48 protein-coding genes and 3 pseudogenes (1 of these 51 running past the window's edge) are annotated in these 57671 nt (G+C 64.8%); 30 read left to right on the top strand and 21 right to left on the bottom strand.

The window, feature by feature from the left end:
• Positions 1-1235, bottom strand: the 5' portion of a protein-coding gene (locus AC0L3K_RS11755; protein ID WP_007599040.1) for an FAD-dependent oxidoreductase. Its footprint begins 394 nt before the window's first position; only the first 1235 of its 1629 coding nucleotides appear in the window; its start codon is at positions 1233-1235; its stop codon lies off the left edge, out of view.
• Positions 1236-1345: 110 nt separating this feature from the next.
• Between AC0L3K_RS11755 and AC0L3K_RS11750 the strand changes: the two genes are divergently transcribed.
• Positions 1346-1888 (top strand): MarR family winged helix-turn-helix transcriptional regulator, encoded by a 543-nt coding sequence (locus AC0L3K_RS11750; RefSeq protein WP_007599039.1) that lies wholly within the window; start codon positions 1346-1348, stop codon positions 1886-1888.
• Here AC0L3K_RS11750 and AC0L3K_RS11745 read toward each other — a convergent pair whose 3' ends face one another.
• Entirely contained in the window at positions 1889-2692 is an 804-nt protein-coding gene (locus AC0L3K_RS11745; RefSeq protein WP_473366029.1) for an N-acyl homoserine lactonase family protein, read from the bottom strand.
• Between the two features lie 373 nt (positions 2693-3065).
• On the opposite strand from AC0L3K_RS11745, the gene AC0L3K_RS11740 reads away from it, so the two are divergent.
• The 6 genes from AC0L3K_RS11740 to AC0L3K_RS11715 all read left to right on the top strand — a co-directional run bounded on the left by AC0L3K_RS11740 (position 3066) and on the right by AC0L3K_RS11715 (position 10253).
• Positions 3066-4574 (top strand): caspase family protein, encoded by a 1509-nt coding sequence (locus tag AC0L3K_RS11740; RefSeq protein WP_007599037.1) that lies wholly within the window; start codon positions 3066-3068, stop codon positions 4572-4574.
• 145 nt (positions 4575-4719) lie between these two features.
• On the top strand, positions 4720-5391 hold the full coding sequence (locus AC0L3K_RS11735; protein WP_007599036.1) for an OmpA family protein: 672 nt from the start codon (positions 4720-4722) through the stop codon (positions 5389-5391).
• A 158-nt stretch (positions 5392-5549) separates the two neighbouring features.
• Positions 5550-6479 carry an efflux RND transporter periplasmic adaptor subunit gene (locus AC0L3K_RS11730; RefSeq protein WP_007599035.1) on the top strand — a complete coding sequence of 310 codons (930 nt, stop codon included), beginning with the start codon at positions 5550-5552 and terminating at the stop codon, positions 6477-6479.
• Positions 6479-9628, top strand: coding sequence for an efflux RND transporter permease subunit (locus AC0L3K_RS11725; RefSeq protein ID WP_473366028.1), 3150 nt, complete (start codon positions 6479-6481; stop codon positions 9626-9628). The genes AC0L3K_RS11730 and AC0L3K_RS11725 overlap by 1 nt, the downstream gene beginning before the upstream one ends.
• Before the next feature lie 35 nt (positions 9629-9663).
• Positions 9664-9972, top strand: a complete 309-nt coding sequence (locus tag AC0L3K_RS11720) for a hypothetical protein (RefSeq protein WP_245285962.1) — start codon at positions 9664-9666, stop codon at positions 9970-9972.
• Complete coding sequence (locus tag AC0L3K_RS11715) at positions 9909-10253, top strand: type II toxin-antitoxin system RelE/ParE family toxin (protein ID WP_473366027.1); 345 nt, start codon at positions 9909-9911, stop codon at positions 10251-10253. The genes AC0L3K_RS11720 and AC0L3K_RS11715 overlap by 64 nt, the downstream gene beginning before the upstream one ends.
• Before the next feature lie 5 nt (positions 10254-10258).
• On the opposite strand, the gene AC0L3K_RS11710 is transcribed toward AC0L3K_RS11715, so the two are convergent.
• Positions 10259-10933, bottom strand: coding sequence for a Crp/Fnr family transcriptional regulator (locus AC0L3K_RS11710; RefSeq protein ID WP_007599026.1), 675 nt, complete (start codon positions 10931-10933; stop codon positions 10259-10261).
• A gap of 235 nt (positions 10934-11168) precedes the next feature.
• On the opposite strand from AC0L3K_RS11710, the gene AC0L3K_RS11705 reads away from it, so the two are divergent.
• Complete coding sequence (locus tag AC0L3K_RS11705) at positions 11169-13250, top strand: AsmA family protein (protein WP_007599025.1); 2082 nt, start codon at positions 11169-11171, stop codon at positions 13248-13250.
• 285 nt (positions 13251-13535) lie between these two features.
• Complete coding sequence (locus AC0L3K_RS11700) at positions 13536-15983, top strand: adenylate/guanylate cyclase domain-containing protein (RefSeq protein WP_473366026.1); 2448 nt, start codon at positions 13536-13538, stop codon at positions 15981-15983.
• Between the two features lie 102 nt (positions 15984-16085).
• Here the strand turns inward: AC0L3K_RS11700 and AC0L3K_RS11695 are convergent, their stop codons facing one another.
• Together AC0L3K_RS11695 and AC0L3K_RS11690 are read right to left on the bottom strand one after the other, a co-directional pair.
• Positions 16086-17390 carry a Spy/CpxP family protein refolding chaperone gene (locus AC0L3K_RS11695; protein ID WP_473366025.1) on the bottom strand — a complete coding sequence of 435 codons (1305 nt, stop codon included), beginning with the start codon at positions 17388-17390 and terminating at the stop codon, positions 16086-16088.
• 316 nt (positions 17391-17706) lie between these two features.
• Complete coding sequence (locus AC0L3K_RS11690; RefSeq protein WP_473366024.1) at positions 17707-18702, bottom strand: LysM peptidoglycan-binding domain-containing protein; 996 nt, start codon at positions 18700-18702, stop codon at positions 17707-17709.
• A gap of 185 nt (positions 18703-18887) precedes the next feature.
• On the opposite strand from AC0L3K_RS11690, the gene AC0L3K_RS11685 reads away from it, so the two are divergent.
• The 10 genes from AC0L3K_RS11685 to AC0L3K_RS11640 all read left to right on the top strand — a co-directional run bounded on the left by AC0L3K_RS11685 (position 18888) and on the right by AC0L3K_RS11640 (position 29816).
• Positions 18888-19589 (top strand): TolB-like translocation protein, encoded by a 702-nt coding sequence (locus AC0L3K_RS11685; RefSeq protein ID WP_473366023.1) that lies wholly within the window; start codon positions 18888-18890, stop codon positions 19587-19589.
• 139 nt (positions 19590-19728) lie between these two features.
• Positions 19729-22392 carry a bifunctional diguanylate cyclase/phosphodiesterase gene (locus AC0L3K_RS11680; RefSeq protein ID WP_354200630.1) on the top strand — a complete coding sequence of 888 codons (2664 nt, stop codon included), beginning with the start codon at positions 19729-19731 and terminating at the stop codon, positions 22390-22392.
• 260 nt (positions 22393-22652) lie between these two features.
• On the top strand, positions 22653-23612 hold the full coding sequence (locus AC0L3K_RS11675) for a helix-turn-helix domain-containing protein (RefSeq protein ID WP_219683371.1): 960 nt from the start codon (positions 22653-22655) through the stop codon (positions 23610-23612).
• 98 nt (positions 23613-23710) lie between these two features.
• Positions 23711-24001, top strand: coding sequence for a hypothetical protein (locus tag AC0L3K_RS11670; protein WP_007599017.1), 291 nt, complete (start codon positions 23711-23713; stop codon positions 23999-24001).
• Between the two features lie 104 nt (positions 24002-24105).
• Positions 24106-25311 carry an NAD(P)/FAD-dependent oxidoreductase gene (locus tag AC0L3K_RS11665; protein ID WP_354200631.1) on the top strand — a complete coding sequence of 402 codons (1206 nt, stop codon included), beginning with the start codon at positions 24106-24108 and terminating at the stop codon, positions 25309-25311.
• A gap of 77 nt (positions 25312-25388) precedes the next feature.
• Positions 25389-26186: an acetoacetate decarboxylase gene (locus AC0L3K_RS11660; protein ID WP_007599014.1), complete on the top strand. Its 798-nt coding sequence runs from the start codon at positions 25389-25391 to the stop codon at positions 26184-26186.
• A gap of 32 nt (positions 26187-26218) precedes the next feature.
• Positions 26219-27391 (top strand): patatin-like phospholipase family protein, encoded by a 1173-nt coding sequence (locus tag AC0L3K_RS11655; RefSeq protein WP_354200632.1) that lies wholly within the window; start codon positions 26219-26221, stop codon positions 27389-27391.
• A 34-nt stretch (positions 27392-27425) separates the two neighbouring features.
• Positions 27426-28208, top strand: coding sequence for a 3-hydroxybutyrate dehydrogenase (locus AC0L3K_RS11650; protein WP_219683374.1), 783 nt, complete (start codon positions 27426-27428; stop codon positions 28206-28208).
• A 129-nt stretch (positions 28209-28337) separates the two neighbouring features.
• On the top strand, positions 28338-29255 hold the full coding sequence (locus AC0L3K_RS11645) for an MBL fold metallo-hydrolase (RefSeq protein ID WP_354200633.1): 918 nt from the start codon (positions 28338-28340) through the stop codon (positions 29253-29255).
• Between the two features lie 201 nt (positions 29256-29456).
• Positions 29457-29816, top strand: coding sequence for a hypothetical protein (locus AC0L3K_RS11640; protein ID WP_007599010.1), 360 nt, complete (start codon positions 29457-29459; stop codon positions 29814-29816).
• A 69-nt stretch (positions 29817-29885) separates the two neighbouring features.
• On the opposite strand, the gene AC0L3K_RS11635 is transcribed toward AC0L3K_RS11640, so the two are convergent.
• Both AC0L3K_RS11635 and AC0L3K_RS11630 read right to left on the bottom strand, forming a co-directional pair.
• A complete protein-coding gene (locus AC0L3K_RS11635) occupies positions 29886-30008 on the bottom strand; it encodes a hypothetical protein (RefSeq protein WP_007599008.1) in 123 nt (40 codons plus the stop codon).
• Between the two features lie 96 nt (positions 30009-30104).
• Complete coding sequence (locus tag AC0L3K_RS11630) at positions 30105-30281, bottom strand: hypothetical protein (RefSeq protein WP_354200634.1); 177 nt, start codon at positions 30279-30281, stop codon at positions 30105-30107.
• A gap of 138 nt (positions 30282-30419) precedes the next feature.
• Between AC0L3K_RS11630 and AC0L3K_RS11625 the strand changes: the two genes are divergently transcribed.
• From AC0L3K_RS11625 to AC0L3K_RS11615, 3 genes are all read left to right on the top strand, one after another.
• Complete coding sequence (locus AC0L3K_RS11625) at positions 30420-30551, top strand: hypothetical protein (RefSeq protein WP_354127119.1); 132 nt, start codon at positions 30420-30422, stop codon at positions 30549-30551.
• Positions 30552-30672: 121 nt separating this feature from the next.
• Positions 30673-31797, top strand: coding sequence for a lactonase family protein (locus AC0L3K_RS11620; protein WP_219683376.1), 1125 nt, complete (start codon positions 30673-30675; stop codon positions 31795-31797).
• A gap of 323 nt (positions 31798-32120) precedes the next feature.
• Complete coding sequence (locus AC0L3K_RS11615; protein ID WP_354200635.1) at positions 32121-33008, top strand: efflux RND transporter periplasmic adaptor subunit; 888 nt, start codon at positions 32121-32123, stop codon at positions 33006-33008.
• Between the two features lie 252 nt (positions 33009-33260).
• On the opposite strand, the gene AC0L3K_RS11610 is transcribed toward AC0L3K_RS11615, so the two are convergent.
• Positions 33261-34109, bottom strand: a complete 849-nt coding sequence (locus tag AC0L3K_RS11610; RefSeq protein ID WP_007598997.1) for a caspase family protein — start codon at positions 34107-34109, stop codon at positions 33261-33263.
• A 426-nt stretch (positions 34110-34535) separates the two neighbouring features.
• Between AC0L3K_RS11610 and AC0L3K_RS11605 the strand changes: the two genes are divergently transcribed.
• The 3 genes from AC0L3K_RS11605 to AC0L3K_RS11595 all read left to right on the top strand — a co-directional run bounded on the left by AC0L3K_RS11605 (position 34536) and on the right by AC0L3K_RS11595 (position 38511).
• Positions 34536-36263 carry a hypothetical protein gene (locus AC0L3K_RS11605; protein WP_219683379.1) on the top strand — a complete coding sequence of 576 codons (1728 nt, stop codon included), beginning with the start codon at positions 34536-34538 and terminating at the stop codon, positions 36261-36263.
• A gap of 212 nt (positions 36264-36475) precedes the next feature.
• Positions 36476-37216, top strand: coding sequence for a thermonuclease family protein (locus AC0L3K_RS11600; RefSeq protein WP_354200655.1), 741 nt, complete (start codon positions 36476-36478; stop codon positions 37214-37216).
• A 107-nt stretch (positions 37217-37323) separates the two neighbouring features.
• Complete coding sequence (locus AC0L3K_RS11595) at positions 37324-38511, top strand: pyridoxal-phosphate-dependent aminotransferase family protein (RefSeq protein ID WP_354200636.1); 1188 nt, start codon at positions 37324-37326, stop codon at positions 38509-38511.
• 108 nt (positions 38512-38619) lie between these two features.
• Here the strand turns inward: AC0L3K_RS11595 and AC0L3K_RS11590 are convergent, their stop codons facing one another.
• Complete coding sequence (locus AC0L3K_RS11590) at positions 38620-39732, bottom strand: hypothetical protein (protein ID WP_354200637.1); 1113 nt, start codon at positions 39730-39732, stop codon at positions 38620-38622.
• Positions 39732-41168 carry an MBOAT family O-acyltransferase gene (locus tag AC0L3K_RS11585; RefSeq protein WP_219683382.1) on the bottom strand — a complete coding sequence of 479 codons (1437 nt, stop codon included), beginning with the start codon at positions 41166-41168 and terminating at the stop codon, positions 39732-39734. The genes AC0L3K_RS11590 and AC0L3K_RS11585 overlap by 1 nt, the downstream gene beginning before the upstream one ends.
• Positions 41169-41502: 334 nt before the next feature.
• On the opposite strand from AC0L3K_RS11585, the gene AC0L3K_RS11580 reads away from it, so the two are divergent.
• Positions 41503-43608, top strand: a complete 2106-nt coding sequence (locus AC0L3K_RS11580) for a S9 family peptidase (RefSeq protein ID WP_473366022.1) — start codon at positions 41503-41505, stop codon at positions 43606-43608.
• A gap of 193 nt (positions 43609-43801) precedes the next feature.
• On the opposite strand, the gene AC0L3K_RS11575 is transcribed toward AC0L3K_RS11580, so the two are convergent.
• From AC0L3K_RS11575 to AC0L3K_RS11555, 5 genes and pseudogenes are all read right to left on the bottom strand, one after another.
• On the bottom strand, positions 43802-44521 hold the full coding sequence (locus AC0L3K_RS11575; protein ID WP_219683384.1) for a ribonuclease activity regulator RraA: 720 nt from the start codon (positions 44519-44521) through the stop codon (positions 43802-43804).
• An 11-nt stretch (positions 44522-44532) separates the two neighbouring features.
• Positions 44533-46272, bottom strand: a complete 1740-nt coding sequence (gene araD / locus AC0L3K_RS11570) for an L-arabinonate dehydratase (protein ID WP_354200638.1) — start codon at positions 46270-46272, stop codon at positions 44533-44535.
• Entirely contained in the window at positions 46269-47126 is an 858-nt protein-coding gene (locus AC0L3K_RS11565; protein WP_473366021.1) for an ABC transporter permease, read from the bottom strand. Before AC0L3K_RS11565 ends, araD begins: the two co-directional genes overlap by 4 nt.
• A gap of 11 nt (positions 47127-47137) precedes the next feature.
• Entirely contained in the window at positions 47138-47899 is a 762-nt protein-coding gene (locus AC0L3K_RS11560; protein ID WP_473366020.1) for an ABC transporter ATP-binding protein, read from the bottom strand.
• A pseudogene (locus tag AC0L3K_RS11555) lies at positions 47899-48918 on the bottom strand (ABC transporter substrate-binding protein). Before AC0L3K_RS11555 ends, AC0L3K_RS11560 begins: the two are co-directional and overlap by 1 nt.
• A gap of 95 nt (positions 48919-49013) precedes the next feature.
• Here AC0L3K_RS11555 and AC0L3K_RS11550 point away from each other — a divergent pair.
• The 3 genes from AC0L3K_RS11550 to AC0L3K_RS11540 all read left to right on the top strand — a co-directional run bounded on the left by AC0L3K_RS11550 (position 49014) and on the right by AC0L3K_RS11540 (position 53935).
• A complete protein-coding gene (locus AC0L3K_RS11550) occupies positions 49014-49730 on the top strand; it encodes a GntR family transcriptional regulator (RefSeq protein WP_473366019.1) in 717 nt (238 codons plus the stop codon).
• A 202-nt stretch (positions 49731-49932) separates the two neighbouring features.
• Positions 49933-50361: a response regulator gene (locus tag AC0L3K_RS11545; protein WP_007598964.1), complete on the top strand. Its 429-nt coding sequence runs from the start codon at positions 49933-49935 to the stop codon at positions 50359-50361.
• Positions 50339-53935, top strand: coding sequence for a PAS domain S-box protein (locus tag AC0L3K_RS11540; protein ID WP_473366018.1), 3597 nt, complete (start codon positions 50339-50341; stop codon positions 53933-53935). Before AC0L3K_RS11545 ends, AC0L3K_RS11540 begins: the two co-directional genes overlap by 23 nt.
• A 122-nt stretch (positions 53936-54057) precedes the next feature.
• Here the strand turns inward: AC0L3K_RS11540 and AC0L3K_RS11535 are convergent, their stop codons facing one another.
• Positions 54058-54693 (bottom strand): response regulator transcription factor, encoded by a 636-nt coding sequence (locus AC0L3K_RS11535; RefSeq protein ID WP_007598960.1) that lies wholly within the window; start codon positions 54691-54693, stop codon positions 54058-54060.
• Between the two features lie 150 nt (positions 54694-54843).
• Here AC0L3K_RS11535 and AC0L3K_RS11530 point away from each other — a divergent pair.
• A pseudogene (locus AC0L3K_RS11530) lies at positions 54844-55135 on the top strand (hypothetical protein).
• A 56-nt stretch (positions 55136-55191) separates the two neighbouring features.
• On the opposite strand, the gene AC0L3K_RS11525 reads toward AC0L3K_RS11530, so the two are convergent.
• The 5 genes and pseudogenes from AC0L3K_RS11525 to AC0L3K_RS11505 all read right to left on the bottom strand — a co-directional run.
• Positions 55192-55695 carry a response regulator gene (locus AC0L3K_RS11525; RefSeq protein WP_007598958.1) on the bottom strand — a complete coding sequence of 168 codons (504 nt, stop codon included), beginning with the start codon at positions 55693-55695 and terminating at the stop codon, positions 55192-55194.
• Positions 55696-55836: 141 nt separating this feature from the next.
• Complete coding sequence (locus tag AC0L3K_RS11520) at positions 55837-56154, bottom strand: hypothetical protein (RefSeq protein ID WP_007598957.1); 318 nt, start codon at positions 56152-56154, stop codon at positions 55837-55839.
• A gap of 2 nt (positions 56155-56156) precedes the next feature.
• A complete protein-coding gene (locus AC0L3K_RS11515) occupies positions 56157-57038 on the bottom strand; it encodes a CheR family methyltransferase (protein ID WP_007598956.1) in 882 nt (293 codons plus the stop codon).
• Between the two features lie 59 nt (positions 57039-57097).
• A complete protein-coding gene (locus AC0L3K_RS11510) occupies positions 57098-57484 on the bottom strand; it encodes a response regulator (protein WP_007598955.1) in 387 nt (128 codons plus the stop codon).
• 31 nt (positions 57485-57515) lie between these two features.
• Positions 57516-57671: pseudogene (locus AC0L3K_RS11505) on the bottom strand (chemotaxis protein CheW); the annotation flags it as partial.

The raw sequence follows: 57671 nt of genomic DNA, 5'->3' as shown, positions 1-57671 counted from the left end.
ACCGAGAGCCGCCCGCCATTGACCATGCGCTGGCCGAACTCCGTTTCCTTGGCCAGCGACAGCACCGCCTTACGCAGCCGCGCTTCCTGATGCGAGTTCGGTGCCATGAAGTCGGTCGAGCGGGTGGATTCGCGAATGTTCTCGTCGGCAGCCAGGCTGCGCTCGACATGATAGCTCTCGAGCAGGCTCGCGGGTGAAGCGCCGCGCAGCACGCGGTCGAGCTTCCAGGAGAGATTCTCGGCGTCCTCAAGTCCCGAGTTGGCGCCGCGCGCGCCGAAAGGCGACACCTGATGCGCGGAATCGCCTGCAAAGATCACGCGGCCATGGACGAAGCGGTCCATCCGTCGGCACTGGAATTTGTAGAGCGATATCCACTCGAACTCGAACTTGTCGTGGCCGAGCATGCGCGCAATCCGCGGCCGCACGTTCTCGGGCTTCTTCTCGACGATGGGGTCGGCATAGCGATTGAGCTGAAGGTCGATGCGCCAGACATCATCAGGCTGTCGGTGCAACAGCGCCGAACGTCCCGCATGAAACGGCGGATCGAACCAGAACCAGCGCTCCGTCGGGAATTCCGCGGTCATCTTGACGTCGGCGATCAGGAACTGGTCCTCGAACACCTGTCCCGCGAAGTCGGCGCCGACCATCTGCCGCAGCGAAGAGCGCGCGCCGTCGCAGGCGACGACATATTGCGCGTGCAGGCGATAGGCGCCCTCCGGCGTCTCGATTGTCAGCGCAACGGAATCGTTGCGGCGCTCCAGCGCCGTCACCTTGTTGCGCCAGCGCAGGTTGATCTCGGGCAGATCGCCGATGCGGTCGACCAGATAGGCTTCGGCGTAGTACTGCTGGAGATTGATGAAGGCCGGCCGCTTGTGACCGTCCTCCGGCAGCAGATTGAACTGGTAGAGCTGCTGCTCGCCGTGGAAGATGCGGCCGACGCTCCAGACCACGCCCTTGTCGACCATGCGGTCGCCGACGCCGAGCCGGTCCCAATATTCCAGCGACCGTTTCGAGAAGCAGATCGCACGGGAGCCCTCTCCGATACGGTCGGCATCATCCAGAAGGACGACGTGCTGGCCGCGCTGGGCAAGGTCGATCGCAAGCGACAGCCCGACCGGGCCCGCGCCGACGACCACCACGGGATGCTCGGCCGCGCTCTGGCCGGGACGATCCTGATCGGGGTGGCGGCGATAGCCGAACTGGGTTTTGGCCTGATGCGTATTGGCCTTCGCCATGCGCTAACCTCGGCTCTGGTCAGGAGAGGCCTGATCTGCTAATAGTCTCACGTGCAACTATTTTGGACCGGAGCCGGCCGGCCGTCAACTGGAATTCGGAGCGCTCTCCCTTGGCGAGGACATCCAGCGACATCGCGCTGAAGACACGCGAGGCCGATGAGGCCTCAGCGCGGCCAAAAACACGGCTCGACCTATTCAGGTTCGTGCCGTTCCGCCTCAACCGGCTCGCCGCGGAGGTGAGTTCCGCGCTCGCGGTCGAATATCAGGAACGTCACGGCCTCGACATCCCGGCCTGGCGCGTGATCGCGACGCTCGGCTTCCGCAACGATGCCTGCAGCGCGCAGTACGTCGCGCAATGCACCCGCACGCACAAATCCACCATCAGCCGCGCGGTGACCATGTTGCTGCACCAGGGTTTGATCGAGCGCGTCGAGAACGAAGCCGACCGCCGCGAATTCCGCCTGCGACTGACAAGGAAAGGCCGCACGCTCTACGAGGAACTGTTTCCGCAATTGCTGCGGCGGGAAGACGAGATTCTCGCCTGCCTCTCCGCGCAGGAGCGCAAACAGCTATCGACGCTGCTCGGCAAAATCGAACAGAGCCTCGATTTGATCCAGACCAGCGAAGAGGCCGACGCCAAGCAGGCGTATTGATCACTTCGCAAACGATCGCGACGGCGGCAAATGCAGCGCCCAGACATCGCCGTCGCTGGCGCGCGGATAGATATCCGTCACGATCGGATCATGCCCGGGAATGAACCGGTCAGGATGGCCGGCGAGACGCTCGATGGTCTCCCAGCCAACCGCCATGTCGCCGACATTGTAGACGATCGGGAATGGGCTTCGGCGCTGGAGATTGGCGTAATAATGCGCCGCATCCGACGCCAGCACCACCGGCCCGCGCGCAGTCTCGACCTTCACCACCTGCAGGCCGTCCGAATGACCGCCGACGCGGTGCACGGTGAGGCCGGGCGCGACCTCGCCGTCGCCCGAATAGAAATTGACGCGCTCGCCATAGACATGGCGGACCATCTGGGTGACGTGCTCGACCGAGAACGGATGTCGCAGCAGTCCGTTGCACATGCAGCGCCCCGTCGCGTAGGCCATCTCGCGCTCCTGGATATGGAAGCGCGCGTTCGGGAAACGGTCCAGATTGCCGGCGTGGTCGTAATGCAGATGCGTCACGATGATATCGCGAATGCTCGACGCCGCGACACCAAAGCGCTCCAGCGCGTCGACCGGATTGAGCGTCAGCTTGCGCGCCCGCGCGGACGCTTCCTCGGCATTGAAGCCGGTATCGACCAGAATGTCGCGGCCGTTGCCGCGGATCAGCCAGACGAAATAGTCGAGGTCCTGCGCCGCGCTGTCGTGCGGGTCGGGCGCGAGGAAGTTCATATTGGGCGTGCGCGGCGACATCGTCGCATAGCGCAGTGCGTAGATTTCGTAGGCGTTTCCCATGATTTTGATCTTGCTCTTTTGTGGATGCACCTTCAGGGGCGATCGACCGCACCAAGCCATCGTCCACCGCAAAGGTCAAACACCGGAGGTTGCGAAGCAGGCCCGTCCGCAATGTGAGACCAATCACATTGTTGTAGCCACGGCTGCCCTAACGTGCAGCCGCAATGACAACCAGAATGCATCGCGTGCAATCGTGACCGCCCGTTTATTCCCCCCGCAACATGCCCATGCGTCGCGGTCAATTGTCGCGATAACGCCGAATCCGCAAGCGGTTGACGCCCCCCTTCCCCGGTTTGATAATGCACATTGCGTAAGTTAAGGTCGCCGCGGCGCAAGCTGGAAACGGCGCCTTTTTGGCTGGATCGCGCTAATTATGAAAATTCGCCTGCTTTTCGTTCTGTCCTTGCTCGTGTCGCTCGTCCCGACCGCTCCGTCACTTGCGGCCGGCGATCGCTTTGCGCTGGTCATCGGCAATGCCAAATATCCGGACGCGGACGCTCCCCTGAAGGAACCGCTCAACGACGCGCGCGACGTCGCAGACGAGCTCAAGCGCGACGGCTTTTCCGTCGAGATCGGTGAGAACCTGACCGGCGACGGCATGCGCCGCGCCTTCGACAAGCTCTACGGCAAGATCAAGCCGGGGTCGGTGGCACTGGTGTTCTTCAGCGGCTTCGGCATCCAGTCCGCGCGGCAGAGCTACTTGCTGCCGATCGATGCGCAGATCTGGACCGAATCCGATGTGCGCCGCGACGGCATCAGCCTCGAAACCGTGCTCGGCGAGCTCAACACCCGCGGCGCCGGCGTCAAGATCGCGCTGGTCGACGCCTCCAGGCGCAACCCGTTCGAGCGCCGGTTCCGCAGCTTCTCGGCCGGCCTCACCCCCGTCATCGCGCCGAACGGCACGCTGGTGATGTATTCGGCGGCGCTGGCGTCAGTAGTCTCGGACGCCGGCGGCGAGCACAGCCTGTTCGTCCAGGAACTCCTCAAGGAAATCCGCGTCCCCGACCTGATGGCCGAGGAGACGCTGAACCGCACCAAGATGGGCGTCACCCGTGCCTCGCGGGGCGAGCAGGTGCCGTGGATATCCTCATCACTGGCCGAGGATTTCTCGTTCATTCCAGGGGCCGGCGGGTCGCGCCCGACAATGACCCCGCCACCCCCGCCTCCCGCGCCGCCGGCCGTCGCCAATAACCCGCCGCCGGCTCCGCCCGCACCATCGCCTGTGCCGCCGAAACCGGCCGACACAGTCGCAGCACCGGCTCCGTCACCGAAGCCGCAGGTCGAGGCTGCCTTGCCTCCTGCACCGCCGCCGCCTCCGCCCGTGATTCCGGCCGACCCCGTCACCGCTCCGAGCATGGAGAGCGGGCCGAGTGCGGCCGTCCTGGCCGACGACCCCACCATCAAGGGGCTGACCGCCAAGATCGCGGCCAATCCGGACGACGTGAACGCGCTTTACCGGCGCGGCCAGGTCTATGCCAGCAAGGGCGCCTACAGCTTGGCCATCAAGGATTTTGACGAGACGCTCCGGATCAACCCGAAGGATGTAGAGGCTCTGAACAACCGCTGCTGGACCCGCACCGTGGTCGGCGACCTCCAGGGCGCGCTGAAGGATTGCAACGAGGCCCTGCGGCTGCGACCGAACTTCGTCGACGCGCTGGACAGCCGGGGGCTGGTCAATCTGAAATCGGGGGCGGTCAAGAACGCCATCGCCGATTTCGAGGCAGCCCTGAGGATCAATCCGCGCCTGACCTCCTCGCTGTTCGGACGCGGGATCGCCAAGCAGCGCAACGGCTCGGCCCAGGAAGGTGCACTCGACATCGCCAATGCCAAGGCGATGGACCCGAACATTGTTCAGGAATTCGCAAGCTACGGAGTGCGTTGATATTTTTTTGAATCGAGGCCGGTGTGCCTCGAACCCGCGGCGGCCCCGCGAAGACTAATCGAACGGATGCCGCAGGCCGTCCCTTCGGGGGCTTATTGCAGGGATTTTGGAACGACGCGAGCTGGCTGCGCAGGAGGGACTGGCTATGAGATTGGCTGCAAAGGGACTTACCGCAATCCTGTCCATCATCACCGTTGGCGCCGCGCTGTCGCTGACGATCCCGCCGGCATTCGCGGGCGACGACGGCAACAGCAAGAACGTCACCGAGGACGAGATCGTCCGCGCGCTGGCGCCGCCGCCGAAGAAGCCGCTGACCCGCGGCCTCTCGATCGCTCCGCAGGCCGATCCCGCACCGAGTGCGACGGAGACCAAGCTGATCCAGTCCGTGCGCGGCCGCTCGACAAGGTCGCTTTCATCGACCGAGCGTGAAGAAATCGCGTCGGCGGCCAAGGACAAGCCGAACATCGATCTCGAAATCACGTTCGACTACAACTCGGCCAATATCAGCGCCAAATCGCTTGCCTCGGTCCAGGCGCTCGGCCGCGCGCTGACCAGCCCCGACCTGAAGGGCTCGACCTTCGTGGTCGCCGGACATACTGACGCCGCCGGCGGCGAGAGCTATAATCAGGATCTGTCGGAGCGCCGCGCGGATTCGATCAAGCGCTATTTGGTCGACAAATACAGCATCTCCGCGACCGACCTCGTCACGGTCGGCTATGGCAAGAGCAAGCTGAAGGACCCGGCCCAGCCGATGGCGGAGGTCAACCGTCGCGTGCAGGTCGTCAACATGGAAAACAAGACCACCGCATCGAAGTGAGCACGACGTAATCCTTTGAAGTGACAAGTCGTGATGTGGTGTAAAGTCTCGCTTCCAGCACGCGTCCCGCAGGCTTGCGGGACGCTGCTTTATTTCAGGGAAACGCTCACCATGGGCCGCGCGCGGACGGCCGCGAGCCAGGCCAGGACGATCCGGCAATGAACCTCTCCGAATATCTCAAGCCGGCCGGAACGGTGGTCTTCGTCGTCGTGCTCGGCGTCGGCTATTATCTGTTCGAGCATCGGCACCGCGCCGAGCCCAAGGAAACGCCGAGCGAGGCGCTGGTCATCGTGACCAAGTCGACCAATGCCTGCTTCTCCGACCTGGTCCGGGTGACCGGCTTCTTCGTGCCGCGCCGCGAAGCCGTGGTCGTCGCCGACCAGGAGGGATCCAGGGTCACCGACCTCTTCGTCACCGAGGGCACCCTCGTCACCGACAATCAGGAGCTGGCGCGCCTGACCGCACCGCCCCAGATCCCGGGCCAGCCGCAGCGGCCCGGCCCGCAAGGACCGGTCTCGCTGAAAGCCCCTGCGCCGGGCCTCGTCACCGAGGTCCGCACCATCGTCGGCGCACCGGCCTCGCCACAGGCCGGCCCGATGTTCCGTATCGCCGTCAACAACGAGATCGAGCTGGACGCGCAGGTCCCGGCGGTGCACATGGCCAAGCTCAGCTCCGGCGCGACCGTGCGCATCAGCCGCGACGACGCGCCCGATTTGATCGGGCGGGTCAGGCTGGTCGCGCCCGAAATCGATCGCGCCACCCAGCTCGGCCGCGTGCGCATCAGCGTCACCAACAATCCCTCGCTGAAAGTCGGCGTGTTCGCCCGCGCCTCGATCGACGCCAAGCGAAGCTGCGGCGTCGCGGTTCCCAAGACCGCGATCGACCATCTCACCGTGCAGGTCGTCAAGAGCAACATTGTCGAGACGCGCAAGGTACGGGTCGGGCTGTCATCGGACAGCGCGACGGAAATCCTGGAAGGCCTCAACGTGGGCGAGATCGTCGTCGCCGACGCCGGCTCTTCGCTGCATGACGGCGACCAGATCAAGACCATGTTCGCTGATGAACTCGATCGCACGCGGGTACGCTGATGGCTCTCAATATCTCGGCATGGTCGATCCGCAATCCGCTGCCGTCGGTGGTTTTTTCCATCATCCTCCTGATCCTCGGCTGGGTGTCCTTCACCAAGCTCGCAGTGACGCGGCTACCCTCGGCCGACATTCCCGTGATTTCGGTCGCGGTATCGCAATTCGGCGCGGCACCCGCCGAGCTCGAATCCCAGGTCACCAAGACGGTTGAAGACGCCGTCTCCGGTGTCGAAGGCGTCAGGCACATCACCTCGCAGATCACCGACGGCCTGTCGGTGACGACGATCCAGTTCGCGCTGGAGACCAACACCGACCGCGCGCTCAACGACGTCAAGGACGCGGTGACGCGCGTGCGCTCCAACCTGCCGCAGAACGTCACCGAGCCGCTGATCCAGCGCGTCGACGTCATCGGCCTGCCGATCGTCACCTACGCCGCGATCTCGCCCGGCAAGACGCCGGAGCAGCTCTCCTATTTCGTCGACGACGTGGTCAAGCGCGCGCTGCAGGGCGTGCGCGGCGTCGCCCAGGTCGAGCGCATCGGCGGTGTCGAGCGCGAGATCCTGGTCTCGCTCGATCCCGACCGCCTGCAGTCGATGGGGTTGACGGCCGTCAATGTCAGCCAGAGCCTGCGCGGTACCAATGTCGACGTCGCCGGCGGTCGCGCCGAGATCGGCAAGAACGACCAGGCGATCCGCACCCTCGCCGGCGCCAAGACGCTGAGCGACCTCGCCGGCACCATGATTCCGCTGTTCGGCGGCGGCGAGGTCCGGCTCGACGATCTCGGCACCGTCACCGACACCATCGCCGACCGCCGTACCTTCGCCCGCTTCAACGGCGAGCCCATCGTCGCGCTCGGCATCAAACGCTCCAAGGGTGCCAGCGACGTGAAGGTCGCCGAGGCCGTGCAGAAGCGCATCGACACGCTCAAGGCCACCTATCCCGACGTCGACCTGAAGGTGATCGACACCTCGGTCGAATATACCAACGGCAATTACCACGCGGCGATCTCGACCCTGTTCGAGGGCGCCATCCTCGCCGTCGTCATCGTGCTGTTGTTCCTGCGCGACCTGCGCGCCACCATCATCGCCGCGATCTCGCTGCCGTTGTCGATCTTCCCGGCATTCTGGGCGATGGACCAGCTCGGCTTCTCGCTCAACCTCGTCAGCTTTCTCGCCATCACGCTGTCGACGGGTATTCTGGTCGACGACGCCATTGTCGAGATCGAGAACATCGTCAGGCACATGAACATGGGCAAGTCGCCCTATCGTGCCGCCCTGGAAGCCGCCGACGAGATCGGCCTCGCGGTGATCGCGATCTCGCTGACGATCATTGCGATCTTCGCACCCGCGAGCTTCATGTCGGGCATCGCCGGACAGTTCTTCAAGCAGTTCGGCATCACCGTCTCGGTACAGGTGTTCTTCTCGCTGCTCGCGGCGCGCTTTGTCACGCCGGTGCTCGCCGCCTACTTCCTCAAACATGGCAATCACCAAGAGCCGCCGCCCGGCCGCGTGCTGCGGTCCTATCACAGGATCGTGGGCTGGTCGGTGAAGCACTATTTCATCACGGTGCTGGCCGGCTTCGGCGTCTTCGCCGCCTCGATCTGGAGCATCACGCTGCTGCCGCAGGGTTTCCTGCCGGCGCAGGACAGCTCGCGCTCGCTGGTTGCCCTCGAGCTGCCGCCGGGCACGCAGCTCGCCTACACCGAAAAGGTCACCGAAGACATCGTGGCGCGCCTGCGCAAGCGGCCCGAGGTGAAGAGCATCTTCGTCGATGGCGGCCGCGTTCCACCAGGGACCCAGGAAGTCCGGCGCGCCGCCTTGATCATCAACTACACGCCCAAGGACAGCCGCGATATCACGCAGCGCGAGCTCGAATTCTCGATCAGCCAGGAACTGGAGAACATTCCGGACATCCGCTTCTGGTTCCTCGACGAGAACGGCCTGCGCGCCATCTCGCTGGTCGTGACCGGCGCGGACGCCAACATCGTCAACAACGTCGCCAGCGAACTCGCGACGCAGATGAAGCGGATTCCCACCATCTCCAACGTGATCTCGGAAACCACGCTGGAGCGGCCCGAGCTGCGCGTCGAACCGCGCGCCGATCTCGCCGCACGGCTCGGCGTCTCGACCGAAAGCCTGTCGCAGACCATCCGCGTCGCCACCATCGGCGACGTCGGCCCCGCGCTCGCCAAGTTCGACGTCGGCGACCGTCTGGTGCCGATCCGCGTGCAGCTCGAGGATGCCGCGCGCGGCAATCTGAAGACGCTCGAACAGTTGCGCGTGCCACTCGGCGAACACGGCGAGAAGGGCGGCGTGCCGCTCTCCGTCATCGCCGACGTCAAGCTCGACCAGGGTCCGACCAGCATCAACCGTTACGATCGCGAGCGACAGGCGACCGTCGCGGCCGATCTCGTCGGCTCCGCCGCGCTCGGCGACGCCACCAAGAAGATCTACGACCTGCCGGTCATGAAGAGCCGGCCGAAGGGCGTGAAGGTCTCCCCCTCCGGCGACGCCGAAAGCCTGAACGAACTATCCGAAGGCTTTGCCACCGCGATCACGGCGGGCCTGATGATGGTCTACGCCGTGCTGGTGCTGCTGTTCGGCACCTTCCTGCAGCCGATCACCATTCTGTTCTCGCTGCCGCTCTCGATCGGCGGCGCGATCGCGGCCCTGCTGATCACCGGCAAGCAGCTCACGACACCGGTGTGGATCGGCATCCTAATGCTGATGGGCATCGTCACCAAGAATGCGATCATGCTGGTGGAATTCGCCATCGAGTCCATTCACGCCGGCACACCGCGCGAAGAAGCCATGATCGACGCAGGCATGAAACGCGCACGCCCGATCGTGATGACCACGATCGCGATGGCCGCGGGCATGATGCCAAGCGCGCTCGCGGTCGGCGCGGGCGGCGAATTCCGCTCGCCGATGGCGCTCGCGGTGATCGGCGGCCTGATCTTCTCGACCATCCTGTCACTGGTGTTCGTGCCCGCGATGTTCATGGTGATGGACGATCTCGGCGCCCTGATCTGGCGCTTCGGCAAGCGGCTGGTCGTGCACAGCGAAGATGCGGAGGGCGCAAGTCACCACGGAGCTGCGCCGGCGGAAGCGATGCAGCGGCCGAAAAACATCGTGCATCCTGCGGCGGAGTAGCTATTGCCTTCAGATCTCGGGCTCGACATCGGTAAGTGAAGTGCTATCTTTCGGGAATGAACCTCATAAGCCGAACGCTTGAGATCGACGCCGACACTGATGCCCGTCTCCGGGAGATCGCGTCCGAGCGGGGAAAGGACATCGCAACGGTTCTCGCAGAGGCCGTCGCATTGCTCGATTCAGTGATCGACGTTTCCAGTCCAGATCTCGCAGAGGACCGCAGTCGTTACGACGACTTCAAGCGCACCGGCCTGGCTGTCCCACTCGACGACGTTAAAGCGTGGGTGGCAAGCTGGGACTCGGCAGACGAGCTGCCCCGTCCCCAGCCGCGCAAGGTGAAATGATCCACCTTTCGCCAGCCGCGGTCGAAGACATCGAGCGGCTGCGAACATTCCTCGATACTGTTAATCTTGGCGCCGCGAAACGCGCCTTGGCCTCGATCTGGAAGGCAATCGATCGGCTGCCGGAATTGCCGGCGCTGGGCAAACCGACTGAGGATGCCGTCATCCGCCAAATCATCATCCGCTTCGGCTCGTCAGGTTACATCGTGCGATATGTCATCGCTCCCGAGACAGGCGATATTCTCATTACGAGAATCTGGCATGGCCGTGAGGCACGGACCTGACGCCCCTACTCGTTCCGCGCGATCGCCGTCAGCTTGGTCATGTTCCGCAGCAGGATGCGGCCGCGCTGGAGATCGAGGATCGCTTCCTTGCGCCAGGCCTGAAGCTGGCGGTTGACGCTCTCGCGGGCGGCGCCGACGAAGACGCCGAGTTGCTCCTGCGAGATGTGCACCTCCGAGCCGAAATCGGCGGCGAGCGCGCAGAGGCGCCGCGCGAGGCGAACCGGCAGCGGCTGGAGCATGGACTCTTCCATGCGCTCGCTCTGCCAGCGGATGCGCTGGCACAGCAGCGCGATGATCTTGATCCCGACTTTCGGCTCGCGTTCGAGGAAAGCCAGAAAGTCTTCGCGCCGCAGCACGAACAACTCGCTGGCTTCGCCCGCGGTGGCGTCCGCAGTGCGGCTCTGGCCGTCCAGCACCGCAACCTCTCCGAACAGGTCGCCCGGCCCCATGAAGTTCAGCGTCAGGCGGCTGCCGTCGGAGGCGCCGGTCTCGATACGGACCTGGCCTCGGCGCACGCCGAACAGCGCATCGCCCGCGTCGCCCTTCTGGAACAGCACCTCGCCGTTCCCCAGATGCTGGGTGTGGCAGAGATTCGCCAGCCGCTGGAGCTCGTCTGCGCCGAGATCGGCGAACATCGCATTCATCTTGAGGATGACCGCAAATTCGGCCTGCTTGCTCATTTCAATGTCCTTGTGAATTTCGTTGGCAAATCGCTTGGAACCATCAACATCAGGATCGCGTAAAACCGCGCCGGGGAAGTGTGCCATAAGTCACATAACTTTGCAGCACCCCCAGACTATTTTTCCGTGCTTGGAGCCGCTTCCCGTCCCGGGATAAACTCAGGCGCAAAGGACGCGCGCAAATGACGGTCATCTGCCGGATTCGACGCCGATCGTCCGCCGCTGGAAAGTCGACATGAGAGCAGTGAAATTCGCCGGCGCGGCGGTGGCCGCCGTCGTCATCGTGATCGCACTCCTGCTGGTGGTCGGGATCCCCTCGGGCTTCCTGACGTCGACGATTGCCTCGCGTGTTGAGAGCGCGACCGGCTATCGCCTGTCGATCGACGGCACGACCAGAATCAGCCTGTGGCCGACGCTGAACGTAACGCTGAACGACCTCACGCTTGCCGACCCCAAGGACCGCAGCGGCATCACGCGCCTGACCATCGACAGCGTGCAGGCCGACATGTCGCTCTCGAGCGTCTGGTCGGGCCGCCCGAAGATCAGCGAACTCGTCGTCACCCATCCCGTGCTCTACCAGCCGCTGCTGCGTGAACGCCTGCCGAATGCCGGCGGCACGTCGAAGCCGGTCGCGCTCGATACCGACGGCGCCGCCATCGACCGCGTCAAGGTCACCGATGGCGAGATCGCATTCGCGCGCATGCGCGATCGTGTCGAGAGCCGCATCAGCGCCGTCAATGCCGATGCCATCGTCGGTCGCGACCGCAAGGTCAACATCACCGGCACCGCACGGGTCGGCGAGCATCCGACCAAGTTCGACATCAAGGCAACCACGCCGGCGCCGCCGGCCGACCGGCCGACCATTCCGGTGGATTTCGCCATCGACATGCCGGACGTGCTGAAGTCCCGGCTCGCAGGTCATGCCGAGATGCGGCTGAGCGGCGACGTCGTGATGATCAACGGCGTGAGCGGCACGCTCGGCGACGGCGCGTTCAACGGCTGGGCCTCGGTCGATATCGCGAGCAAGCCTCTGGTCAAGCTCGATCTCGACTTCCAGCGGCTCGCGATCCCGCTGGCGAAATCGCCGGAAGGCGCGTCCGGCCAGCCCTGGAGCGATGCGCCGATCGATGTGTCCGCGCTCAACTATGTCGATGCGCAAATCAGGATCTCCGCGCATGAGGCGGTGATCGGCGAGGCACGCCTCGCGCCGCTGGCGGTCGATGCAAAACTCGCCGGCGGCGTGCTGAAGGCCGGCACCGCCAATCTCGGCGCCTATGGCGGCCAGGTCACGGGCGAATTGATCCTGGATGCCACCAGCGGCGCGCCGAGCTTTGCCATGCATTCCGACCTCGCCGGCGTGCGCGCGCTGCCGCTGCTGCAGGGCCTCGCCGAATTCGACCGGATCGACGGCAAGCTGCAGGCCAAGCTCGCGCTGCGCAGCGCCGGCACCAGCCAGCGCGCGCTGATGGCGAACATGCAAGGCACGGCCTTCGTCAATTTCCAGGACGGCGCCATTCGCGGCATCAACGTCGCACAGATGATCCGCTCGCTGACATCGGGCACGCTGTCCGGCTGGCAGGAAAACGGAGACAGCAGTCGGGAGCAGAGCACGGATTTGTCGCAGCTCTCGGCGTCGTTCCGGATCGACAAGGGCCAGGCGGTGACCACCGATCTCAACCTGACCGGACCGCTGGTCCGCGTGACCGGCGCCGGCACGATCGCACTCGACACCAAGATGATGGGCTTCCGCGTCGAGCCGAAGCTGGTGATGACGACCGAAGGCCAGGGTCGCGCCGCCGAGCCGGTCGGCTTCGGCATTCCCGTGATGATCCAGGGCACCTGGTCGCAGCCACGGATCTATCCTGACATGGCCGGCATGCTGGACAATCCGGATGCCGCCTATGCCAAGCTGCGCGAGATGGGCAAGGGGCTGTTCGGCGCTGATGGCGCCGGGCTCGGCAACATCTTGGGCAGCCTTGGTCTCGGAGGGACCACCGCGCCGGGTGGCGGCAATGCGGCCGGCAATGCCAATCCGCAAACCCAGCAGCCCGCCGGACAGAACAATTTGCTCGGTGGCCCCCTGGGCGAGGCGCTCGGCAATCTGATCCAGCAGGGACTTTCCGGTGGCGCGGGAAACGGCACGGCGACTGGGACTGGCACCGGCACTGGCACCGGCCGCAGCCGCAGCCTGCCTGCGGCGCCATCCCCATTGACGCCGCAAGCCTCGCCGGCGTCCCCCGCCCTGGAGGACCCGCCGGCGGCGCAGCAGGACAGCCAGCCGATGAACGACGTGCTGCGACAGCTCTTTAATCGATGATTGCAGGACCAAAGCGCTGGACTCCCAGCCCTCCCTTGCCAAGCCCATCCCCTTACATCGGCTTGCCCGGCAGCGGCTTCCTCCAAACGGACGAGACTGCGACAATTCACCATGCTTGCGCCTGCCCAGCGTCCAAGGCGGATAACCAAGACGGGTAACCACGCCGGCTGCTCGGCCGCCCTTGACCAGTCCCTTCACAGTCCCCTGGACCAAATTGTGCTAGAAGGCTCGCAGGGTCCGTGCGGACCGTAGCGCCGGCGCTGATGGTGGCGCGAGAGGATCGGGATGGCAGGAGCGAACGACAAGACACGGTTTCTGCGCGAGGGTCTGTTCGCCAAATACGTCGTCTCTCTTGTCGGCCTCGTCGTGTTCGTGCTCGCCGTCAACGGCGCGATGGAGAGCTGGATCTCCTACCGCGCCACCAAGACACAGCTGACCGACGGTCTCGAGGACAAGGCGCAGGCAGCCGCGCGGCGGATCGAGCAGTCGATCTCCGAGCTCGAGCGCCAGATCAGCTGGGTGACGCGGGCGAGCCAGGACACGCTCGAGAAGCGCCGCGCCGACTATGCCCAGCTGCTGCACCAGGTCTCGGTCGTCACTCAGCTGTTCCAGCTCAACGGCGACGGCCGCGAGGTGCTCCGCGTCTCGCGCCAGTCGACCACGACCGGCAGCAATGCCGACCTCTCCCGCGACATGCGCTTCACCGACACCGTCGCCCGCGGCGTCAGCTACGCACCGGCCTGGTTCTCCGACCGGACACCGTTCATGTCGATCTCGGTGGCGCATTCCGGTTTCAACGCCGGCGTCACCGTGGCCGAGCTCGATCTCAGCTTTCTCTCCGAGTACCTCTCCGACGCCCAGGTCGGCAAGGCCGCGTTCGCCTATGTGGTCGATCCGCGCGGCCGCGTGCTGGCGACGTCCTCGAAAGGGCCCGAAGTCGGCAAGGACCTGTCGAAGCTGCCGCAGGTTGCGGCTGCGGTTGCGCCCGGCCACGCGCCCGACAATTCGGGCACCGACTTCAACGGCCATGCGGTGATGAGCGCCGCGAGCACCGTGCCGAAGCTCGGCTGGAGCGTGATGTTCGAGCAGCCGACCACGCAAGCCTTGATGCCGATCCGCGACCAGCTGGTGCGCATTGCGCTGCTGATCGGCATGGGCCTGCTGGTCGCAATCCTTGCCGGCACGCTTCTGGCGCGCCGCATGATCATTCCGATCACGGCGCTGCGCGACGGCGCGCATAAGCTCGGTGAGGGCGATTTCAGCCATCGCATCGAGGTGCACACCGCGGACGAGCTGGAAGATCTCGCCGGCCAGTTCAACCGCATGGCCAGCCAGATCCAGGAAACCTATTCGGATCTGGAGACCAAGGTCGAGGAGCGCACCCGCGATCTCGCGCAGTCGATCAACGAGCTCAAGGTGCTGGAAGAGGTCGGCCGCGCGGTCGCCGCCTCGCTCGATCTCAACGCCGTGCTGCCGACGATCGCCGCGCGCGCCATCGAGATCACCCATGCCGACGCGGTGCTGATCTACGGCTATGAGGCCGAGGCGCGCCGCTTCAATCTGGTCGAGGCCAACGGCATCGACAAATCCGCCGACGGCGCCCATGTCACCATCGACGAGGGCCAGGATATCCTGAGCGATGCGGCCGGCAGCGGCGAACCGATCGCGATTTCAGATCTCGACCAGGCCTCCGAGCAGCCGCTGCGCGACGTCGCGATCGCTGCCGGCTTCCATTCGGTGCTCGTGGTGCCGCTGGTGGATCAGCAGGGCACGCTCGGCTCGCTGGTGGTGCTGCGCCGCGCCAGCGGCGAGTTCGCCGCCAGCATCATCGGCCTGATGCGCACATTCGCTAACCAGGCCGTGCTGGCGATGCGCAATGCGCGGCTGTTCACCGAGGTCGACCACAAGGGCCGTGAGCTCGCGGCTGCGCACGAAACCGTGCAGCAGCAGGCCGCCAAGCTCCAGGAGCAGACCGAGCAGCTGCGCAACTGGAACCGCTCGCTGGAAGAGCGGGTCGAGAAACAACTCGGCGAGATCGGCCGCATCAAGCGGCTCGAACGCTTCCTCGCGCCGCAAGTCGCGCAGCTGATCGCCTCGTCCGACGGCCACGATGCGCTGCTCGACAGCCACCGCCGCGAGGTCACCGTCGTGTTCTGCGATCTGCGCGGCTTCACCTCGTTCACGGAGGCGACCGAGCCGGAAGAGGCGATGAACGTGCTGCGCGAATATCACGCCGCGCTTGGCGAGCTGATCCACCGCTATGAAGGCACGCTCGACCGCTTTGCCGGCGACGGCGTGATGATCCTGTTCAATGCGCCCATCCAGTTCGCCGACCACACCAAGCGCGCGGTGAAGATGGCCGTCGAGATGCGCGACACGATCGGCGCCCTGACCGAGAAATGGAAGAACCGCGGCCACTCGCTCGGATTCGGCGTCGGCGTCGCCATGGGCTACGCCACGCTCGGCCAGATCGGCTTCGAGCAGCGGCTCGAATATGCCGCGATCGGGAGCGTCACCAATCTCTCCTCCCGCCTCTGCGACGAAGCCAAGGCCGGCCAGGTCGTCGTCAGCCGCCGCGTCTACGGCATGGTCGAGCCCTGGGTCGAAGCCCGCGCGCTCGACGATCTCGTGCTCAAGGGTTTTAACCACCCCGTGCTCGCGATGGAGATTCTGTCGTGGCGCGAGGAGGTCGAGAACGTGGTGGACGCCGCCGCGGCAAGGCGGCGCGGCTAGCCAAAACAAAAAACTGCGAAAACAACCCCATGCACAGTAGCCGGGGCCTGCAAGATCAATGGCTTACGCGGGCACGGAATGGGCTGGAAGCGGTGCGGGTGATCACGCCCCGCGCTTCGGCCCCATCGCCTCGAACCCGGCCTTCTGCTCGTCGCTCAGGTCCGCCTCGAAATCATCGAGCGCGTCACTGACGCCGTTCACGGCCTGCAGCATCGTCTCCAGCCGCGCCTTCGCGGCGGTGAGGCGGGCCTGTGGTGTCGGTCCGGCCTGTGACGGACAGGCGCTGAGCGTTTCCATGGTGCGCAGCGTGGTGTCCTGGAGCACGTCGAGGCGGGCGCGGCCGGTGTCGTCGAGCTTGAGGATGGACGCGATCTCGGCCGCGGGCCATTGCTGCTGCACGAGCTGCTCATATTGGCGCTGCAGCTTCTCGTCGTAGCGGGGATCGCTGTCCGCCTGGCAGGCCGATGCCGTCTGGGGATTCTTTTGCTGGATGGCTGCAAGCGCGGCGCGGCGGTCCTTGGCCAGGCTGTCGAGCTTGGCCTTCTGGTCGTCGTCGAGGAGATCGACGAATTTGGCGAGCGATGGCGCGACGGCATCCGTTGCCTTGATCATGGCCTCGATGCGCTCGCGCATCAGGCCGAGGCGCTCCATGGCCGTCGCGGGGACCTGCGTCGGACAGGCGGCGCGGATGGTGTCGCGCGCGGATGCCCACGCGGTGGCGAGCTCGTCGAGCGCTGTGCGCTGCAATTCATTCGGCTGCACGATAGCGGCGATGCGGTCCACCGGCAGGCCGCCGGTGTCGCTGGCATCGCAGACCGTCTCCGCGGTCGGGACTCGCCGTCCGCGCCGGCCTTGCGGCGCAGTGTAGGCGGCAAGCTCGGTGGCCGCATAGGGCGCGAAGATCGCGGCATAGATGTCGCCATAGCCGTAGAGCGAGAGGCTGGTCGTATCGCCGAGAATGATTGCGGTGGTGAGGTCGTCATGCGCGAACGGCCAGAACACCGGGCCGATCCAGCCGTAGCTGCCGTCGGGGTGGCGCCACCAGCCCTGCGGACGGCGGCCGCCGCGCCAGCCCGACAGCGCGGCTTGCGCCGTCATTGCGGCACGAAGGACGTATGGATTCGCAAGCTGGGGATTGGCAGGCTGGCCGCGCTCTGCGCCGCGAGGATCTTGCGACCTCAACGCTGCGGAGCGGTATCGGCTGCCCCGCACCGCCATGCGGGCATGGCGCAGGCGCGACATGCCGATCACGTGGCCGACGGCGAAGCGCGCGACACCGAGCGGGCCGCCGCGGAAGCCGAACTGCGCCTCGGCGCGACCCGGCAACAGCACCGCCAGAATCACGAGGGTTGCGCCTGATAGCGCCAGCCCCAGTCTTGGCCTGAGCCCCAAGCGTGATCTCGACATGACCACTGACCTGTCCACCTTGGCCCTCCTCCGGCGCCAAGCGCGCATCGCGTCGCATCACAATGACGCGCGAGGGAACCAAATGTTCCGGAAGCGTACAGGGCAAAGCGTCGCGGTATTTGCTTAGGACGTCTCGGCGGCGCCTGAGCGAGCGCCTCGTCCTTCGAGGCGACCGCTTCGCGGCCTCCTCAGGATGAGGCTTGGCAGCGCATCCTTCTGCGTTGAATGCCGCCGCAGACTCATTCCTCATCCTGAGGGCCCGCCGCAGGCGGGCGTCTCGAAGGATGGCCGCGGGAGCCGCGGCGAAGCGCCGCCTTCACTCCGCCTTCTGCGGCAGCACGAAGGTCTGGCCAGGATAGATCAAATTGGGATTGTGGATCTTGGCGCGGTTTGCGTTGTAGATCACGGCAAAGCGGGCGCCGTCGCCATAAGCGAGCCGGCTGAGCGCCCATAGGCTGTCGCCGCGGGAGATCACCCGGCTACCGCCTGTTTCCGCCGGTGCACCGCTGACGATTTCAGCCGGCGAGGCCGATGCGACGGTCGTGGCCGCGGGCGCCCGCGCCATCACCCCCGACCCGCCCTTTGGTTTCGGTGCGCCCATCACTCGGGGCCGGGCCGCAGGCCTGTCCGATACCGATGCCACAACATCCGACTTGTCGTCGGGCTTCTCGGCCTTCGGCTCCTGTTTCGCCTCTTGCCTTGCGGCCGGTGCAGGGCGCGCGGGCGGCGGCGCGGCTTCGGCGATCGTCACCGGCATGCTGCGGCCGGATTGCGTGACGGTGCCGTCAAGCGATTTCGCCCGCAGGGTCAGCTCATAGGAACCGGCGGGAAGCTGCGGCGGCGTCATGACGAATTGGCCCGAGGCATCCGCCACCACCGTGTCGATCGGCTTGCCGTCGCGCAACAGCTCGACCTTGGCGCCCGGCGTCGCCTGGCCCGCGATCACCGCCGCCTCGCCGTGATCGTCGACGCGTGCGACGTCGAAGCGGGGGCCGCTATCGGCAACCGCCGGCGGCGGCTTGACCGGTGCAAGATCGGCAAGCGCGGCCGTGACCTGCTTTTGCGTCTCGGCCAGCGCACCCGCCTTCGGCTCGGGGGCCGGTGCCGGAGACGCAGCTGGCGCCGGCGGCGCGACCGCGGCGAGCTTGGGCTCTTCCGGCTTGGGCTCGACCTTGGGTTCCGGCTTGGCGGCGATGTCGGTCTTCGCCCCCATCGGCAACAGGCGACGCAGCTCGGTGGGGCCGATCACCAGCACGGTGCCGCCCACCGCGAGCAGACAGAATGCAATGAAGGCCTTGGATGCGGTCAACATCGGAAACGAACCCTGATCAGGAAGAATTTTGCAAATCAATCGGCCCGGCAAGGTGCGCCGTTTTGGTCACGGCAGCAAGACGGTCGATAGGATGATGAGCCGGCGTCGGGGATGAACCGGCGCACCCCCGCCGGCGTCAAATGATGGAGGCCGCATCGCGGCATTTTTCTCGAGGATATTGTCCCGTGAACGCATTTTGCCGTCCCGCACAATGGCCTGTTGGGCTGGTGCTTGCCCTGACAATGGCCGCAACTCCAGGGCTCGCCGCGTCCGGCCCGCCGCCGGATTACATCCTCACCGACAATGCCGATCTCGCCTTCACCTCGCCCGACGGCGCCACGGGGATCGAGCAGTACATGAAGGACGGCGGGGATTTCGAGGTCAAATGGCAGGCCTGGGCGAGGCGTGGCGAACAGATGACGGAGCTCAAGCCCGAGCAGGGCTACGGGGCCGGCTTCCGTTGGACCCCCGACTCGCAATGGCTGGTGCGGATGCAGAAGACCGGCTCCGGCGAGCAGGACCTCTATCTCTACCATGCCGAGAAGGGTGCCTTCGTCAGCGCAACGAAGACCTCACTCAGCGACTTGGCCTGGGCCTATTTCCACGGCCGGCCGGAAACTGGGAAGATGAAGCTCGACTACCACATCTCGGCCAATCTCGTGAAAGGCACCGAAGAGGCCCATCGCGGGCTCGGCGTGCACTGGCCGGACAACCGTTACCTCGTGATCTCGTTGTCGGGCGAAATGGACAAGCACCCGAAGAACGTCGCCGTGAAGGGATTGGCCGACTGGCGCTGCCGCTATGACCTCAAGACCGGGGCCTTCGACGTGCCATCGATGTTCGCCAAGACCAATACGGAAGCGTTGAGATGGGAAATCCGACGCTGAGGGAACCATGGTCCACCGCGCCTTCAGACAAGCGATGGAACCAACCCTCTGATTCCATTCCGATTCATGTTTTCCTAACCCTCACTGGTAACGCGCTCTTGTCGGTTTTGCCGCATCTTGCATCCCACGGGAGGGCTGCATGGGCACATCGATCCGATGGAGCGCGCGCATGCGCGCGTTGCTGCGCCGTTGGCGCGGAGCGCCGCTGACATGGCTGATCGCAGGCGGCTTCGTGCTGATGGCCGCAATGGCGATCGGCACCGCGCTCACCGTCGACCGCTTCCGGCAGAATGCAATTGAAAGCGGCCGTGACAGCGTGGAGAGCGCGGTCCGGTTGCTCGCCCGCCATTTCGACCGCGAGTTCGAGGATTTTGCGGTGCTGCAGAAGAGCATCATCGCGGAACTCGAAAGCCATGGCATCGAATCCGCAGACGTCTTCCGCAGCGAGATGGGCACGCTCGCCATGCACGAGGTGCTGCGCGCCAAAGCCAGCGGCTGGTCCGACGTCGCCGGTGCCAACGTGTTCGACGCCAAGGGCGTGCTGATCAACTCGTCGCGGCGCTGGCCGGTCGCCGATGTTTCGGTCGCCGACCGCGGCTATTTCGATCGCCTCAAGAACGATCCGGCTTCGCAGGAGGCGGTCGAGGTCGTACCCGGACGGTTGGGCAGCGGACCGGTCATCGTATTCGCGCGCCGCGTCTCCGGCCCCCACGGCGAATTCCTCGGGCTGGTCTCGCGCGCGATCGCGCCGGAGCAACTCGAATCCTTCTTCGCCTCGAGCGGGCTCGGCGAGGATTCCTCGATCGCGATGCATCACCAGAACGGCCAGTTGCTCGCGCGCGTTCCGCATGTGGAGGCGATGATCGGGCAGAATTTCCGCAACGGCACGCGCGAGCAGATGGCGGTGTTCGAGCGAACCTTCGTCACGATGCAGCTCGCAAGCCCGATCGACGGCAAGGATCGCATCGTCGCCGCACGCCTGCTGACCGGCGAGCCGCTGGTCGTGGTCGCGACCAAGTCGCTGGATGCGGCGCTGGCGACATGGCACACGCAAACGAAATTCTTCGTGGCCGTGGCCGTGCTGTCGATCGGCCTGCTCGTACTCACGCTCTATTTCATCTTCCGCCAGATGACCCGCCGGCTCGCCGTGGAGAAGCAGCAGCTCGACACCGCGATGAACACGATGACGCAGGGTCTCCTGATGTTCGACCAGGACGAGCGGCTGATCGTCTGCAACCGGCGCTACATCGAGATGTATGGGCTATCGGCCGATGTGGTGAAGCCCGGCGCATATTTCCGCCAGGTGATCCGGCATCGCCACGACACCGGCTCGTTCCACGGCGACGTCGATTCCTATTGCGACCGCATTTTGGGCGATGCCGGGCAGACGCAGAGCACGATCGTCGAGACCTCCGATGGCCGCCTGATCGAGATCAAGAACCAGCCCGGCGCCGCCGGCGGCTGGCTCGCGACCCATGACGACGTCACCGAGCGCATCCGCGCCGACGAGCGCATCGCGCATATGGCGCATTACGACGCGCTGACCGACCTGCCCAACCGCGTGCTGATGCGCGGCCATCTGGAGCGGCGCGTCGCCGAGCTTGCCCAAGGCAAGCCGTTCGCGATCCTCTATATCGACGTCGACGAGTTCAAGGGCGTCAACGATTCGCTGGGACACGAGGTCGGCGACGAGTTGCTGCGCCAGGTCGCGAACCGCCTGCGCGCCTGCGTCAGCGGCAACGACATGGTCGCGCGGCTGGGCGGTGACGAATTCGCCATCGTCAAGGCCGGCACCCGCGACGACGCCGAGCTGACGGCCCTCGCCGAGCAGATCCTGAAGGCGCTGCGCGCGCCCGTGGACTGCAACGGCCAGGACATCCCGACCGATGCCAGCATCGGCATCGCGATCGCACCCGACCACGGCGACAATCCCGACGATCTGCTCAAGCGCGCCGATCTCGCGATGTATGCGGCAAAATCCGAGGGCCGCCGTACCTTCCGTGTCTTCGCGCCCGAATACGACGCCAAGGCGCGGCTGCGCCGCCAGCTCGAGTTCGATCTGCGGCAGGCGCTGGCCCGCGGCGAGTTCGAGGTGCACTACCAGCCGCTGGTCGATCTCGCGGCCAACGTTGTCACCGGCTGCGAAGCGCTGCTGCGCTGGCATCATCCGGAGCGCGGCATGGTCTCGCCCGCCGATTTCATCCCGGTTGCAGAAGAGACCGGATTGATCAGCGAGATCGGCGAATGGGTGCTGAGGCAGGCCTGCCTCGAGGCCGCCAGCTGGCCCGGCGACATCGACATCGCGGTCAACGTCTCGCCGGTGCAGTTCCGCTCGCGGACATTGGCGCTGAAGGTGGCAGCCGCGCTCGCCGAGTCGGGGCTCGCGCCCGGACGGCTCGAGCTCGAGATCACCGAGACCGTCCTGATCCGCGATGACCAGGAGGCGCTGACGATCCTGCAGCAGTTGCGCGAACTCGGGGTGCGCATCGCGCTCGACGATTTCGGCACCGGCTATTCGTCGCTGAGCTATTTGCATCGTTTTCCGTTCGACAAGATCAAGATCGACCGCAGCTTCATCAGCGACATCGGCGAACCCGAGGATTCCTCGCCGATCGTGCAGGCGGTGGTGCACATGGCCGCCGCCCGCCACATGGCGACGACCGCCGAAGGCGTCGAGACCGAAGCGCAGCGCGCGGTGCTGCTCCAGCTCGGATGCAGCCAGATGCAAGGCTGGCTGTTCAGCCCTGCCGTGCCGGCGGCGAAACTGAAGCAGCTGTTGTCGGCACAGGCGGCCGCGGCGTAGCGGCGCCCCGTCATCCGGTCCCGCCGCTTGGAGGATGTGACGGCCGTGTGGCGGCCTGCCCCCCTTTTCTTACAAGCACTTCCCCTCCCCGCCCGCCCGCCGTGCGTTCGCGAAAGCGCGGGCCGGCTTGGAGCAGGATCGGACAAAGCATGCCGGGTTCAGGAAATACGCACCGCAATCGCGGCGCATAGAACACGCGCCGTTCCGTACAAATGCGGACGACTGATCGAGAGCCCGAGCTGATCAGGAGGAGCCACACCATGACCGGGAACATTGCACTCATGCGCAATCCCTCGCACAAGGGCTTGCCGCCCGCACCCGACGCACAGCCTGACGACCGCTCGACGTCCGAACGGCGTGCCGCCGACGCGGAGATGGCGCGTGTGCTCAGGACCGAGCCGTTTCGCGTGGCGCTGGACTCCTCGGGTGCCGGTATCGCGCACTGGAAGCATGATCCGCTGCACGACGTGGTCGAGCCCATGCGCCACCACGTGGTCATGGCGCATAAAGGCGTGATGCAGCGCATGGAGCGGCGCTCGGGAAAATCGATCTCGATCGGCACGTTTCGTCCGGGGGTCGTGAACATCGTTCCGGAAGGGTCGAGCTCCCGATGGGACATTCCGAAGCCCGTCGACGTCGTGCAGCTTTACCTTCCCGACGCAACGCTGCAGCGCATCGCCGGCGAGGCCGGAACCGCCGGGCCCGCCGAATTGATTGAGCGAACGGCGCATCCCGACACGATCACGTCCCGACTGCTCCTGAGCGCGGCGGATTCGCTGGAGAGCCATGGCGTGCTTGATACGCTGTTCCGGCATCAGCTCACGGATCTTCTGGCCACGCGCCTTTTGGCTGCGCATGCAGGCTCGCCAACCACGTTCCAGCCGACCATGGGCGGACTGGCGCCGAAGGTCCTGCTCCGTGCAATCGAACGATTGCGCTCCGATAGCGAAACGGACGTCTCGCTCGATGCGCTGGCGTCCGATGCCGGGCTATCGCGCTTCCATTTCTGCCGGTCCTTCAAGGAGAGCACCGGGCTGTCGCCGCATGCCTGGCTGCGCCAGCACCGGCTCGAGCAGGCCATGAACATGCTGCGGGAGAGCGACGAATCGATCGTCTCGGTCGCCGCGGCGCTTGGTTACTCCTCGCAGACCGCCTTCGCCGCGGCATTCAAGAAGCTGACGGGCGAGACGCCGAGCGATTGGCGCAGGCGCATGCGTTAGCAGCAATCTCTCGACAACGACGGCAATCGCGCTGGGGCACCGGCAAATCGGGTCAGCTACATCATCTCCATGTCCAGACCAATCGAGGGAGACCAAAGATGACCTGGAAAAACTTCGTCAACCGACGGCTGATTGCCTCACGCCGCCGAAGCCTTGCGACCGCGACCTTGTACGGACTCTCGCTGGCCGTTCGCTTCACCTCGGCGACGGGCGAGGAAGTGGAAATTCCAGCTTACACCATGCACCCGGCACAGCCGCCCGTTTCCATCATGATCCGAAATGGCCCCGGCCTTCCCTATCAGGACTGGAGTCGAAGTGAGCTTCAGCCCGTTGTCCTAGGCTACGGCCGGCCACCGAATTCGCTGCAGGCACGCTGCATCGCGCCCTAAGGCCAGCGACCCAACCCACCTCCACGCGCCGACGCCGGACGCTGCCCCCAACGCAGCAGCGCGGTCGCGCGCGGTCTTTCGAACAGCAACCAAGGAGAGAATCCATGCGACTCATCATCATCGGCGCCGGCTTCGCCGGCATGTACGCCGCCCTTTCCGCAGCCCGGCTGCGCGACATCCGAGGCGTCTCGCCGCAAGATCTGCAGATCGCGCTCGTCTCACCGGAGCCGACGCTGGTGGTCCGTCCGCGGCTCTACGAGCCGAAGCCGGAAACCCTGACGGCCCCGCTGCTCGACGTCCTCGAGGCGATCGACGTCGACTACATCCAGGGCAGCGCCGAGACGATCAACACCGAGGCCCGAACGGTGCAGATCACGCCCGCGAAGGGCGCGCGAAAGACGCTGTCCTACGACCGCCTCGTCGTGACCACCGGCAGCCGGCTGTTCCGTCCGAACATTCCGGGCCTCGCCGAGCATGGTTTCAGCGTCGATTCGCTCGACGATGCCGTTGCGCTCGACAAGCATCTGCATGGTCTCGCGAAGCGGCCTGCCGTGAACGGACGCGACACGGTCGTCGTCGCCGGCGGCGGCTTCACCGGGATCGAGGCGGCCACCGAAATACCGGCGCGGCTGCGCGAAATCCTGGGCCCCAATGCCAGGACGCGCGTCGTCATCGTCGATCGCAACACTGCGATCGCACCCGACATGGGTGCAGGCGCCCGCCCCGTCATCGAGGAAGCCCTGTGCAAGGTTGGCGTAGAGACACGGCTCGGCGCCAGCGTCGCCGCGCTCGACGAGAGCGGCGTCACCTTGTCCAGCGGTGAGCACATCGAAACCGAGACGGTGATCTGGGCGGCGGGCATGCGTGCAGCGCCGCTGACCGGGCAGATTCCCGCCGAGCGCGACAATTTCGGACGGTTGCTGGTCGATCGCTGCTTGCAGGTGCCAGGCGTTCAGGGTGTCTTCGCGGCCGGCGACGCGGCACGCGCCGCCTGCGACGACGAGGGCAATTACGCACTGATGTCGTGCCAGCACGCCACACGGATGGGCGCCTTTGCCGGCAACAATGCCGCGGCCGAATTGCTCGGCGTTCCGACCAGGCCTTACCACCAGAAGGCCTACGTCACCTGCCTGGACCTCGGCGAAGCCGGCGCGCTGTTCACACGCGGCTGGGAGCGCAAGGTCGAGCTGGTCGGCGACGTCGCCAAGAAGACCAAGCGTGAGATCAACACCGTCTGGATCTATCCGCCGAAGGCGGAGCGCGCCCTGGCGCTCGCGTCGGCCGATCCGGAACGGGTGACCGAAGTCTAGACGCCCACGTGATGATGGCCGCGCTCCCGCGGGGCTCGCGGCCGCCACTGCAGACCGATCATTCAGGAGCCCACAGCATGAACCAGCAGATCCGCAACCTCGCGTTCGCGATGCCGCTGACGAACCCGGCTTTCCCGCCCGGCCCGTATCGCTTCATCAATCGCGAATATTTCATCATCCAGTACCGGACCGACCCGGAGGCATTGCGCCGGATCGTGCCGGAGCCGCTGGAGCTGACCGAGCCTGTGGTGAATTACGAATTCATTCGCATGCCCGATTCCACCGGCTTCGGCGACTACACGGAAAGCGGCCAGATCATCCCGGTGTCCTTCCGCGGCCAGACCGGCAGCTTCGTCCACCAGATGTTCCTCAACGACCATCCGCCGATCGCCGGTGGCCGCGAGCTGTGGGGCTTTCCCAAGAAGCTGGCCCAGCCGAAGCTGGCCGTCGAGACCGATACCCTGGTCGGTACGCTGGACTACGGTTCGGTGCGCATCGCCACCGGCACCATGGGCTACAAGCATCGCGCCCTCGATCTTTCCGCCGAAGCACGGAAGCTCATCGCGCCCAATTTCCTGCTGAAGATCATTCCGCATGTCGACGGCACCGCACGCATTTGCGAGCTGGTCCGCTTCCATCTCGAAGACGTGACGGTGAAGGGCGCATGGACGGGGCCCGCCGCGCTCGATCTCTTCTCCCACGCGCTCGCGCCGGTCGCCGAGCTGCCGGTTCTTCAGGTGCTCTCGGCCAAGCATATCGTTGCCGACCTGACGCTCGGATTAGGAACCGTGGTGCACGACTATCTGGAGCGGTCCGCGGTGGCGCGATCGCGTGGAGCCGAAGCTGAAATCCTGACCGAAACACAGGCCGGCTGACCGAACGGGTCGCATTGCAAGGAGTAGTCGCCATGTTCAACGTGACGCGCGAACAAATCGATTCCGCACGACCGGTCAATCCGCTGCCCTACGACGTCGTTGCGCTGGTGCTGCAGGGTGGCGGCGCGCTCGGCGCCTACCAGGCGGGCGTCTACGAAGGCTTGCACGAGGCCGGGATCCGGCCGAACTGGCTGGCGGGCATCTCGATCGGCGCGCTCAACGCCGCCATCATCGCGGGCTCCCCGGAAGACGAGCGCGTGGCGCGGCTGCGCGAGTTCTGGGAGACGATCTGCGCAACCCCGGTGGAATGGCCTGCCGGCGAGGGACTGGCCGGCGCGCTACCCTTCGCGTTCGACTTCAACTCCCTGCACAACACGCTTGCCGCGATGCGCGCGCTGTTCCAGGGCCAGCCCGGCTTCTTCAGGCCGCGCTTCCCCTCGCCCTTGTGGTCGCCCTTCTCGGGCGACGCGTCGACCAGCTTCTATGACACGGCGCCGTTGCAGCGGACGCTGGAACAGCTGGTCGATTTCGACCGGCTGAACTCGGGCGAAGTGCGCGTCAGCGTCGGCGCGGTCAACGTCCGCACCGGCAATCTCACCTATTTCGACACAGCCGAGCGGCGGCTCGGTCCGAAACACTTCATGGCCTCGGGCGCGCTGCCGCCCGGATTTCCCGCCGTCGAAATCGACTCCGAGCACTACTGGGATGGTGGCGTGGTCTCCAACACGCCTCTCTCCCGCGTGCTGTCGGGCGATGCGAAAGACACGCTGACGTTCCAGATCGATCTCTGGTCGGCGCGGGGCCGCGTGCCGCACGACATGATGGAGGTTTCGAGCCGACAGAAGGACATTCAGTATTCCAGTCGCACCCGCGCCGTCACCGACCAGGCGCTGCGGATGCAGGAGATGCGTCAGGCGCTGCAGCGGACGATCGACAGATTGCCGGAGGCCGCAAGAAACGATCCGGAGATGCACGCCATCGCCGAGCTCGCCCGTCACCGCTCCCACAACATCATCCACCTGATCTACCAGTCCAAGCTCCATGAGGGTCACTCCAAGGACTACGAGTTCGGACCCAAGGCGATGCGCGCGCACTGGCAAAGCGGGCGGGACGACATCCGCCGCACGCTTGCCGACGGACGGCGCCTCGAGCCGCCGCCTTCCGAACTCGGCATCGTCACCCACGACATTCACCGCCGCGATTGACGTCGCCGGCAACCATCATCGAAAGGAGTTTTTCATGTTGAAAGGCAAAGTAGCGATCGTCACCGGATCGACCAGCGGCATTGGCCTCGGGATCGCAAGAGAGCTGGCCAGCCTCGGCGCCGATATCGTCCTGAACGGCTTTGGCGAACCGGGAGCGATCGAGAACATCAGGGCCGGCATCGAACGCGAGGACGGCGTGCGCGTCGCGTATGACGGCACCGACATGTCGGATGGCGACGCCGTGCGCGGAATGATCGAGGCGACCATCGAAAAATTCGGACGGCTCGACATCCTCGTCAATAATGCCGGCATCCAGTTCACCGCACCAGTCGAGGAGTTTCCGCCCGCCAAGTGGAAGACCATTCTCGACATCAATCTGTCGGCGGCATTTCACGGCATCGCTGCGGCCGTGCCCCAGATGAAAAAGCAGCGATGGGGCCGCATCGTCAACATCGCCTCCACGCATGGCCTCGTCGCATCCACCCACAAGGCAGCCTATGTCGCGGCCAAGCATGGCCTCGTCGGCCTTACCAAGGTGGTAGGCCTTGAAACCGCCGGCAGTGGCGTCACTTGCAACGCGGTCTGTCCCGGCTGGGTGCGCACGCCGCTCGTGGAGAAACAGATTAGCGACATCGCGGCGGAGAAAGGCATCAGCCAGAAGCAAGCAGCCGAAGAGCTTCTCGCCGAAAAACAGCCGTCGCTGGACTTCGCCTCCCCGAAGCAGATCGGTGGCACCGTCGCCTTCTTGTGCTCGGCCGCGGCCGACCAGATCACCGGGACGACGATCTCCGTCGATGGCGGCTGGACCGCGCGATGAACGCGTGACGAGCCTCTAATCCACCAAGCGATGACGGCCGCGCTCTCCCTGGCGGCGCGGCCTGCTCAACCATGACCAGCCAGAGTCAACACCAACCGAGCGCCCAACCCTTCAAAACAGGAGACCAACATGAATCTGCACAACACCTCATATCCCGTGTCATCGGGACCCGAAGAGCTCGTTCCGTCGCGCTACGCGCTGAAGATCGGCGAGATCGACGTGCTGGTGGTCAGCGACGGCGTGCTGCCGTTGCCGACCAAGATGCTCGCGCACAACGCTGACCCGGCGGTGCGGGCGACCTGGCTGCACGACATGTTCCTGCCGCAGGACGCTTTCGACTGGGCGCTGAACGCCGTCATGGTCCGCAGCGGCGGCAAGACCATCCTCATCGACGCCGGACTGGGCTCGGACCCGAACCTGAACTTGCCGCGCGCCGGACAGTTGATCAGGCGACTGGCGGCCGCCGGCATCGATCTTTCGGCGGTGACCGATCTGGTGTTGACCCATCTGCACATGGACCACATTGGCGGCCTGCTGGTCGACGGCGTGAAGGAGCAGCTGCGCAAGGACCTGCGTATCCATGTCGCGGCCGCCGAGGTCAAATTCTGGGAAAAGCCTGATTTCTCCCGCACTGCCATGCCGGAAGGGTTTCCGGACGCGCTTCGATCGACCGCCAAGCAGTTCCTGAAGGAGTACGGCCCTCAGCTGCGGCTGTTCGATGACGAGCACGAGATTGCGCCCGGCGTCATCGCCCGTCGCACCGGCGGTCACACCCCCGGACACAGCGTGGTTCGCATGGCGTCCGGCGATGACGCGCTGACATTCGCCGGCGATGCCGTGTTTGCCGTCGGGTTCGAGCAACCCGACTGGTTTAACGGCTTCGAGCACGACCCCGAGGAGGCCGCGCGCGTTCGCATCCGTCTGTTGCGACAGCTTGCCGAGACCGGCGAAATGCTGGTGGCGACGCACCTGCCGTTCCCGTCCGTGGGTCGGGTTGCAGCCGACGGCGAGGCCTTCCGTTGGGTGCCGGTGTTCTGGGACTACTGACCGCTTGCCGGGTTAGAGCTGAAGCAGGGCGCGGACTCGATAAGTCCGCGCCCTTGAAAATAGGATCAAACATCGATCCTCGCGGTTGCCCTGCTGAGACGGCTGGAACCCGATCAGCGGGCGCCAGCCGGCATTGCGTCACGTGCAGCGCAGGCGGCTCCTCGTCTGCGCTCTTGCGCGCGCGAGATCGAGCGAGGAGATATGGCGATCGCGGCATTCAGGATGATCACTCTCGTAGCGGTTGCTGCCATGATCGGCCCATCCGTGCAGGCCCGCGACGACGGTCGCTACGCGAACTCTCCCCTCAAGGGCTGGTTCGAGAGCCTGCACAGCAAAGGCGGAGGTCCCTGCTGTGCCGACGCCGACAGCACGGCGCTGGACGATGTCGACTGGGACACGAGCAACGGACATTATCGCGTGAGACTCCTGGGCGACTGGATCGAGGTGCCCGACGACACCGTGATCACCGAGCCGAACCGCGCCGGCCGCACCATGGTCTGGCCGTATTACGTCAACGGCCGCGCCAAGATCCGCTGCTTCATGCCCGGCAGCATGATTTGAGATTTTGAATTCTAATGTCCCGGGCGCGGCGCAGCATGCAACGATGCGCCTTGAACCGGACGCGCGGGCTCACTTGATTTGCTTGGCCGCGTGGATCTCGACGAACTCGGCGTCGGGATGGGCGACGATGGTGGCGAACATGATGCCACTGATGATGAGCGACCAGGCGGTGTCCCAATAAATCCAAAACACGTGCCAGCCTCCGTTTCGATCTGCTCCGCCCGCGGGATCAGGGTAACGGCAAGGCGAGGCTGCCGTTCCCAGTCCGCGAGCGGCGCGGGCGAGGTGCTATTTTGGTTTGGTCGGCGCGGCGTTGGTATCGGTTTGGCCGGTGTGGCGCTTTGCCACGACGTCCTCATCGTGCTCGGCCTGACGCGGGCGCGGCGGCGACTTGGGCTGGCCGGCCTGACCGCCATGCTTGCCGCCCATGTCGGGCTTACCTTCGAGATCGTTTTCACGGGACATGCCGGTTCAATGCGCTCGCGCGGCATTGGTTCGGTTCGCCTGTGAACGAGTTCATAGGATCGCCGCGATTTGCAGCGCACGATCGCCAGGCCCACCCCCGGGAGCATTCTCATTCATATGACTGACGGATTCGGCCTGATGCGGAAACGACTTGTCGCCTGGACGATCCTGACCTGCGCGCTGCTCGCGGTCACCGTGTGGACCGTGCTCGGGCCGCCCCACACCCCGCCCGGGCCCCATCTGCCCTCCCGCACAGCGGCGATACGGTAAGCCTCCCACCGATACCATTTCGGCATCAATCGATCCCAATTGGAATTTGGTGCGGCGGGGCGGCTGCCGCTATCCTCCCGGCAAAACGACAAATGCCGCACCGGCATCCAGGAGGGACCCCATGCTGAGACCGACCCGACGCATCAGATCCGGCGTACCCCGCGCCGCGATCGCCACCACGCTTGCTTTCCTCACTCTCATTTCTGGAGTCCGCGCCGGCATGGCCGAGACCTTCGCCTATGTCGGCAATGCCGACAGTAACGACATCAGCGTGTTCAAAATGGCCGAGAGCGGCGAGATGACGCCCGTGCAGAAGGCCGCCTTCACCGGCGTCGAAAAGCCCGGCTCCTCGACGCCGCTCGCGATCACGCCCGATCATCGCGTGCTGATCGCCGGTGTCCGCTCGCAGCCGTTCGTTGCGGTGAGCTTTGCGATCGATCCCAAGACGGGCCAGCTCAGCCATATCGGCAACGGCCCGCTCGCCGACAGCATGGCCAATATCGCCATCGACCGCGGCGGCAAATTCCTGTTCAGCGCCTCCTATGGCGGCAACAAGGTCGCACTGAATCCGCTGCTCGCCAACCGCGTCGCGGGCGAGCCGAAGCAGGTGATCCCGACCGGACTGAACGCGCACGCCTTCCTGCCCTCGCCCGACAACCGCTTCGCGTTCGCGACCAATCTCGGCTCCGACCAGATTCTTGCCTTCGCGTTCGACGCCACGACCGGCACGCTCACGCCGAGCGATCCGCCGGCTCACAAGGTGCCAGAGAAATCGGGGCCGCGGCATTTCGTGTTCCACCCCAACGGCAAGTTCGTCTATCTCCTCCACGAGCTGAACGGCGACGTCGCGGCGTTCGCCTATGAGGCCAAGGGCGGCGCATGGGACGAGATCCAGCGCACCAGCGCGCTGCCGGAAGGATTTACCGGAAAGCCCTGGGCCGCCGACATCCACATCACCCCCGACGGCCGTTTCCTGTACGCCTCCGAGCGTACCACCAGCACGCTCACCGCCTACAAGGTCGATGCAACCACCGGCAAGCTGACCACCATCGGCAGCGTGCCGACCGAGAAGCAGCCGCGCGGCTTTCACATCGATCCCAGCGGGCGCTACCTCGCCGCAGTCGGCGAGCTCTCCGACAGCATGACGGTCTATGCCATCGACCAGAGCAGCGGCGCGCTCGCCAAGCTGAAGTCCTATGCCACCGGCAAGAAGCCGAACTGGGTGGAGTTCTTGAGCCTGCCGTGAGATTGCTCCGCTGCGGGATGAGTTCGGCCTGCATGGTGCGAGACGCCCGCTTTGGCGGGCTCCTCACCATGAGGGTCTGACATCCCGCCGCGAAGCATGACCTCATCCTGAGGGCCCGCCGCAGGCGGGCGTCTCGAAGGATGGCCGCAGGGACAGTGGAAGACAGCGAACCTTGGCGCCGGTCCCGAAGACTAAATCACGGGCGGCATCGCGCCGCCCGTGCTGCTGCGGCATTCTCATTCGGCCGGCCCTGATGTGCCCTTGGCTCGCAGCGATCGCTTCTGCTAACGATAAGGCCGTCAAGGCCCCAACCGGAATGACCCATGCGTTCATTGCCTGCGCGTTCTGTTTCCAGACATCTCGTTGCGCTCACCGGACTGCTGTTGCTGTCGGCCCAGCCCGCTGCCGCCGCCGATGACGACGCGCCCAAGGGGCCGGCGGTCACGGTGCTGAAGGTCGCAAAATCCTGTTTCTCCGACATCGTCGAGGGCACCGGCACCATCCTCGCGCGCGAGGCAAGCTCGGTGCGGCCGGAGCGGCCCGGCCTGAAGGTGACGGAGGTGCTGGCGGAAGCCGGCGACACCATCACCGCAGGCCAGGTGCTGGCGCGGCTGGCGCTGCCCGAGGGCGGCACACTTCAGGTCACCGCCCCCGTGGCAGGCGTGATCGCGACGTCGACCGCGCAGATCGGCAACCTCGCCTCCGCCAAGGGCGAGGCGCTGTTCACGATCGTGGCGCGCAGCGAGTACGATCTCGTCGCCCTCGTCGCGACCAGCGATATGCGCAAGCTCGCGGTCAACCAGGTGGCGACCGTGCGCATCGCCGGCGCGGGCGATATCGACGGCAAGGTGCGCCGCATCGGCCCGACGGTCGAGCCGAACATCCAGCAAGGCATGGTCTATATCGGCATTTCCTCGCAGAAGCGGCTGTTGCTGAATGCGAGCGGCCGCGCGCTGATCAAGTCGGGCCAGAGCTGCAACGTCGCGGTGCCGCTGACATCGGTGCAGTATTCCTCCGCCGGCACCGTCGTGCAGGTGATCCGCCGCAACCGCGTCGAGACCAAGCGCGTCGAGGTCGGACTGATGTCGGGCGGCAATATCGAGATCCGCGACGGCCTCAACGAAGGCGATATCGTCGTGGCCCGCGCCGGCGCGCTGCTGCGCGAAGGCGATCCGGTGCGCACGGTGATGGCTGCGGAAGCGGCGAAGTAATCGCCACAATCGTCATTGCGAGAAGCAAAGCGACGAAGCAATCCAGAATCTTTCCGCGGGAAGATTCTGGATTGCTTCGCTCCGCTCGCAATGACGATGGAGAGGCAGATGTGCGTTAAACACGCACATCGTAGGGTGTGCAAAGCGAAGCGTGCCCACGTCTTCTATAGAGCGCGTCTTCTATCGAAATGTTGGAGAGATGGTGGGCACGGCGCGTTGCGCCTTTGCCCACCCTACAAGACCTAAGAAAAACTAGCCGCCGGCTTCGCCGAAATGGACGTCCTCAAGCAGCGAGGAGGAGACGGACGGGACCTGGTCGCCTTCGCTGGCGCGGGAGATGGCGAGGCGGGTCTTGTTGAAGACGCTCTCGGCGCTGCCCTGCGCATTGAGGTTGTTGAGGAACTCGCTGACAAGCACGCTGTGCTCGCCCTTGCCGTCGTCGACGACCTTGCCGGGCGAAGCCGAGGAGAGGATCAGCGCATTGTCCGTCGCGCTGATCGGCGCGAGGCCGTGGCTGTAGGAGCGGAAGCGGCGCTCATAGGGATTGCGGCGGGAGGCGTCGACCACGACGAGCTTGGCCTTGGCGCCCTGCTCCTTCATCATGTCGAGCACGCCTTCGATGGAGACGCCCTGACGACGGACATCGTTTTCCTTCCAGATCACGGCATCGACCGGCAGCATGTAGCTCTCGCGGCCGGCCTGCACGCCGTAGCCGCCGAAGAACAGCATGACGACGGTGTCGCGCTTGATCCGGGACTTCAGGCGATTGACGGCGCGGACCATGTCGTCCTTGGTCGCGTCTTCCACCATGTCGACGTCAAACCCGTTCTTGCGCAGCGACGAAGACAGCGCGCGGGCGTCGTTGATCGACTGCGTCAGCGGCGCATTGGCGTCGGGGTAGTGCCCATTGCCGATGACGAGGGCGAGACGCGAGGCCTGGCCGATCGAGCCGGTGACCTGGTCGGTCGAGACGGCCTTGGCGGCATCGAGCGCCCGCATGTTCAGGGCAGCATGGGCGCCGATCACGAGCGAGACCGTGCCGATGAGGGCTGCGGCCAGCGCGATCGTGCGTCGGGAAATGTCGAGCTGCGTTACATTCATCTCGCGTCATTCCTGTCACTGCCAAAGACCAGCCAAGCACGCGCACACTGTTTGAGTAGCGCGATAGCGTCTTTGGGTTTGAGGGATTGGCCGGGGGTGTGCCCCCGAATTGCGCGCAATTTGCGGCGCCGCACCAAACAAAGCCTTAACCGGATATCGCCTCCCCCGCAATAGATCGCCGAAAATTTGAGCTAAGTCACTGGAAGTACGCGCTAATTTGCACCGCCAAAAGTGTGATTTTTTTGCGTCCCCGTAGCCTTCCGGAGCCTGATTATGCAGGCTTCGTGCCGGCTTTTTCTGTGACTGTCATCACATTTGTATTTCCTGCGAATCCGGGTAGCTTTTTCAACGACTTGCAGGGGGTGGCACGCGGCTGGGAGCGTGCCGGCCGGCGCCCTCGGCCAAATTCCCGCGACCAGGTATTTCATGAGCTTTCAATATTTTGCCGGCGCCACCTGCCGGGCGCTGACGGCGCGGAAGGACGGCCCCTCGCTTTACGACGTCTGCGATCCCGTATTGTCCGTTGCGGCCAGCGGCGATCCGCATCTGGCCAAGTTCTACAAGACCGCCCTCGGCAATCCCGCATTGCGGGTGCTGCTCCGCCGGGCCGGTCTGCCCGAACTGCGCGATGAAGGCAAACTGGCCCGGCTGCGCCACGCGCTGGTGCGCGCCCGCGACGAGGCCGAGCCCGATTGGGCGGCGGTCGGCCAGCCCGTTGCCGACCTCGTCGACAGCATCGCGCTGGATCATCCCAAGCCGCCGCCGGCCATGTTCACCGGCGCCATGCCGCAACAATCGCAGATCGACGGCGTGATCCGCGACTGCGCGCAGCATCTGCTGGGCTCGTACCGCAAGAATGGCTTTCTGCCGACCTACGCTGCGTTCAACCTGATCGGCGACCCCGATTTCCGCGGCCGCGAGCTGACCATCGCGCTCTCGGGTCTCAACGCGCGCGGCTACAAGAACTCCTCGCTGCTGTTCAACCTCGCCCGTGTCTTCATCGCGCGATCGCCGGCGCGCGCTGTCGTCAATCCGCCCTGGCGAGGGGTTGCCGAACCGATGTGGGAGCCGGTGCAGATCCGCCACCGCTCGGCCTATTACGACGCGTTCTTCATCGAGGCGCTGCTCGGCTATGTCGAGAGCGGTCTCGCCTCGCCTACCGAGATGACGGCGGCGAAGCGCGCGGTTGCCGACATGGTCGATTTCTGCGTCAACATCAGCCGCGAAGAGGTCGAGGGCATCGACGGGGCGCGGTTCAACGTCATCACCGCGCTCGCGCCGGCGCCGCATCCGCGCTTCTCACGCTATTTCGCCCAGATCAAGCAGGACCTCGGTTTCGGCGTCTACGTGCCGGATTGCGACACCACGGCGTGCTCGATCTCCGCGGCGACGCAGGCCGGCTGCACCGATCCGATCCTCGACCAGCCGCTGCTGGATTTCTATGCCGGCTATCAGGTGCGCGCCGGCGTCAACGAGCCGCGCGTGACCGTGCCGATCAACGACAATATCGACTATGAGGGCGGGGTTGCGACCTGGATCGACAACCTCAAGGGCGAGCGGCCCTATGGCAATGATCTCGATCCGACGCTCAATCTCGACATTCTCGAGGTCAGCTTCCGCAACCTCGTGCGCTGGCAAGTATTGGAGACGCCGGCGCGGCTTGCCACCGTCCATCGCATCCTCGGCTTCCAGAAGCGGCTGGCGGCGAGCGGCGCCTTCGCCAATCCGCGCTCGCACATCTATTATCTGCCGGAGCTCTACAGCGCCTATTTCGGCCGCTGTTATGCCGCCTTCCTGGCGCTGCCGCTGGCGGCGCAGGCGATCATCGATCCCGACGGCGATTTCGATTTCATCCGCCACCGCGTGCTGTCTTACGTCAAGGGCGAGCTGATGGCCGCCGAGATGAACGTGTTCGACGCAGCGCTCGCGCTGATCGCGCTCGGCCATCTCGGTGCGGACCCGCGCGCCTTTGCGCCGGCGCTGAACGTGATCGTCGCGAGCCTCGGCGAAGGCGGCCGCCGCGGCCCGTTCCGTGCCTATGAATGGAACAAGATGAAGACGCCGACGCGGATTTTGGTCGGCGGTCCGGAGGTGACGTCGGCGTTCGTGCTGATGGCGCTGGCGGTGGCCAAGCGGGCGATGACGCGGGGATAGGTTTCGTAGGGTGGATTAGCGAAGCGTAACCCACCACTTCTGCCGCCGTGGAGACGAAAGAGGTGGGTTACGCCTTCGGCTAACCCACCCTACAAAACTTCGCTCGATGACGGGAAGTTGAAAGCCCAAGTGCCAGGCATATGCTGGCCGCGCGGACAAAAGCCGACCACAATTGCGAGGTCTATCGCAATTTTCATCACACGCGGACCGGCATGTTGCGAAAATTCCTGATTGCGCTGTCATTGCTCGCCTTGTCCTTGCCCGGCCTGGCGTCGCCGGCTGAGGCCGCCGACCTCACCGGCACCGCAAAGGTTCGCGCCGGCGACGCAGTGATGATCGGCAACACACGGATCAGGCTCGGCGGCATCGACGCGCCCGCGGTCGACCAGCTCTGCCTCAACAACAAGGGCGAGCGCTGGACCTGCGGCATCGCGGCCCGCGACGAGCTCGCCAAATATGTCGACGGCAAGAATTGGGTCTGCCATGCGAGGTCGATCGACCGGCGCGGCCGCACCGTGGCGCGTTGCGATGTCGGCGGCGAGGATATCCAGAAATGGCTGGTGCGCGCAGGCTGGGCGCTGGCCTACACCCGCATGTCGCACGACTATGAGGCGGACGAGAAGGCCGCGCGGGAGGCCAAGGCCGGCATGTGGCAGGGCGCCTTCATCGCGCCCTGGGACTGGCGCGTGCGCAACAAGAAGACCACCATCCTCGGCGCCACCAAGCCGCCCGACGGCGCGCATGCGATCCTGCTCGCTTCGGCCTCGGGGCCCGTCGCGCCCTCGCCGGACTGCACCATCAAGGGCAACGTCAACACCGCCGGCGAGTGCATCTATCACCGGCCGACCAGCCGCTGGTATGCGCAGATCAAGATGAAGATCAGCAAGGGCACGCGCTGGTTCTGCTCGGTGGAGGAAGCCGAAGATGCGGGCTGCCGCGAGACTAAGAGATAACCCACGTCAGACCTGCGTTTTCCGGCCTTTTCTTGCACCGCAGCGCCGCGTAAAAGTGTGAATCAGCGACCCACCATCCTGTTCTCAGGCAACAAGGACCAACAGCAATGACCGTTCGCGCGGGCCGGGAATTTCTGGCCATCCCCGGGCCCACCAATATGCCCGACGAGGTGCTGCGGGCGATGCATCGTCCGGCGATCGACATCTACTCCAAGCAGATGACCGATCTGACCGAGAGCCTGCTCAGCGACATCTCGAAACTGTTTGCCACCGAGGGCAAGTCCTACATCTACATCGCCAACGGTCACGGCGCCTGGGAAGCAGCATTGAGCAACGTGCTGTCGCGCGGCGACAAGGTGCTGGTGCTCGAAAGCGGGCGGTTCGCGATCGGCTGGGGCCATGCCGCGGCGCTGATGGGTGCCGAGGTGGAGGTGCTCAAGGGTGACTGGCGCCGCGCGGTGCGGCCGCACGAAGTCGAGGAGCGCCTGCGCCGCGACAAGGAGCACACCATCAAGGCCGTCGTCGTCGTCCAGGTCGACACCGCCTCAGGCGTGCAGAACGACATCGAGGCGATCGGCAAGGCGATCAAGGCGAGCGGTCATCCGGCGCTGTACATGGTCGACACTGTCGCCTCACTCGGCTGCATGCCGTTCGAGATGGACAAATGGGGCATCGACGTTGCGATGTCGGGCTCGCAGAAGGGCCTGATGACGCCGCCCGGCCTCGGCTTCGTCACGGCCAATGCGCGTGCGCTCGAGGTCCACAAGAAGGCCAATATGGCGACACCCTATTGGAGCTGGAGCGAGCGCGAAGGCAGCGAGCATTATCGCAAATATGCCGGCACCGCGCCGGTGCATCTGCTGTTCGCGCTGCGCCAGGCGATCGACCTCTTGCACGAGGAAGGGCTGGAGAACGCCTTCCGCCGCCACAGCCTGCTCGGCGAAGCCGCGCGCCGCGCGGTCGGCGCATGGTCGGAAGGCCAGGTGCTCGGCTTCAACATCGCGGAAGCCAGCGAACGCTCCAACACCGTGACCACAGTGACCATGAGCAACGGCCATGATCCCGCAATCCTGCAACGCTATTGCAAGGAGAAGTGCGGCGTCGTGCTCGGCACCGGCATCGGCGATCTCTCGGGACAAGCCTTCCGCATCGCCCATATGGGCCACGTCAACGCCCCGATGCTGCTCGGCACGTTGGGGGTGATCGAGGTCGGGCTGAACGCGCTGAAGATCCCGCACGGCAAGGGCGGGCTCGAAGCGGCGGTTGCGTATCTCGGCGAAGAGGTGGCGGCGTAAGCGTCTTTTTTCCTTCTCCCCTTGGGGGAGCAATCTTGTAGCCCGGGTGAGCGGAGCGACACCCGGGATTCTTGCGTGAGTCCCCGCATGTCGCTTCGCTCATGCGGGCTACGGCAGCGGCGGGATCCGATACGCCTCGACCTGCGCCTTCAGTTCCTCCAGCGAGGCAAGCGGCGCCTTCGGATCCACCCGATATTCCCCACGCGCCAGCCACGACAGCACCTTCGCATCGACGATCGGCGAATGGTGGATGACGTCGCCGTAATTGTCGAGGTTATGCGTCACGTCCTTGATCGCCCGGAAATCGTACAGGCGCACATTGGGAAGCTGCGTCAGGCGCTGCGCGATGACGGCGGTGAGGTCGGTAACGATCTTCAGCGTCGCAGGCGAAGCGTCGCGCATCGCGACGAATTGCAGGATCGAATAGGGCGGGAAGTAGATGTCGAAGGTCACGTCCGGATGGCGCGCGATCAGGCCGACGGCGTCATGCTCGAAATGCCGCACCATGGCGTCGTAGCGATAGCCTTCGCCGAGAAAGTGGCTGCGCACGGGATCGGTGATATAGGCGAAGGCCGCGAGCGTCCTTTTCGCATTATAGGCGCGCGCGACGTCGATATCGCGCGGCAGCGCATAGATATCGTCGACGTCTTCAAGCGCAAACTTGACGGGCAGAAAAGGCGCCGCCCGGGTCAGCGGCTCCCGCAGCGGCGGAACCGACCGCAGCAATGCGAACAGGGATTCCTTCGCCATCGCCGCGCTGAACAGGTAGGACGCGATGCCTTTTGCCGTCCCGCGATAGAGATCGGCGGAGAGATAAGGATCGGTCTCGATGTCGGCCGCATCAACAAAGATGAAATCGTCCATCGCCCAGATCACGCGTTTTGCGCCGCGGTCGATGGCCTGCTCGAGCACAAAACCCTGCTGGCGCGAATTGGACCCGGTCATCGCCAGCTTGAGCGAGTGCACGCCGAGCGCATGGTCGATGTCGCTCTGGCGGAAATGGATCGCGAGCGAGGTGCCCATGAAGGCGGCGTCGAACAACTGGCTGCGGATCAGCCCGGCATTCTGCACGCGCGTGTCATCTGAATAGAACGGCGCGACGAGGCGCGAGGGGCGAAACAGCTGCAAGGGATCGATGACATAGGTGAGCGCAGCCGCGCCCAGCACGCACGCGATGCTCGCGAGGAGAAGACGCCCTGGATGTGTGAACGCGCCTTGCATCAGAACCGGAAATAGATGAATTCGCTGTGGCTCTGGATACCCAAAATCCCGAACGCAAGCACCAGCGACGCACCATAGAGGACCAGCGGCCGCATCCGTCCGGCCATCAGGCCGTCGCCGAGCCTGCGATTGGCGTGGTCGTACCCCATGATTCCTTGCGTGTTCGGCGCCAGCCACACCAGCGCGGCATAAATTGCGACCATCACCGACGCCGCAATCTCCTCGCGGCCGAACACGATATTCGCCGGATCGGCCATCGCATTCAGAATCCGCATGGCCCAATCGACCCGCTCGGCCCGGAAGAAGACCCAGGCGACAACGACGGCGAGAAAGGTCAGCACGGCCCCGGCGACGCGAGCTGGGCGCGCGAGCAATTTCGGAACATTCGGCACCAGCGCGTTGAAGGCGTGATTGATACAGAGATAGGCGCCGTGCAGCGCGCCCCAAATGACAAACGTCCAGGCCGCGCCATGCCAGAGCCCGCCGAGCAGCATCGTGAGCATCAAATTGACGTAGCGCAGCACGCGGCCGCGACGGTTGCCCCCGAGCGGAATGTAGAGATAGTCGCGCAGGAAGTGCGACAGCGTCATGTGCCAGCGTCGCCAGAACTCGACGATGCTGGTGGCCTTGTAGGGCGAGTTGAAATTGACCGGCAGGAAGATGCCGAACATCAGCGATATCCCGATCGCCATGTCCGAATAGCCCGAGAAGTCGAAATAGAGCTGGAAGGTGTAGGCGAGCGAGCCAAGCCAGGCCTGATCAAAACTCGGCGCGCGCGCATCGAAGGCGAGCGCGACCAGCGGCTGGATTCCGTCGGCGAGGCACGTCTTCTTGAACAGGCCGATCGCGAAGATGATGAGGCCGCACAGGATCAGATGCGCATGCGGATGCTTGGTTTCCTCCCGCTCGAATTGCGGGATCATGTCCTTGTGGTGAAGGATCGGTCCGGCGATCAGATGCGGGAAGTATGTCACGAACAGCGCGTAGTGCGGCAGCGCGTAGGCCGCGACCTGCCCGCGCCAGGCATCGACCAGGAACGCGATCTGGGTAAAGGTGTAGAAGGAGATGCCGACCGGCAGCAGGATATGGACCGCGAAGTGCGTGCCGGCCAGCGCATTGATGTTCTCGGTGACAAAGCCGGCGTATTTAAAGATGCCAAGCACCAGGAGGTCGCCGGCGACGCCGAGGGCAAGGGCCGCCTTGCGTTGCGACGAAGTGAGCTTCGCCACGATGAGAAGATGGCCTATGCCATAGTTGAAGGCGATCGATATCAGCAACAGGGCCACGAACTGCCAATTGCCGATGGCATAAAAAGTGAGCGAGGCCGCCGCCAACCAGATCACCGGGGCCAGATTGCTGCGCCGCCCCAGCCAGAAATAGCCAGCCAGCGCGGCCGGCAGGAACAGCAGGATGAACGGGTAGGAATTGAACAGCATCAGGCTGGACCGGCGGCGGGGATTAGGAAGCCTAAAGCATAGAAGGGACCGATCAACAACCCGGCGACTTGACGCTATTCTGGCGCAGTCCTTGGCGCAGTGGCGCTGGCAATTCGTGGAATCGGGACGATATAAGGCAGGACGCATCTTCTCCCTCTCCCCGCCTGCGGGGAGAGGGTTGGGGTGAGGGGGAGTCTCCACGAGGACGGTGACAGCGAGACTCGCGGAGAGCCCCCCTCACTCGGATTGCATCTTCGATGCAATCCGACCTCTCCCCGCAAGCGGGGCGAGGTGAAGAAGAAGCCGCGCGCGAACGTGACATGATGAGGATCGAGTGACACAAGCCAAACCACCTTCCCAGCCCCCCGTCGCCCCGCGCCGGCCGCATTCCTTCACGCGGCATGGGATCACCGTGACCGACGACTATGCCTGGCTGAAGGACGAGAAATGGCAGGAGGTGCTGCGCGACCCCGCGGTGCTCGATCCCGACATCCGCAAATATCTGGACGAAGAGAATGTCTACACCGAGAGCCTGCTCGGCCACACCTCATCGCTTCAAAAGACGCTGGTGCGCGAGATGCGGGGGCGGATCAAGGAGGACGATTCCAGCGTGCCGTCGCCGGATGGTCCCTTCGCCTATTTCCGCAAATTCCGCGAAGGCGGCCAGCACGAGCTGTTCGGCCGCATGCCACGCGATGGCGGCGAGGGCCACATCGTGCTCGACGGCGATGCGCTCGCCAAGGACCACACATATTTCAAATTCGGCGGCAGCCGGCACTCGAACGACCACAGGCGGCAGGCCTGGAGCGCCGACACCAAAGGCTCGGAATATTTCTCCATCCGCGTGCGCGACTGGGCGACCGGAAAGGACCTCGACGACGTCGTCGAGGAGACCGACGGCGGCGTGGTCTGGAGCAAGGACGCAACGTCGTTCTTCTACGTGAAGCTCGACGACAATCACCGCCCGATGCAGGTGTGGCGGCACAAGCTCGGCACTGGGCAGGCAGACGACACGCTGGTTTACGAAGAGCAGGATTCCGGCTGGTTCACCCATCTGCACGAGAGCACCAGCGGGCGCTTCTGCGTCATCGCGGGCGGCGACCACGAGACCTCCGAGCAGCGGCTGATCGACCTCGACCATCCCGACGCACCGCCGCGCCTGGTCGCGGCACGCGAGGAAGGCGTGCAATATTCGCTGGCCGACCGTGGCGACGAACTGTTCATCCTCACCAACGCCGACGACGCCATCGATTTCAAGATCGTCATCGCACCGCTCGCCTCACCCGAGCGCAAGAACTGGCGTGATCTGATCCCGTATCGCCCGGGCATCTACATCATCGATCTCGATCTCTATGCCGGCCACATGGTGCGGCTGGAGCGCGCCAATGCGTTGCCGTCGATCGTGATCCGCGACCTCGCGACCAAGGAAGAGCACGCCATCGCGTTCGACGAGGCGGCCTATTCGCTGGATACGATGGGCTCCTACGAATTCGAGACAACGAATTTGCGTTTCGCCTATTCGTCGATGACGACGCCGTCGGAAGTCTATGACTACGACATGGTCAAGCGGACGCGTACCCTGCGCAAGCGCCAGGAGATTCCGTCCGGCCACAATGCGAGCGACTACGTTACGACGCGCATCATGGCGAAGGCGCATGACGGCGCCGAGGTGCCGGTCTCGATCCTCCATCGCCGCGGGCTCACGCTCGATGGCGCGGCGCCGCTTCTGCTCTACGGCTACGGCTCCTACGGCATGGCCATGCCGGCTTCGTTCAGCGCCAACCGCCTGTCGCTGGTCGATCGCGGCTTCGTCTACGCCATCGCCCATATCCGCGGCGGCGCCGACAAGGGCTGGGGCTGGTATCTCGACGGCAAGCGCGAGAAGAAGACCAATTCGTTCGACGATTTCTCGGCCAGCGCCCGCGCACTGATTGATGCGAAGTACACCAGCGCAAAGCGCATCGTCGGCCACGGCGGTTCGGCCGGTGGCATGCTGATGGGCGCGGTGGCGAACCGCGCCGGCGAGTTGTTCGCCGGCATCGTCGCCGAAGTGCCGTTCGTCGACGTGCTCAACACCATGCTTGACGACACGCTGCCGCTGACGCCGCCGGAATGGCCGGAATGGGGCAACCCGATCGAGAGCGAAAAGGATTTCCGCACCATCCTGTCGTATTCGCCCTACGACAATGTCGCGGCGAAAGATTATCCCGCGATCCTGGCAATGGGCGGATTGACCGATCCGCGCGTCACGTACTGGGAGCCCGCCAAATGGATCGCGCGCCTGCGCGCGACGATGAGCGGTGGCGGCCCGGTGTTGCTGCGCACCAACATGGGCGCCGGCCACGGCGGCGCCTCGGGACGCTTCAACCGGCTCGATGAAGTCGCGATCGTCTATGCGTTCGCGCTGTGGGCGGCTGGGATGGCGGAGGCCGGGGTGTAGGCGTTCATATGCCTCCCCATCGTCGTCCTGGCGAAAGCCAGGACCCATACCGCGTGATCTATCCGAAGAAGGTCGGTGTCAGTACCGCGCGAAAACACGACAAGTCCGAGTCTTCGCCAAATTACTCCCTGGGGTAATGGGTCCTGGCTTTCGCCAGGACGACGACGGAGATTGTGGGACGAGTTGTCGGCCTTTACCTTCCGTTCGCCTTCCGCCATGCGGCGAAGTCGGTCAGCGTCTGCGGGTCCGTCGCCGGATAGAGACCGAAAATGCCGCGGCCCTTGTTGACTTCTTCGGTGACGAAGTCCTCGAACGCGGTCATCTCGAAGGTCTCGTTGGCGATCTCGTCAGCAAGATGCGCGGGAATCACGATCACGCCGTCGCTGTCGCCAAGAATGACGTCGCCGGGAAACACCGGCGCGTCACCGCAGCCGATCGGAACATTAATCTCGATGGCGTGATGCAGCGTCAGATTGGTCGGTGCGCTCGGGCGGTGGTGGTAGGCGGGGATCCCCAGTTTGGCGATCTCGGCTGAGTCGCGAAAACCGCCATCGGTGACGACACCGGCGACACCGCGCTTCATCAGGCGCGTGACCAGGATCGCACCGGCCGAAGCGGCGCGCGCGTCCTTGCGGCTGTCCATCACCAGCACGCTGCCTGGCGGGCAATCCTCGACCGCCTTGCGCTGCGGATGGGAGCGGTCCTTGAAAACGTCGATGGTGTTGAGATCCTCGCGCGCCGGCATATAGCGCAGCGTGAAGGCTTCACCGACCATGGTCGGCTGGTTGGCGCCGAGCGGGTGCACATCCTGGATCATCTGGATGCGCAGGCCGCGCTTGAACAGCGCTGTGGCGACGGTGGCGGTGGAGACGGATTTGAGCTTGTTGCGGGTGGCTTCGGTAAGTTTCGTCATTTTCACGCTCTCTAGTAAATCGAGGGCTCGCCGATCGGCGCGCCGAAATCGGTCTCGAGGAAGTCGAAATCGCAGCCGTCATTGGCCTGCTTGATGTGCTTGGTGAACATCCAGCCATAGCCGCGCTCGAAGCGGCGCTCGGGCTGCTTCCAGGCGGCGCGGCGCTTGTCGAGCTCGGCTTCCGACACATCGAGATTGATGGTGCGGGCGGCGACATCGAGCGTGATGCGGTCGCCGTTCCGCACCAGCGCCAGCGGTCCGCCGACATAGGATTCGGGGGCTACGTGCAGAATGCAGGCGCCGTAGCTGGTGCCGCTCATCCGCGCATCCGAGATGCGCACCATGTCGCGCACGCCCTGCTTCACGAGCTTGGTCGGGATCGGCAGCATGCCCCATTCCGGCATGCCCGGTCCGCCCTGCGGCCCCGCATTGCGCAAGATGAGAATGTGGTCTTCGGTGACGTCGAGATCGGGATCGTCGATCGCCTTCTTCATCGACGGATAATCGTCGAACACCAGCGCAGGCCCAGTGTGCTTGAGGAAGCGCGGCGCGCAGGCGCTCGGCTTGATGACGCAGCCGTCGGGCGCGAGATTGCCCTTGAGCACGGCGAGCGCGCCTTCCTTGTAGATGGGATTGTCGATCGAGCGGATCACGTCGTCATTGTGGACCTCGGCCTGCGCGATGTTCTCGCCGAGAGTCTTGCCGGTGACGGTGATGCAATCGAGATGCAGATGCGGCTTGATCTGTCCCATCAGCGCCGGCAGGCCGCCGGCATAGAAGAAGTCTTCCATCAGATAGGTATCACCGCTCGGCCGCACATTGGCGATGACAGGCACCTTGCGGCTCGCAATCTCGAAATCGTCGAGACCGATGTCGAGACCGGCGCGGCGAGCCTGCGCGATCAGATGGATGATCGCATTGGTCGAACAGCCCATCGCCATCGCCACTGCGATCGCGTTCTCGAACGCCTTGCGGGTCTGGATCGCCTTCGGCGTCAGATCTTCCCAGACCATCTCGACGATGCGGCGGCCGCATTCGGAGGCCATCCGGATATGGTTGGCATCAGCGGCGGGAATCGAGGAGGCGCCCGGCAGCGTCATGCCGATCGCCTCGGCAATCGCGGTCATGGTCGAGGCGGTGCCCATCGTCATGCAGGTGCCGTAGCTGCGGGCGATGCCGGCTTCGATATCGAGCCAGTCCTTGTCGGAGATTTTTCCGGCGCGGCGCTCGTCCCAGTATTTCCAGCCGTCCGAGCCCGAGCCGAGCGTCTTGCCCTTCCAATTGCCGCGCAGCATCGGGCCGGCCGGCAGATAGATCGCCGGGATGTTCATCGAGGTCGCGCCCAGCAGCAGCGCCGGAGTGGTCTTGTCGCAGCCGCCCATCAGCACCACGCCGTCGACGGGATGGCTGCGCAGCAGCTCCTCGGCGTCCATCGCCAGCAGATTGCGATAGAGCATCGTGGTCGGCTTGAGCAGCGATTCCGACAGCGACAGCGCCGGCAGCTCCAGCGGCAGACCGCCGGCCATCAGGATGCCGCGCTTGACGTCATCGACGCGCGACTTGAAATGCATGTGGCAAGGTTGCGCGTCCGACCAGGTGTTGAGGATCGCGATGATCGGGCGGTCCTTCCACTCCTCCGGCGCGTAGCCCATCTGCATGGTGCGGGAGCGATGGCCGAACGAGCGGAGATCGTCGGGTGCGAACCAGCGCGCGCTGCGGAGCTGGTCGGGCGTTAGTTTCTTCTTGGTCATGATTGGGTGCCCCATTTCTGCACGGTGTTCCGCTCGATGGCGCGGAAGATCAGGTTCTCGACAAAAAGCCCGATGATGATCACCGTCAAGAGGCCGGCGAAGACCGCAGGTATGTCGAGCAGGTTGCGGTTTTCGAAGATGAACCAGCCGAGCCCGCCCTGCCCCGACGACACGCCGAACACCAGCTCGGCCGCGATCAGCGTGCGCCAGGCGAAGGCCCAGCCGATCTTGAGGCCGGTGAGGATCGAGCCGAAGGCCGCGGGAATCAGTATCTTCGCCACATAGGGCAGCCCGCGCAGGCCGTAATTGCGGCCGACCATGTGCAACGTGTTGGACACGCTCTTGAAGCCGGAATGGGTGTTGAGCGCGACCGGCCACAGCACCGAATGGATCAGCACAAACACCAGACTGCCGTTGCCGAGACCGAACCAGATCAAAGCGAGCGGCAACAGCGCGATCGCCGGCAACGGATTGAACATCGCCGTGACCGTCTCGAGGAAATCGGTGCCGATACGGGTCGAGATCGCGAGCACGGTGAAGATCGCGGCCAGCACAATGCCGGCCGAATAGCCCATGAACAGCACTTTGAGCGAAGCCCAGGCGCGCATCGGGATGGTGCCGTCCTTCACACGCTCGAACATCGTGATGACGGTGTCGTGCAGCGTCGGAAACAACAGGGGATTGTCGAGGGCGAGGCCGTAGGCCTCCCAGATTGCCGCGAGGAACAGGATGATGACGGTCTTGCGGACAAAACCATCGTTCCACAACAGCTCGAGCACGCTCAGCTTGCGCTCGACTTCGGCTGCGCTGGCGACGACCGGCGCCTCACGTAGCAGGATCCTGGCTTCGCCCATGTAAGGCTCCCTCAATGCGCCGTTGCTTCGGAGGCGAACAGGAGATCGTGAATCTCCTTCTCGAGCCGGCCGGCACTGCCGTCGCCGTTGGAGACCTTGTCGACGTCGACCACCTCGGCCTTGACGCGGCCAGGATGCGGCGACAGCAGCAGGATGCGGTTGCCGATGCGGATCGCCTCCGCGATCGAATGGGTTACGAACAGCACGGTGAATTTGGTCTCGCTCCAGAGCTGGAGCAGCTCGTCCTGGCAGGTTCGCCGCGTCAGCGCGTCGAGCGCGGCGAACGGCTCGTCCATGAGCAGGATGTCCGGCTCCATCGCCATGCCGCGCGCGATCGCGACGCGCTGCTTCATGCCGCCGGACAGCGTGTGCGGATAAGCATCGACCACGCGTGTCAGGCCGACCTTCTCGATATAGGCCCGCGCCCGCGCTTCGGCGTCCTTCCGCGACAATTTTCGCGCGGTCAGCAGTGGAAACATCACGTTGGCCAGCACGCTCTTCCAGGGCAGCAGCTGGTCGAACTCCTGGAAGATCATCATGCGGTCGGCGCCGGGACCATGGATCTCGCGGTCGTTGATGGTCATGCGGCCTTCGCTCGGCGCCATGTAACCGCCGACGGCCTTGAGCAGGGTCGACTTGCCGCAGCCGGACGGCCCGAGCAGCACGAAGCGATCGGACCTGTCGACGGTGAAGCTCACCCTTTCGGTCGCGGTGACGACGGCGCTGGAGGTCTTGTAGCGCAGCGTCACGGAACTGACGTCGAGCAGCGCCATCAATTGCCCTTCAGATCGTGCGCGACGGGGAGATAGTAGTCGGTCCAGGCCTTGGGCTGAGTCTTCAGCGTACCGGTCTTGAACAGATGGGCGGCGAATTTCATCGTGCCCTGCGGCTCGAGATTCCACTCCATCATGCCGGGTTCCTTCAAGAGATCGAGCAGCTCGTCCACCGAGGTCTTGTCGCCGGTGATCTCCTTGTAGATCTCGACCGCCTGCCTGGTGTCGCTGCGGATCAGATCCTGCGCTTCCTTGGTCGCGTCGCGCACGGCCTGGATGATTTTCGGGTTGGCATCGGCGAATTTCGTGGTGGTGAAGAACTACGACTGGCTGAGCGGGCCGCCCATCACGTCAGGCGACGACAGCACGACATGCGCGCCCGGCACGTTCTTCAGCTCGAGGAAGGTGAACGGCGGAATTGAGAAATGGGTATGCACCTCGTGCTTGGCGTTGGACAGCGCCGCATAGGCGTCGGGATGACCGAGCTGCACCGTGTTGACGTCCAGCTTCGACCATTGGTCGGCACCAAAGGCTTCGGCAGCGGCAATCTGGAGCACGATCGCCTGGGTCGAGACTCTTACGGTCGGCACGGCGATCTTGTCGCCGGGGCCGAAATCCCTAATCGACTTGATGTTGGCGTCACGGCTGATCAGCGTCATCGGCTGCGCCGAGGTCGCGACGATGCCCTTGACGCCGCCGCGAGTGCGGTCCCACAGCAGCAACAGATTGCCGGTGCCGGTGTTGAGGATGTCGACGCCGCCCGCGAGCAGCGCATCGGTCTGCGCGCCGCCGCCGGAGAAGGTGACCCATTTGGTGGTGACACCCGCTACCCCGAGCTGGGCTGCGTGCTTCTCGATCAGCTTCTGCTTTTCCATGATGTGGCTCGGCATGTAGAAAATGCCGGGCTGACGCGACAACGATATCTCGGATTTTTGCTGCGCCTTCGCGGGCGAGGCCGCCAGCGCCGTGGCGGCGATCACGGCGACGGCCGTGAGGCCACACTGCAATTGCTTGATCATTGTTGTTCGTTTCCTCTGGCCGCCATTGACGAGCGATCTCACTGATGCACTAATGTATTAGTGTATCAAAGGCAAGGCCGGCCGGAGCCCTTCGCATGGAAACAGCCCACCCCGCGCCCCGCGCGGCCGCCCGCCCCGGCGCGCGGCTCGCCCGGGCCCGGCCGGCCGCCCCGCAAGTCTTCGCGCGGCGGCGCCACGCCCTTCTTGCGCGCGCACTGCCGCCGGGCTCGCCGCGGTCGCGCCCGGGTCTCGCCGCCCAATTCGGCGTCAGCTCGACGCCGATCCGCGACGCCTTGATGCGGCTGGAGGAAGAAGGGCTGGTCGACGTGTTTCCGCAGCACGCCACCGTCGTCAGCCGGGTCGACGTCGGTCGGGCCGAGCAGGCCCATTTCCTGCGCCAGGCGCTGGAGCTCGAAATCGTCCGCCTGCTCGCGCAGCAGCACGGCGAAGCCCTGGTCATACGCCTCGACCACACGATCGCGCTGCAGCAGCAATTCGCCAAGGCCGGAGACTTCCAGAGCTTCATTGCGGGCGACAATGATTTTCATGCGCTGCTTTATGCCGCGGCCGGCAAGCAGGAGCTCTGGACGCTGGTGCGCAGCCGCAGCGGACATATCGACCGGCTGCGCCGGCTGCATCTGCCCTCACCCGGCAAGGCCCAGAACATCGTCCGCCACCACAAGCTGATCACGCGCGCGATCGAGGCCGGCGACGCCGATGCTGCGCAACAGCATCTGCGCAAGCACCTGTCGGGCACGTTGAGCGAGCTCGACACGATCCGAAGCCACTATCCGGAATATTTGACCGACTAGGCCCTATGGCGTGCGGTTGTCGCGAGCGCTTGTGCACGTCACCGTGCATAAGTTTGGCGCAACCGAGTTCGCCTTTTGCGAGCAATCGTCGGATCGATGGCGAAGTGCTTGCAGGCCGGATGCAATCCGCGCAACAATTTCAGAATTGATGGTTTGATTTGCGGTCGCTGGGAAAACCCATCCAGCCCGGAGGATACCAGACGTGGCCAACATCCTGATCGTGGATGACGACCCGGCCGTGCAGATGACAATCCGGCTGCTCCTGGAGAGGGCCGGTCATCATGTCACCGTCGCCGGAGACGGCCGCAAGGGACTTGCGCTGTTCGAAGCCGGCCAGTTCGACCTTCTGTTTCTCGACATCTTCATGCCCGGCATGGACGGCCTGGAGACGATGCGCCACGTCCGGGCGCTGCAGCCGGCGATTCCGATCGTCGTCATTTCCGGCCGTTCGTCCGCGCCGGATGCCCATGCGGAGCCGGACTTTCTCAAGATGGCGACCAAGCTCGGCGCGGTGGCGAGCTTGCAGAAGCCGTTCCGGGCCGACGCGCTGCTCGCCGCCGTCGCCGGCTGCCTGGACGCGGCGCGGACGGCGTCGGCGAGGAATCCGGATGTCAGCACCGGCCGCCGATGACAAGAACCTTCATTCTGTTCCAACCGAGCACGGGCGCGGCCATTCAGGAAGCGGTGCAAATTTCGCCATGACCCTCGCTACGCGGCTCGCGATCGCGATGATCCTGCTGGTGGCGGTCACCGTGGCCGCGGTCGGCTGGCTCGGCTATCGCAACATCACCCAGGCCGTGATTCCGCGGGTCCTGGAACGGATCGAAGCCCAGTCGAGCCTGCTGGCCACCCATCTTGAATCTTATGTGGCCGGCGCTCGTGGCGATCTGCTCGGTTATCGCTCCGCCGCTGCCATCAATGGCATGATCCGCGCTCATATCGGTGGAGGCATCGACGCTGTCGACGGCGTTTCGGAGCAAACCTGGCGCGAGCGCATCGCCACGCGGTTCGCAGCCGAGATCGACGCGAAGCCGAGCTACGGGCAATTTCGAATCATCGGCCTTGACGACGACCAGCGCGAACTGGTCCGCGTCGATCGCGCCGGCCCGAACGGAGCAGCACGGATTGTCCCCAACGACGAACTGGAACGCAAGAGCGACCGAACCTACTTCCAGGAGACGATTCGATTGGCGCCGGGCGACATCTATGTTTCGCCCATCGATCTCGCCACCCGGCAGGGAGGAACCACGGACCCTCACATTCCCACGATGCGCGTCGCGACGCCGCTGTTCACGCCTGATGGCAAGCTGTTCGGCATCGTCATCGCCAATATCGACATGCGTCCCGCGCTCGACCGCATCCGCTCGACCGCGAGCGCAGGGGGAGAGATCTATGTCGTGAACTCGCGTGGCGACTATCTCGTCCATCCCGATCGCACGCGGGAATTCGGTGCATTGCATGGCAACGGCAACGATTGGCGTCGTGACTTTCCTTTCTTTGCAGCCCGGGCCGGCCTGCCGCAAGGTTCCACGCAGCTTACGAGCGACCAAGCGGGTCGGCCGAGTGGAGCGGCGATCGCACCGGCGCTGCTGGCCGGCAAGGAGTGGTTGGCTATCATCGAGACGGCCCCACCGTCGGTGTTCAGCCGCGTTCCGGCGGCCATTCAAAAAACCTCCTCGCTGGTCGGCCTGCTTGCTGTCCTTGCCGCAGCTTTGCTTGCGGTGCTGCTGGCGCGCTCATTGACATGGCCGATCGGGCGCCTGACTGCGGCGGTGGAGGCGATCGGCAGCGGACGGCACGCCGAGATTCCCGTCGATGCGAGCGGAGAGACGGGTGTGCTGGCGCGGGCCTTCGCTCAAATGGTCGAGGAAACGAGAGCGAAGACGGCCGCTCTCGAACGCGAGATCGAGGAGCATCGCCGCACCGAGGCCGCGCGAAGCCATCATGAAGCGCGCGAGCGCTTGTTCAGCGCCGCCGTCGAATCCTCCGACGACGCGATCGTGATGCAATCGCTCGACGCCATCATCACCGGCTGGAATGCCGCCGCCGAGCGCCTCTACGGCTACTCGGCGAATGAGGCGATTGGGAAATCCACCGCGATCATCGTCCCACCCGACCGACGCGAGCAAGGCAAGGACTATTTACGGCGGATCGCCGGAGGTGAACCGATCGAACGCTTCGAGACGGTGCGCCTGCGCAAGGATGGCACGCCGGTCGAGATCTCACTCAGCCTGTCGCCGATCAGGGGCCCATCGGGCGAGATCATCGGCGCCTCCGGCACCGCGCGCAGCCTGACCGAGGCGCGGCGGGCAGAGCGGGCGTTGCAGCAGCAGCTGGAGGAACGGCGACAGCTCTTCGACACCTCGCAGGATCTGATCATGGTGATGGACGCGCGCGGCCACATCGCGCAGATCAGTCCGAGCAGCGAGGCCATTCTCGGCTACCGGCCGGAGCAGATGATCGGCCGGAGCGGCGCCGATTTCATTCATCCGAGCCATCTCGACCGGTCCCGCGACGAGATGCGCGCGCTGCGGCGCGGCGAACGTCTCAAGCTCGCCGACACCCGCTGCTTCCACAAGAATGGCCACGAGGTCTGGCTGTCCTGGCTCGGCAGCTGGTCCGCCCAGGCCAAGCGCTACTTCTTCGTCGGGCGCGACATGACGGAGGCGAGGCTTGCACAGGAGTCCTTGCGGGAGAGCGAGCAACTTGCGCGCAACATCATCGAGACCTCGCTCGACGCGTTCACCCAGACAGACCACACCGGTGCCATCCTGAGCTGGAACTCGCAGGCCGAGAAGCTCTTCGGATGGACGCGTGAGGAGGCGATCGGCAAGAATGCGATTGAACTTTTTATCGCCCCCAGTGAGCGCGAAAGCGTCACGGCCAGACTGAAGCTCTTTCTCGACTCTGACCAACAATCGCCAGCCAATCCACGGCGCGAAGTTTTGGTGCGGCGGCGCGACGGCAAGGAATTTAAGGCCGAGCTCAGCGTCACGGCGCTCCGGCGACGCGAAGGTATCCTCTTGAATTCGTTCTACCGCGACCTGACCGACAAGATCGCGGCCGACGAGCGCATCCGCCATGCCGAGAAGATGGAGGCGGTCGGCCAGCTCACCGGCGGCGTGGCGCACGACTTCAACAACATCCTCACCGTCATCACCGGAACGATCGAGATCCTGGCCGACGCGGTGGCCGGGGAGCCGGAGCTCGCGGCGATCACGAAGATGATCGACGAGGCCGCCGGGCGTGGCGCCGAGCTGACTCAGCACCTGCTGGCGTTTGCGCGCAAGCAGCCGCTCCAGCCGCGCGAAATCGACGTCAACGCGCTGATCATCGACACCGCGAAACTGTTGCGGCCGACGCTGGGCGAGCAGATCCATATCGAATCGGTGTTCGAGGACGAGAACTGCGTCGCGACCGTCGATCCAAGCCAGCTCACCACCGCGATCCTCAACCTCGCACTCAATGCCCGCGACGCCATGCCCGGCGGCGGCAAGCTGATCGTGGAGACGGGCGCGGCCTATCTCGACGAGGCCTATGCCAGCGTCAACGACGTCCCGCCGGGACACTACGTGCTGATCGCCGTGAGCGACACCGGCAGCGGAATTCCCGCCAACATGTTGGCCAGGGTGTTCGACCCCTTCTTCACCTCGAAGGGACCGGGCAAGGGCACCGGACTCGGGCTTTCGATGGTCTACGGCTTCATCAAGCAGTCCGCGGGCCATATCAAGATCTACAGCGAGGAAGGCCACGGCACCACGATCAAGATGTACCTGCCGCCCGGCAAGACGCCGACGGTGGTCGGCGAGGGCGTGACGCCGGCGACCATCGAGGGCGGACACGAGACGATCCTGGTGGTCGAGGACGACCGGCTGGTGCGCGACTACGTGCTGGCGCAGCTGCATTCGCTCGGTTACGTCACCTTGCAGGCTGCGAACGCCGCGGAGGCGCTCGCCATCGTCGCCGCCGGAAAACCGTTCGACCTCCTGTTCACCGACGTCATCATGCCCGGCAAGATGAACGGACGGCAGCTCGCCGACGAACTGCAGAGAACGCGTCCAGATCTCAAGGTGCTCTACACGTCCGGCTATACCGAGAACGCGATCATCCATCACGGCCGGCTGGATTCGGGCGTTCTGCTGCTGGCGAAGCCCTATCGTAAATCGGATCTGGCACGGACCATCCGCAAGGCGCTGAGCAGTTGATGGTGCGTCGGGCTGGGTGAGAACCCGTAGCCCGGGTGAGGGAAGCGATACCCGGGAACACTACGAGCCAAGTCCCGGATGTCGCTTCGCTCATCCGGGCTACGAAATGTCACCCACGGAATTTACGACGCGCGCTGCGCCGCGGTCATCACGATCCGGATCAGATCGGCGGCATTGCGCGCACCGAGCTTCTTCATGATGTTGGCGCGGTGGTCCTCGATGGTGCGCGGGCTGATGCCGAGCGTGCGGCCGGCCTCCTTGTTGGAGGCGCCGGCGGCAAACTGCTCGAGCACCTCGCGCTCCCTGCGCGTCAACGGCTCGCGCCCGGGGAAATGCAGCGAGCCGAACTTCGGCGCCGCGTTCTCCGACTGCCTGCGTGCATAAGCACCGATCGCCTCGTCCAGCCGGCCGACGATCTCGCTGCCGCGGAACGGCTTCTCGATGAAGTCGAGCGCGCCGCTCTTGATGGCCCCTACCGCCATCGCGATATCGCCCTGTCCGGAGATCATGAAGATCGGTGCCGGATAGTCCTCGCCGTGCAGCTCATTGAGAATATCGAGGCCCGACTTGCCGGGAATGTGCACGTCGAGCAGGACCGCTGCAGGTGTGCGGTTTCGCGCGACGGAGAGCAATGCTGCGCCGTCCGCAAAACAGATCACCTCATAGCCCGCCGCCTTCAACACCATCGACAAGGTGTCGCGAACGGCAGCGTCGTCGTCGACCACGAAGATTTCACCGCGAGAGCTTTGTTCGGCCATGTGCCACACATCCGGTTGGCATGAAGGATTCGCGTCCGCCCCAACCGTTATGGCGTTCGGCGCGGATTCGGCCCACCGTATTTGTACGGGACATGGACTTAACGCACAAGTAGCGGCAGGGCGCCTAATTGCGGAGGACGGAGAATATCCATGCTAAATTTGGCCGCTACGCCGCCTCTCGTCGCAATGCCCGAAGTCGATAGCCGTGAGCTGATTGCGGCTGACCTTCGCAAGCTGATCTCGCAGATCGAGACCAGCATGGGCCGGACGGCCACAACCATGGATCAAGAACACGGGAGCGGTCCGGAAGGTTCCGCCGACGTCTTCGTACTCGACGATGTCACACTCCGGTATGCCACGGCGATCGCCGCTCTCGACGCCTGCCGGGCCGGCCTTGGTCACGCCCTGGGAATGCCCGTCGGGAGCCGGCCGCACGGTGTAAATCGCGATCGCCGCGACGCGGCGACCGCATTGTTTCATCGCATGACGGGCCGAGGCTCAGGCGCGGTGCCGCTCCACGATCGCGTCGGTGGCGACGCCACCCCAGGTGTGGATCGCCGGCAGGCCCATCGCGGTCTTGCCGAGATTGGCGAGGCTGATGCGCAAAGCGGCCAGATCCAGCGGCTTGGGCAGGCTCTGGAGCTCGATCCCGACGGAACGGGCGAAGCTGCGGGCGGCGCTGCGGCGCTTGCCGTCCATGCCGCTGACGACGATCACGGCACCGCCAAATTTCGCCTTGGCCATTTCGCCCAGCACGTCGATGCCGTCGCCATCCTCCAGCACGAGATCAAGTGTCACGCAATCGAAGCGCGCAGTGCGGAGTTTTTCGATCGCTTCGGCCACGGACGGCGCCACGGTGACTTCGTGGCCGGCCTGCTTGGCCGCGACCGTGATCAGGCTGCGCTGCGTGGCGTCGTCGTCGACCACCAGAAGCTGAAGCGCGCGTCGCTCGGCGCTGTGGGGCAGGTTTGACGGGAGAGGTGAGAAAGAGCTTCTGGGCATTACGGTATCCTGAGATTGAGACCGGCAATGGATACACGGTTCGCGCTTAGGCGACGTAAAGCCGCGACGGCAAATTCAGTCGGATGTTTCAGCAAATGTGAACCAACATCGCGGAAAACGGCGACGAGACGCACGTGAAGATCACGCCGCCTCGTCGCGGCCCCCGGCCGCGCCGCGCTTCTTCCGGTTCTTGCCACGCAGGAATTGGATGTCCATTTCGACGCCGTTGACGCGCACCAGTTCGCAGCGGCGGTAGGCGAGGCCGGTGGACGACAGCAGCAGGAAGAACTCTTTGAGGTTCAGGCCCTGAATCGAGCCTTCCACCGTCAGGATGGCGTCGGTGTCGGAGATCGCGTTGAGCTTGCAGTCGCGGCGCCAGGTGCCGTCGATGGCCATGATGCAGACATCATAGCCGCGACTGAACGTCACGCGTTCCGCGCCCTTGCCATCCTCGGCCATGCCTATCGTCCTGCCATGACCGCTACGCGCGGCGCTGCGCCGGCAAGAGCCGGCTTGGCGGCCGCGGCACGCGCGTCGTTCGGCTTGTAGAGACCGCGCCGCTCCGGAATCGGCCTGAACGTATCGGTCAGTCCGACCACCGTTTCGGCCGCGCCCAGCACCAGGAAACCGTCTCCCTCGATCTGGCGAGCCAGGCGGTTGAAGATGTTGATCTTGGTGTCCTGGTCGAAATAGATCAGCACGTTGCGGCAGAAGATGACGTCGAAGGTGCCGAGCTGAGCGAAATCGTGCAGCAGATTGAGCTGCCGGTGCTGGATCATCGCCCGCAGCTCGGGATTGATCTGCCAGGTCTCGCCGGTCTGCTTGAAATATTTCATCAGCATCTGGATCGGCAGGCCGCGCTGCACTTCGAACTGGCTGTAGATGCCGGCCTTGGCCTTCTCGAGCACCTCCTGCGACAGGTCGGTGGCGATGATCTCGACGCGCCAGCCGGTCAGGGCCGCACCCATCTCCTTCAGGCTCATCGCCAGCGAATAGGGCTCCTGCCCGGTCGAGCCGGCGGCGCACCAGATGCGCACGCTGCGGCGGCCGGCGCGGGCCTTGATGATCTCCGGCATGATGGTGTCGCGGAAATGATCGAACGGGACCTTGTCGCGAAAGAAGAAGGTCTCGTTGGTGGTCATCGCCTCGACCACGCTGGTGACGAGCGCGCCCGAGCCAGCGCCTTGCAGCTTCTGCACGAGCTCGCCGATACCGGAGATCCCAGCCTTGCGCGCCAGCGGCAACAGCCGGCTTTCAATCAGATATTGCTTGTCTGCGGACAGATCGAGCCCGGAATGATCCCTCAGGAACTTACGCAGATACTCATATTCGGTCGGGGTCACGGATGGGCCTCTCGGAAGCTGTACTGGGAACACTCTGGCCGGAACACTCCGCCAGACACTCAGACCATGGCTTGTCCGACCGGGATCAAGCCGACTTCAGCAAATTTGTCGGCGATGATGTCCTTGTCGAAGGGCTTCATGATGTACTCGTTGGCGCCGCCGCTGAGCGCCTGAGCGATATGAGCCACGTTGTTTTCAGTGGTGCAGAACACGACCTTGGGCTGGTCGCCGCCCGGCAGGCGGCGCATGTGGCCCATGAACTCGAAGCCGTCCATCACCGGCATATTCCAGTCCAGCAGCACCGCGTCGGGCAGCTTGTGCTGACAGACCTCGAGCGCCTTGGAGCCGTCCTCGGCCTCCGTGACTTCGAATTCCAGGCCTTCCAGGATCCGGCGTGCGATCTTGCGCACGACGCTGGAATCATCGACCACCAAACACGTCTTCATCTTGGTTCTCCGGCTTCGATGTTTTCGGGGCTCACGCAGCCATTTGCACTTCGGTTTTGAGCTCGAGGACGCGGTCGACGTCGAGGACGACCATGAGCTGGCCGTCGAGACGGTGGACACCGCCGGCGAGCTTGGCCATGCGGGGGTCGAGATTGACGGGGTTTTCTTCCATGCCGTCCTCGGCGAG

The organism is Bradyrhizobium sp. MI1.10 (assembly GCF_055811035.1).
This window is presented reverse-complemented; position numbering and strand designations above follow the sequence as displayed.

Coding starts and splice junctions, on each gene's coding strand:
- AC0L3K_RS11510 (WP_007598955.1), bottom strand. CDS start 57,484: ATGAAGACGTGTTTGGTGGTCGATGATTCCAGCGTCGTGCGCAAGATC.
- AC0L3K_RS11705 (WP_007599025.1), top strand. CDS start 11,169: ATGAGAGCAGTGAAATTCGCCGGCGCGGCGGTGGCCGCCGTCGTCATC.
- AC0L3K_RS11620 (WP_219683376.1), top strand. CDS start 30,673: ATGCTGAGACCGACCCGACGCATCAGATCCGGCGTACCCCGCGCCGCG.
- AC0L3K_RS11540 (WP_473366018.1), top strand. CDS start 50,339: ATGTCAGCACCGGCCGCCGATGACAAGAACCTTCATTCTGTTCCAACC.
- AC0L3K_RS11595 (WP_354200636.1), top strand. CDS start 37,324: ATGACCGTTCGCGCGGGCCGGGAATTTCTGGCCATCCCCGGGCCCACC.
- AC0L3K_RS11670 (WP_007599017.1), top strand. CDS start 23,711: ATGACCTGGAAAAACTTCGTCAACCGACGGCTGATTGCCTCACGCCGC.
- AC0L3K_RS11520 (WP_007598957.1), bottom strand. CDS start 56,154: ATGGCCGAGGATGGCAAGGGCGCGGAACGCGTGACGTTCAGTCGCGGC.
- AC0L3K_RS11590 (WP_354200637.1), bottom strand. CDS start 39,732: ATGCAAGGCGCGTTCACACATCCAGGGCGTCTTCTCCTCGCGAGCATC.
- AC0L3K_RS11735 (WP_007599036.1), top strand. CDS start 4,720: ATGAGATTGGCTGCAAAGGGACTTACCGCAATCCTGTCCATCATCACC.
- AC0L3K_RS11725 (WP_473366028.1), top strand. CDS start 6,479: ATGGCTCTCAATATCTCGGCATGGTCGATCCGCAATCCGCTGCCGTCG.
- AC0L3K_RS11640 (WP_007599010.1), top strand. CDS start 29,457: ATGGCGATCGCGGCATTCAGGATGATCACTCTCGTAGCGGTTGCTGCC.
- AC0L3K_RS11710 (WP_007599026.1), bottom strand. CDS start 10,933: ATGAGCAAGCAGGCCGAATTTGCGGTCATCCTCAAGATGAATGCGATG.
- AC0L3K_RS11550 (WP_473366019.1), top strand. CDS start 49,014: ATGGAAACAGCCCACCCCGCGCCCCGCGCGGCCGCCCGCCCCGGCGCG.
- AC0L3K_RS11690 (WP_473366024.1), bottom strand. CDS start 18,702: ATGTTGACCGCATCCAAGGCCTTCATTGCATTCTGTCTGCTCGCGGTG.
- AC0L3K_RS11625 (WP_354127119.1), top strand. CDS start 30,420: ATGCGGAAACGACTTGTCGCCTGGACGATCCTGACCTGCGCGCTGCTC.
- AC0L3K_RS11525 (WP_007598958.1), bottom strand. CDS start 55,695: ATGCCCAGAAGCTCTTTCTCACCTCTCCCGTCAAACCTGCCCCACAGC.
- AC0L3K_RS11660 (WP_007599014.1), top strand. CDS start 25,389: ATGAACCAGCAGATCCGCAACCTCGCGTTCGCGATGCCGCTGACGAAC.
- AC0L3K_RS11665 (WP_354200631.1), top strand. CDS start 24,106: ATGCGACTCATCATCATCGGCGCCGGCTTCGCCGGCATGTACGCCGCC.
- AC0L3K_RS11740 (WP_007599037.1), top strand. CDS start 3,066: ATGAAAATTCGCCTGCTTTTCGTTCTGTCCTTGCTCGTGTCGCTCGTC.
- AC0L3K_RS11610 (WP_007598997.1), bottom strand. CDS start 34,109: ATGAATGTAACGCAGCTCGACATTTCCCGACGCACGATCGCGCTGGCC.
- araD (WP_354200638.1), bottom strand. CDS start 46,272: ATGACCAAGAAGAAACTAACGCCCGACCAGCTCCGCAGCGCGCGCTGG.
- AC0L3K_RS11655 (WP_354200632.1), top strand. CDS start 26,219: ATGTTCAACGTGACGCGCGAACAAATCGATTCCGCACGACCGGTCAAT.
- AC0L3K_RS11730 (WP_007599035.1), top strand. CDS start 5,550: ATGAACCTCTCCGAATATCTCAAGCCGGCCGGAACGGTGGTCTTCGTC.
- AC0L3K_RS11630 (WP_354200634.1), bottom strand. CDS start 30,281: ATGTCCCGTGAAAACGATCTCGAAGGTAAGCCCGACATGGGCGGCAAG.
- AC0L3K_RS11745 (WP_473366029.1), bottom strand. CDS start 2,692: ATGGGAAACGCCTACGAAATCTACGCACTGCGCTATGCGACGATGTCG.
- AC0L3K_RS11585 (WP_219683382.1), bottom strand. CDS start 41,168: ATGCTGTTCAATTCCTACCCGTTCATCCTGCTGTTCCTGCCGGCCGCG.
- AC0L3K_RS11605 (WP_219683379.1), top strand. CDS start 34,536: ATGAGCTTTCAATATTTTGCCGGCGCCACCTGCCGGGCGCTGACGGCG.
- AC0L3K_RS11560 (WP_473366020.1), bottom strand. CDS start 47,899: ATGGCGCTGCTCGACGTCAGTTCCGTGACGCTGCGCTACAAGACCTCC.
- AC0L3K_RS11700 (WP_473366026.1), top strand. CDS start 13,536: ATGGCAGGAGCGAACGACAAGACACGGTTTCTGCGCGAGGGTCTGTTC.
- AC0L3K_RS11675 (WP_219683371.1), top strand. CDS start 22,653: ATGACCGGGAACATTGCACTCATGCGCAATCCCTCGCACAAGGGCTTG.
- AC0L3K_RS11575 (WP_219683384.1), bottom strand. CDS start 44,521: ATGACGAAACTTACCGAAGCCACCCGCAACAAGCTCAAATCCGTCTCC.
- AC0L3K_RS11600 (WP_354200655.1), top strand. CDS start 36,476: ATGTTGCGAAAATTCCTGATTGCGCTGTCATTGCTCGCCTTGTCCTTG.
- AC0L3K_RS11650 (WP_219683374.1), top strand. CDS start 27,426: ATGTTGAAAGGCAAAGTAGCGATCGTCACCGGATCGACCAGCGGCATT.
- AC0L3K_RS11680 (WP_354200630.1), top strand. CDS start 19,729: ATGGGCACATCGATCCGATGGAGCGCGCGCATGCGCGCGTTGCTGCGC.
- AC0L3K_RS11535 (WP_007598960.1), bottom strand. CDS start 54,693: ATGGCCGAACAAAGCTCTCGCGGTGAAATCTTCGTGGTCGACGACGAC.
- AC0L3K_RS11565 (WP_473366021.1), bottom strand. CDS start 47,126: ATGGGCGAAGCCAGGATCCTGCTACGTGAGGCGCCGGTCGTCGCCAGC.
- AC0L3K_RS11645 (WP_354200633.1), top strand. CDS start 28,338: ATGAATCTGCACAACACCTCATATCCCGTGTCATCGGGACCCGAAGAG.
- AC0L3K_RS11615 (WP_354200635.1), top strand. CDS start 32,121: ATGCGTTCATTGCCTGCGCGTTCTGTTTCCAGACATCTCGTTGCGCTC.
- AC0L3K_RS11695 (WP_473366025.1), bottom strand. CDS start 17,390: ATGTCGAGATCACGCTTGGGGCTCAGGCCAAGACTGGGGCTGGCGCTA.